Source organism: Mesorhizobium sp. WSM4822 (assembly GCF_055811155.1).
In genome coordinates this window covers 1-57,053 of the sequence record NZ_JBVVQM010000011.1, presented here as the reverse complement: position 1 = coordinate 57,053, position 57,053 = coordinate 1, and the positions used below count along the sequence as shown (strand labels likewise).

The window sequence follows — 57,053 nt, the reverse complement described above, 5'->3', positions numbered from 1 at the left end:
GTCGTCTTAATGTCCTGCTGAATGTTGTACGCAAGCTAAGCGGCGCACGGAATATCCACATTGTCTTGTCCGCCCGCACCTTTGAATATGAACACGATGTCCGTCTTCGAACCATTGGTGCCGAAAGTGTTAACCTGGATTTGCCGCCCTGGAGCACGGTACTCAGCGTATTGGAAAAACATGGGATCCAGGCGGCAGGTTGGCCTGTAAACGCACAGGAAGTTATGCGCTCGCCACAGGCGCTTGCGACATATCTTAAGTTAGGGGTGAACGCCGGCAGCGAACCGTTTGCCAAGTATCAGACTATGCTCAACCATCTTTGGGAGGAGCAAATTCTGAAGCGGCCCGACGGCGCCAAGCTTTCCAAGCTCGCCGGAAATATTGCCGAGCAGATGGCGGAACTTGAGACCATGTGGCTGAATTCAGCGCGTTTCGAGGGAAACGTGAGTGAGCTCGATGCCCTGATCGCTTTGGGCATCCTGACACGGTATGGCGCGGCCGGGCGAATCGGATTTTCACACCAGACCGTCTTCGAACACGCGCTTGCACGCGCGTTCTCACAGCAGACTGGCCGACTGTCCAGATACATACTGGAACGCGAAGCCTCCTTGTTTGTCAGGCCGAAACTCTGGGCTGCTTTGACTTATCTGCGGGACGTCGAACCTCCCACGTATCTCACGGAACTGCGTGCCATCTGGTCGACACAGAACCTGAGGGTTCACTTGCGGCATCTCCTAATCGAGTTTCTGGGGCAACAACCTGAGCCAATAGACCCGGAAGTCCTCCTGATGGGGGAGGCCCTGACCTCCCCGCATCGCCAGATTGCATTGCAGGCGATTGTCGGCAGTGATGGATGGTTCGGACGTTTGCAGCACGCAATTGCCACCGCGATGACAGTACCTGGCGAGGATAATATAGCAGCGGCTATTCTGTCCCGAGCATTCAGTTTTGCGCCGCAGATAGTCAGTTCGTTGATACGCTCTCACTGGCTACCGGACAAACGGTTTGATCGTTTCACGCTGTTTGTCATTCAATCCTGTCCATCCTGGACAGAAGACATTCTCGAAATCGCAAGTTCAGTTGCTGCCCGCTCCACGACATCACCATATGAATTGGATCATATCGTGGGAACCCTTGGCGCATCCCAACCAGATATGGCACTGAGATTTGTCCGGTCTCAGCTGGATGCCCAGCTCAGATTAGCAATAGAAGAAGGTCAACGCCGTACGGCACTTGTCCCACCTGAGGGCGACGATGAGAGGATTGTCTGGCGGATATCGAACTCGCCGACCGAGCCTATTACAAAAGTTATTGAGAACTCCAACGGATGGGACAGTCTCGAAGCGCTTGCCCGAGAGCACCCGAAGGATTTTCTGGAAACTCTGTGGCCGTGGTTCCGCCATGCGACCGATGTGTTGCGCGATCTTGCAAACGACACCGATGGTCCGGGATTCGCACTAAGCTATCAGGTCGATTTCCGCTTCGATGGAGAGTCCCCACTGGACTTGCCTGAACATCCGATTCAAGGCGCGCTAAGAACAGCGGCCGAAGAACTGGCAAAGGAGGACGAAGCGGAATTCCTCAGCTGGATCGACCGCAACCAGAACGATGATTCAACACCTGCTCAGCGCCTGTTCGCATATGCCCTTGCCAGTCGGCCGGAAAAATACGCAGATCAATCATTTCAGTTTTTTCTGCAGGATACCAACCGCTTTCATCTGGGAAATCTTCAAGACACCCACAGCACAACGACCAAGCTCATCCGCGCTGCAAGCCCGTATTGGACTGACAGTCAGTTGAAGATTTTTGAAAGGACAGTCTTAGATTATTCTCCAAAGCCACGATCGGGGCTAGATGCGAGCTTAAGGCGCTATTTTGGTCAACGTATTCGTCGCCTGAAGACTGATCTTCTGGAGGCGTTACCACCTGAGCGCACTTCGGAACAGGTGAAGCGGTTCATCATCGAGCAGCGTAGGCAGTTTCCAGCACGAAGAGATGACGTACGAACCTACGGCCCTCAATGGATCGGATCACCGATAGCGGCCGAAAGTCTGGCGAAGGCCAGTGATGAAGACATCATCAACGCTTTCACAGAACTGCCCGACGCCATTGGTTGGGACCATCCGAAGGACTGGATGAAAGGCGGGAATGTTCAGCTCTCACGAGAATTTGCCGAATTCGCAAAGTCGCACCCAGACCGGGCTTCCGCAATCATTAGGAAGATGACGCCCGAGATCGGAACTCGCGCAGCTGGATATGCGCTTGATGCGATGGCAGAAACTGTCCCCGCCGAACTCATCCAGCAGCTGATTGATCACCTTGATCAGCACGGCTTCTCAGGTGAGGAGTACCGCGGTAGCGCGGCCAGAGCTGTGGAGCGGCTCGTGCGGCGTAAACTGAACATCGATGATAAAACCATCAGGTTGCTCGAAAGCTGGCTTGCGGAAAAGCCCACGGCTCCAGAACGTAAGGATTCCGATGACGAGGACGACGAAGAGGGTGATAACGATGAAGGAATTTTCAAGGCTGCAACGGTCGATACCGAAAAAGAAGAGCGACAGGAAAGCATACTATGGGGAATGGGTGGACTAAGGATTCTGCCCCATGGTAACTATCCAATCATTGACGTCCTGCTTCAGATATTCCTTCGCAATAAGGATTACACGCGTTTTATATCGTTGCTGAATGCGCAGCTAAGCGTAGAAAACGATAGCCGTATCTGGGAGGCGCTGCTACAATTTTTGCCGTACCTGCCCACGGAAAATATCAACGAACTAACCGACTTTCTGGATCGGCTGTTCCGTCAGTATCCCAAGCTCGCCCTGGCGCATGAAGGGTTGCGTCTGTTGGCTCAGCTTCATTGGAAGGCGGATGCTTTTGTCGGCTCTCTACTTTCGCGCTGGGACCACTCCGCATCCGCTAGAGATGAGCAAGGATATGGCGAACTGGTGGCGCTTATTTCTCTCGTCAGGCCTGGCCTTGACTGGCCTAAGAAGCTTCTCGACGAAATCCTTTCCCAACCCGAGCTTTTAAATGCGAGGGTCGGCGCTGCATACGCGGCAGTAAATGTCTGGCCTGAAGCGGAATGGCAGGTCGCGTGCTCAGCCCTGCTTCAGAAAATCATTCCAATCGCAGACAAGCTCGCCTGGATTGCAGTCTTCGATCTCTTCCGCCTTGTCGATGAGATAACGCCGGAGTCGCACTGGATAGGGTTGCTGAGGACGATAGAAGAGCATCTCGCCACCGCTAAAGGTGTGAATTCCAGTTTCGTTGTTGAGAGGCTACAGACACTGCTCCCTCACTCCGGACAACTTGTCGGAAGATTTGCGCGTGGATTGATTGCCAACTGGCGCACCGAACTCGCCGACATGAGCACTGGCACTGCAACCGTTGCCCCTGAATTCGTAGACTTAGCAATTACGCTTCATCGCCTAGGACCGGATACGCGCGAACTCGGCACTGAGCTGTTTGAAGACCTGCTTCAGGCAAACGCATATACCGCCAGGGAAACACTCGATCAGATTGACAACAGGTTTAGGAGCAAGCCCGCCTCACGGCGGCCAAGGCTTCCCCGCCGTTCAAGGAATGCTCGTTCCCGGCGCAAAGCAACATCAGTCGGTGGTGAGTAATGGGTATTCTCGCTGGTGATCCATTCACACAACTGGCTTTCTCGGTGTACGAGAACAAGGGTGTGTTTGCCGTGCTGCTGGGGTCTGGCCTTTCGCGTGCAGCGGAAATTCCTACCGGTTGGGAAATCACACTTGACCTGATCCGCCGTGCTGCACTGGCGCAGGGAATAGAGGATCAGACCGACTGGGCGGCATGGTACCGCAAGACGGCAGGAGAGGAACCCAGTTACTCCAGACTCCTTGAAGAGCTGGCCTCATCTCCTGAGGAGCGACGCTCAATCCTGCACAGCTATATCGAGCCGAGTGATGAGGATCGTGAAGAGGGACGCAAAATTCCCACTGCTGCACACAATGCTATCGCAGAACTTGTGCGTAGCGGCTACATCCGCGTCATCGTCACAACCAACTTTGATCGACTCATGGAAAATGCGTTGCGAGAGCGCGGAATCGAGCCGACAATCGTTTCATCCGTTGACGCCCTTTCTGGCGCCGAGCCGCTTACACACAGCGCTTGCTACATCCTCAAGCTGCATGGCGATTACAAGGACGCTCGGATTCTTAACACAGAGGCCGAGCTTAGCGGCTATCCAGAACAATATGACACGCTTCTTGATCGTATTATGGACGAACACGGCCTCATCGTTTGTGGTTGGTCGGGCGAGTGGGATAGTGCGTTGCGTGCAGCATTTCTTCGAGCACCAAACCGTCGCTACTCAGTATTCTGGGCATCTCGCGGAGATCTTAGTAGCGGCGCACAGACAATCGTTGATCATCGCCGTGCGCGTGTGATCGCCATCAATGACGCAGACAGCTTCTTCCGAGGATTGCAGCAGCGCGTCGAAACACTCGAACAGAGCAAGCGCCAGAACCCTTTCAGCATTGAACTTTTGGTTGGCAGTGCAAAGCGTTTTCTAGCAAAGCCGGAGTACCGCATCCAGATGGATGAACTGTTTGCCCAGGAAGCGGATCGTTTGTTAGCGCAACTAGGCACGTCCGAGTTTGAAATCATTTCGCAAGGAGACGCCGACGCTTTCCGCTCGCATGTCCGCAGCTATGAAGCCGCCACCGAGGCACTAGCCTGCATGGTCGGCATTCTCGGTCGCTGGGGAGATGATACGGAGCTTTCGCTCGTGCTGGATATTATTCAGAGCCTCTACACCAATGCTAAGCGGCCTGGTGGTGGCTCTGTAAGGCTATTAAACCTACGTTCATATCCAGCAGTACTCATCCTGACGGCATACGGTCTTGGGCTTACGCGCGCAACGCGATGGGCAACACTTCACAGGTTGTTTGATGGGAAGGTTGATCAACAGCATGGAGAGCCGCAGCGCTTGATCGACGTTCTTTTCCTGAATGTTTGGGATGGAGATCAGAACGAGGCGTTCAAAAATATTGAAGGATTTGAAAAACGTAAGACAGCGCTCAGCGACCATCTGCTGACCATATTCCAGCAGTGGGCGAAGACTTTTGTTGGCCTTATCCCGGATTTGGAGCTCATGTTTGAGCGCTTTGAAATTCTTGGATCACTAGCGAATTTCGAACGATATCCAAAGGCTCGAGTGAAGGAGACCCTCCAAGGCGACCCTCGCAACGGCTGGGAGTTCATGGCTTTCGGACGTGCTGCATGGGACGGCAAGAACAGGGATAAAATCCTCAGCGAAATGCAGACGGACCCGTTTAAGTCGAACTTGGTGCGCTCAGGGTTTGCCCAGGGGGATCCTGAATTCATAGACCTTTTTGCTCAGAACTTCGCACGTGTCGCTGCGCGAGTAAGGTGGCAATAAATCTGTGCTGCGGTTCGGTGGCGCTTTAGACAGTCCGAACGCAAAGCGGTCATCGTCGCCTGAGCCCTTGATGAGCAGCTTCGGGTCACGACGAGAACTCAGCGGTCACGGCGCCTGCATTCGCCTCAGGGTACACATGCCAGTTGCTGGAAGCGAATAAAACATCTCAGGAAAAAGCCCATTCCGCATCGGCCGGCGTGACCAACCCCTGCCGCAGCCGGCTGTGAAGTTCATGCCACGACGGGTCCGACACGAAGCCTTTCATGCTTCCACATGCCTCGGCGAAGGAGATGTCGCCCAAACGGTCGATAAGATCACTCATCCCGCCGTTCTTGCCATTCAGGAACAGCTCGAGCGGATCATCATCACACTCAATGACCCGATGTCCCCAAGCGCCCGGAACGTCGTCGGTTGCGAGAGCCTGCCTAAGATCTCCATCCTCTCCTGAGGCCCCGAGCGCCCGGCAGACGACATAGCGCATCAGGGGGTAGTAGATTGGCTGATAGCTGCCTCCAAGCGCGCGCACGCCGGGCAGGATCGACAAAACCAGAAACATCAGCAGGAGGTTCGGGACAAGGCTGCGGTTTGCCAGCCGCTCGAGGATGTCGGGGGCTGTGAAGCACGCCACCTTCATACCGTTCGCGGGATCGATGAGTTCACCGGCGATCAGACGCAGCGGACGGCGTTTGCCATTTTCATAGAACCAGAAGAAATCAGTACCCCGAGCGAGCCAGCCACTCCAGGGGCCAGACGCGAGCCCGTCGAGGCCGGCAAGGATATTGGAGGCGAACTTCGGGTCTTCCAGCAGTCTCATGCGTAGCCAGGAATTTTCGTCCGACAGATGGTCCGCCACCAGGTCGGCAATATCCTCGTCGTCGATCTGCAGGAAGGCAAAACGGCCTCCGAACATTCTTGGCCAAAGCATGAGATTGGCTGCCTTGATGGCGTGCGCGGGCCGCTCGAATTGCGCCTTCGGAAGAAGGTTACGAAGCAGCGCGAGCCCGTCCCCCGCAGTGTTTGGCTCCGTCGGCAACAACTCGAACCTATAGGGTCCCTGCCCGGCTAACAGGCTGTATCCGAGCATCCGGCTTCGGCTGAGGCCGAATACGTTGATCGGCTTCCCGTCGACATTGAGCCAGCCTGGCCCCTTGCGTGGTCTTTCAACAAGGTTCACCGTCGAAACGGCATAGGAAACATAGGTCGAACAGCCATGCGCCAAGAGGCCAAGGAGGCTGAAGACGTGTGTGTAAAAGGCTTCCGGCTCCATGAGGAGAAACAAATGAGGCCCTGTCTGCATCACACGGCGCTGTTCGAAATCCCTGCAGATTTCCGAGGCGGTGTCGGTCGACAACCCGTTTCGTGTCCCTGCCTTCCTGATGATGTCGAGTAGTTTGGTGAAGGCTCGGAGCCGGATTTCTGGCATGGGACCAGAAGCCGGCGCCGCGAACAGGCGAAACGCATAATCGCCGATCGGCCGGGAATGATAAGGTTTCATCCAGGGGTAGAGTGCCTCCAGCGACCCCAGGACTGCCTGTTTCGCGTCTGCGCCTGCAGCTAGCTCTTCCACCTCACGATTCACCCTTTTCTTGCGTCTGAACGACACCGACGTTCAAACACGGAATACTGATGAGGAGCACCACTCCGAAGCTGAAGAAAATCGTCGAAGGAAATGCTCGATCTCCTATAGCGGCGCCGATGCCGAAGACGAGTAACCCGAGCGCCACGGCCACACTGTGCATAATGCCTTTGGCCCGACCCAACAGATAAACGGATACATGCAACTGCAATGTGACTTCAACGCTGACGCGTCCAAGATTGTATAGAAATCCGATCGCGGCAAAAAGGACCACTGTCCAAGGCGAGCTTAGATATGCCAACGCCATGAGTACCAGCGCCGTTAAGCCCAAAAGCATGAGATGCAGCGCATGAGTGCTCATCGCTCTTTCAATTCGGATTAGAATGACCGCGCCGATCAGGGAGCCCGCCGACCATGCAGCCTCGAGGTAGCCGAAATCCACAGCAGTACCCTTCTGCTCCTGGAAGACGAAGCTCGATCCCATGACGCTGACAAGCACCGCGCTTGTATAGAGAAGCGCATAGACGACGATGAGACGACGCAGGCTCGGATCGATTACTGCTGCAGAGATCCTGGCGACGCGGAGATCGCGCGAAACCGGTTCCAGTCGCATCAAGGCAAGGCAGCCCGCTGAAAATAGGAAGAAGGCAGCAAGAACGGTGAATGGCAGGGCTGGGGAGCGCTCATGCAGCAACGGCCCTGCAAGCAGAGCTGCGCCGAGATTGCCGAACTGCATGACGAAGAAGACGGTGGAATTCGAGGCTACAAGATCGCGGCCGTCAGCGATCACGGGGATCATTGATTGAGAGCTCGTAAGCGCGACACGGTCGCAAAACGAAAACAGGGCCGCTGACACGCAGATAGCTAGAAACACGTCCATATAGAGGAGCGCGCAAGCGGTCGCCAGCATAACGACGAAGCGGCCGAGGTCTGCCGCAACGTTCAAGCGTTGCCTGTCAAATCGATCCGCCGCCAGGCCGGCCAAAGGGCTCGCTATGAATTCGACAATGCTTGCGATCGCAAGGAACGTCGCCACGCCGGCGGATCCGTACCCTCGCTCGACGAGAATCCAGGCGGATGCGATGTAGTAGCCGTTTCGGGCAACAGAAGCCGATAAGGTGCTGGCCAGGAATCCGCAGCGGGGATTGGACCGGTTGGGCCGTCCCTTGGCATGATGAATTCGAACCAGGTTTGACATGAGCGGCGTATCCGAGCTGACCGCCGATGGATACCTTCTTCCGCCTAGCCTGCTTTACTGTGATGTTGGGGTTTTCCGATACTTGCTGAGAACCGACAAGCGGCGGCCTAGATTCTGCATTGCCGGCGAAATTCCGTTGGGGCCGCGCCGAAGGCTCGCTTAAAGGCGGTCGTGAAATGGCTCGAACTGCCGAAACCACATTCCATCGCGATCTCCGTCGCCGACAAATTGGTCGTTCGCAGCATATCCGCGGAGTGCTCCAATCGGCGCTGCGCAATGAATGCGTGCGGTGTCATGCCTGTCGACTGCTTGAAGGCCCTCCAGAAATGGAACCGGCTGACCCCAACCTCTTTTGCCAGATCGGCGAGCGTAGGTCTGCCGCCCGACAAGGCCTCGATCATGCCCACCGCTCGCTTCAGATCGAACGATGACAAGCCGCCTTTTGCCGGTTCCTGATGGACGCCGTTCAACCTGAACATTTGACCGAGCAATTGCGTGGCCTGGCACTCCACCATCGTTGCGCTGATGGGGTCAGGCTGCTTGAGCTCCAGGACAATCCTCTGCAAGGCCAACTCTACAGTGGTGTCCCGAAATCCGATCGAAGGCGGCAGCACTGTCGCGGGATTGCGAGCCATTCCCGCAAACACGTCGTCGGCGAACCCTTTTTCAATCGAGACCAGGAGGTAGGAAGCGGTCGCGTCCCCCTCGTCCCACCCATTCCAATCACTGCCGGCGGGCATGAAGATTATCGAACCGGCGCGGCGCGGCAAAAAGGCAATCCGGCGCCCGTCCACAATGTCCTCTCCGCGGCACGCCGTGCCCTTCAGGTTCATCAAGAACACATGGTTCGGCTGGAGGATCCTTGTCTCCTGGCGCTCGAGCCCGGTTCTTTTGACCACGTCCGCCCGCACGCTCCCCCAATTCTCATACTTGTGGGCAAGCGATTGGTGGCGTGAACGGCGGTTCTCGGTCGGGTCGAGGGCAAGAGTATTCACGTATCCACAGTCTCCTTACTGGCGAGTGGCCAGTCGTTGCGTGATGTGGCGAACCATTGGTTGCTGAACAACACGCAAATAACTCTGGATTGGTAGAAGATGTGACTTTAGCAAAAAAATGACAATCGAGTGAAAGCCGTCTGTATCCGGCAGGCCTACCAGTTGGCTCAGCCAATACTTGAGCCCGGCGAAATATTAGACCCCACTTATCTTAGTGGAATTTCCCACATCGACGTATCGGCATCTCACCAATGGAACGGTGCTGGAGGCATACTGCGATGCGTGGACTCGACGACTTTCTGGCTGAGTGCGACCATGGCCCACGGATCAATGGACTCGCTGGCTTTTTCGCCGCGACCGCGGCCGGAAAGAGCGGGATGCCAATCCGCAAGCCCGTCGCCGACGCCCGCCTTCTGCCGAGCGATGAACTGCTGCGCGGCCTGGTCAGCCTGCATGCGGCACGACAAGGTTTTTTCGACCAGCACTACCACGGCAGCATTCCCTACAGACTGGAGGAAGAGTGCCGGATGGCCTACGCAGTGCTGAAATATGCACGGCACCGTGACGCTCCGCTTTCGCTATACAGCCTTGGAACAGCGGAAGGCACGATGGCCAGAACGCTCTCCGAACTGTCCGAGGGACAGATACGCACGCTGTCGTGCAGCCCAAACGCGGAGAATTACACAAGCTTCATGGCCTATGGCGAACCACCGCACGCCGACTTCTTCATTGGCCCCTTCCACAGGTTGACCAAGGACGTCCTGGGCTCGGATCCGCGACTGGCAAATTTCGCCCACGGCTTCGATATTATTCTGGAAGATACGACCTTTCAGATGTACTCGCCCAACAGAGCAAGCCAGATCGAGTTCGTGACCCAGCACCTCAAGCAGGACGGAATCTTCGTCTTCGTCGAGAAGTTCCGGGCTGCCGAGGAGCCGGATTACCGGCGTCGCGAATACCAGAAGGATTTCGGCTTCAAGGCGCGCTATTTTCCTCCGGACGAAATCGAGAAGAAGCAAACCCTCGTTCTGGATACGATGTTCGACAACGAGGTGACTTTGGCGCAGATGGCTGACGCGATACGCGCGCATTTCAGGCACTGTGCCCTGACGTGGAACAGCGGAAATTTCTGTAGCCTCGCTGCGAGCAACAGCGAGGAAAACCTGAACCGGTACCTGTCCCAGATGGCCACTCCGGCCATTCCGCACGAGTACGTCTACGAAACCAGCTTGTATTCGACCCTGCCGGTGAGCCGCGCCGCCGCGCCGGAATAGGCGCTCAAGCCTTGGGACAGGTCAACAACACGCTCCGCCGTTTGGACCATGTCTTCGCAGCCGTCGACCATGGCAGCCTCAGGCAGGCTGCAAGAGTTCTCAGAGTGAGGGAATCCTGTGTCAGCCGCAACATCGTTGCTCTCGAGCAATTGCTGGACATGCAATTGTTTGACCGCGACGTCCATGGCGTTCGGCTGACCGAGGCGGGTCGGGACTGGGTCGATCTCGTCCGAGCTCATTACGAAGGCTTGCGCGATGCCCTGGCCGGAAGTGGTCGCGGCCACCAGGATGCCAAAACGGTCAGGATAGGGTTATGCGGCCAGATGGGGCGCACGTTCGTGGCACGTCTCATCGATCGTTTCGGCCGTTTGCATCCGGACGTGTGCGTCGCGATCGAAGACGTTCCAGTCGAACAGTGCCTGTCGGCTATACGCCGCCGGCGCCTTGACATCGTCTTCACCCATGGGCTTGAGAACGCCGCTTCATGCCGTAGCGAGATATTTGCGCACGAGCGCTTGTTCGTTCTCCTGCCCTGTTACCATCCGCTTGCTGAAAGCCCTGCGGTCACGTGGGCAGATCTTGCAGATACGTGCCTGCTGGTTTCAAGCGGATCGCCGCAGGATCTGTGTTTGCTGGAGCATATCGCCGCGAATGGTGGCCCCACTTTCCAGACATGTCGCGCCAGCGAAGCAACGGTCATCCTCAAGGTGCAACTCGGTCAAGGTGTCACTCTTGCGGGCGAAGGCTTTGCCAGGACAGTATCCATCGACGCCACGGTGTGGAAACCGATCAGTGGCCAGAGCAGTATCAGTTCGATCAAGGCAGTGTGGCTGGAATCGAACCCAAAGCGCGCGCTTTTGCGATTTGTTGGGACCGCAAGAAACATGGTGACTGCAACGCGACCCGGGCCTACCCCCGTCAATGCAGGAAGTACGGAACGCCGCCGTGCGATTTCTGAAGCCACGCCATGACTGTGCGGCGCGCCTGACCCGGTCGCCTCAGTGGTCCGGCCTCTAACCGCCGTCCGAACGCTTTGCCCTGGCAAAGCCCCGATCCGTCGCCATGAACCTTTCCAACATCGCAACGATGAGGCGCGGCGCATCGGCGGGCCGTTGCCCTGCGTCGCGGCCGAGTATCTCGGCATAGGCGGTCAGGTCACGGTGCAGTGCCGCGGGTAGCTCAACCATCACCTTGACAGGTTTGTCGTCGGCGATCGGACCCAGTTTCAGCTTGGCCATTTTCAACCTCCGTAAGGTTCAAGCACGAGATCGCGCGTGACGATGACGCGCACCGGGAATCCCGGTCGGATGGTGAGCGTCGGCGCTATGTTGAGCTGCCGCTGGACGATCTGCTGGCCTGTCTGGCTGATGCTGTCGGAAGCACCTTGGCGCAAAGCGCGCATGATGTCGCTCTCCTGGCCCGATGAGCCTGCCTGCGCGCCGATGCTCAGAACCGTGGAAAGTGCGGCAGCCTTGAACAACTCGCCCCAGTGATAGTCGACGCCGTCCTCGAGGCCAGCATAGCCCTCGGCGTCCGCGCTAGGCTCACGCTCCAGAACGATGGAGCGGCCGTTCGGAAAAATCAGCCTGGTCCACACCAGCAACACGCGACGCTGGCCGAAGCCGACGCCATTGTCATACTGGCCGATGAGGCGCGCGCCCTGCGGGATGAGAAGGATGTGGCCGGTGGGGCTGTCATAGACATTCTCCGTCACCTGCGCGGTAATCTGACCCGGCAGATCGGAACGAATGCCGGTGATGAGGGCGGCTGCGATGACCGCGCCCGCCTGCAGGACATTCTTCGCTGCCGGCGGCGCGACGCGGTCAGGGGAGACGGTACGCTTGTCCGGCGGCTGATCAAGGAACGCGCGCTGCCGGTCCTGCGCCGAGGCCGCCGCTGGCTGAGGAGCGAGGCCAAGGCTGGCGAGATCGGTCTGGGGCATGGCGTCTGTCGTGGCTCGAGTGACAGTCGCGTCACTGGCGGGCCGTGTTTGCGTGGACGCGAACAGACGCGCGGTCCTCGCCGCTTCCAGCTCTTGCTCCCGGCGCTGTACCTCCGGATCCGGTCCAACGAGGCCGGCCGATGGCACGGGGCCGCCATTTTGCGCGTTGAGGATCGGGCGGCCGAGATCGCCGGGAAGCGGTGGGCCAAGCTTTGGAACGCCCGTATAATCTTTTGGCAGGCCCGCGAGCCCGTCCGGGGTCGAACGATTATCGGTTGAATACAGCTCCTGCCCCTGGCCTTGCTGACGGTTCTGCAGCGCATAGAGCAACGCACCGCCGACAGCGAGGCTTGCCGCGAGCCCCAAACCGGCCAGCGCCTTGCGCGACAGACGCGTCACGCGCGGCGGCTCGGCGCGCAGCCGCATGGCCGCGGCCGGCTCACCTGTCAACGATCGCGTGTCATCGCCAGCGGATGCCTCCGGCCCGGCGTCATTCGCCGGCCCCCGGCCTTCTTCCTTCCCGGGACCCATTTTGTCGCTCATGATGACGACCCTCCCCTGTCTGTTCGGAGGTACGTCGCTGGCGCGGTCTCAGCAGGGCCACGCATCCATGAAAATCGACTGCTCTTCACCCCATCGGTGCGGGAGACGCTGACGCGCTTCTGGTTCTTGCCGGCGCCGAAGCGCAACTCGGCGGCGGCAAAAAGCCGGTCGACGATCATGTAATTGCCGCGCACGCGATAGTTGACCAGCTCGGAGGTGTCGCCTTCTGGCCCGACCACGAAGAGTGGCGGCATCTCGCCCTGGCCGATGCCTCGCGGGAACTCGATGAACACCTGCTTGCCATCATCGAAGGCGCGCAATGGCCGCCAGGGTACGCGATCGCCCGTCACGTCGTAGCGGAAATTGACGCGAGAGAGATCAATGCCCGTCGAGACGGGCTGTGCAGCTTCGGCCTCCTGATTCTGACGGCGCAAGGCAATGAGCTGGTCCTGCGGGTACTGCCAGGAAACCGACGCCATATAGGTCGACGGCGTCGAGCGCAGTTCCATGTGATAGGTGCGCCGATCGGTATTGATGACGAGATTGGTGAGAAGGTCGGCGCGCGTCGGCTTGACGAGGATGTGGACTTGCTTGGCCCCGCCCGTTCCGCTCTCGGTATCGCCGATGATCCAGCGCACGGTGTCGCCGGCGGCGACGGGACCCGAGCCGACGAGCTGCTCGCCGGGCTGGAGTGCGATGTCGCTGATCTGCCCTGGCGAGGCATAGACCTGATAGAGCGCGCCATCGACGAACGGATAGACCTGCATCGAGTTGATGAAGCCGTTGCGCACAGGCTCCACGCGGGCTGCGGCGTTGGCCAGGTTCACGCGCGCGGCCGGATCGGTCGGTTCCGGCCGCGGCTTTGCGTCCTTGCCGACCGGCTTCAACTGGCCTGGAAGCGGTAGCGGCTTTGACAACTCGACCACCTTGACGGGCGGGGGCGGATCGACGGCCTGCACCGCCGCGACCGGATCGTCGTAGGAAATCTCCGGCGGCTTCTGCCTGGTGGCACAGCCTGCAAGCGCCGAAGTGCAAAGCAGAAGCGCTGGAAAGGCTATCTTGCGGAAAGCCGGCACTGCGTGGATGAGGAAAGTTGGACACCCCCGGTGGGCGGCCTTGAAGAGTGCGGGCGTCATTGTCCAAGCTCCTTCGACCAATTGATGGCGTTGATGTAGATGCCGAGCGGGTTCTTTCTGAGCGTGTCAGCGTCGCGCGGGGGCTGCACGACAATGGTGAGGATCGCAGACCAGCGCTCCGTGGAAGCGAGCGAGCCATCCTGATAGCGGCGTTCGACCCAGGCGATGCGGAAGCTCGCCGGCGATGCGCGAATGACCGACGACACATCGACCGCGACCTGTTGTTTGCCGACCTTGGTGAACGGGTCATTGGCGCGCGCATAGTCGTTGAGCGCCAGCGCCCCGCCCTGCGTCGCGAAGTCATAGGCGCGCAGCCAGTTCTGCCGCACGATGACCGGATCGGCGGGGATCGACCTCACCTGTTCGATGAAGTGCGCCAGGTAGAAGGCGATCTGCGGATCGTTCGGCTGATAGTCGCCGACCGCAGGGGCGACAGCCTGCGCCTGGCCGAGACGATCGACCTGCACCACCCAGGGCACGATCGAGCCGTTGGCGGATTGCCAGACGAGTGCGGCGGAGAACCCGGCGGCGAGCGCCAGGCAACCGAAGGCCATGTAACGCCAGTTGCGCGCCTGCACGCGAGCGGAACCGATGCGATCGTCCCAGACCTGGGCAGCGCGCTGGTAGGGCGTCTCGGGTTGTGGGGATTTGCCGTAGTGCGTGGACGGTCGTTTGAACATGCTTAGTCTCTTTCAGAGAGGTTGATCGAGGAGCCGCCGCCATGGCTGTCACCACTGCGAACGGCGTGGGCGGCGGCCTGGACGCCGTGGGTCATCTGTTGCGAGCGCTTCATGCGCTTCGCCCAGGCAGGCTGACTGTCGGTGGCGGAGGACGCGGCGGGGGCGGAGCCGGCTTCGGCGGCGTTCGCGCCGACTGTGCCAGCGGTGGATGATCCGCCCGTCGTCTCGAAGGCTGCGCGAGCGCCGGACTGGTAGCTCTGCTTCATGCTGCCTGCCGCATTGTTGGCCGCGCGCTTGAGCGGGGAGATGGCACCTTGGGCGCCGGCGCTGATGACACCGCCGAGCCCGGATGCGACGCCGGAAAAGCCAGAGTCTCCGGCCGCGCCGAGATTGTAGGCTGTGGATGCCCTGCCCGCGGTGGCGGCACCGCCACGGGCCGCCGCCGCAGCCCCACCGCTGACAGCCGCGCCGCCGGACATGAGGGTGCCGGCGGCCGCGGCGCCCACTGCTCCCATGCCGCCGGCAGCGAGCCCGGTGCCGACAGCCGCGCCCGCGCCGAGCTGCGGGCCGCCGGAGACGAGACCGTTGGCAATGCCCGGTCCAAAGATGCCAAGGCCGAGCAGCGACAGCGCGGCCAGCACGATCGCCATGGCATCGTCGATCGTCGGCGTTTTGCCGCTGAAGCCTGCGGTGAACTCGGAAAAGAGGGTCGAGCCGATGCCGATGATGACGGCGAGCACCAGCACCTTGATGCCGGACGAGATGACGTTGCCAAGCACGCGCTCGGCCATGAAGGCCGATTTGCCGAACAGACCGAAGGGGATCAGCACGAAACCGGCGAGCGTCGTCAGCTTGAACTCGATCAGCGTGACGAAGAGCTGGATCGCGAGGATGAAGAAGGCCAGCAGCACCAGTGCCCAGGCGAAGAACATGCAGGCGATCTGGATGAAATTCTCGAAGAAGGACCAATAGCCCATGAGGTTCGAGATCGAGTCTAGCAACGGCCGTCCGGCGTCGAGCCCGGTCTGAGCCACCTTACCCGGGCGCATGAGATCGTTGACGGTAAAGCCCGTACCCGAGGCCTTCAGGCCAAGCCCGGCGAAGCTTTCGAAGACGATGCGGGCGAGGTTGTTCCAGTTGGAGATGAGATAGGCAAAAACGCCGACGAACAGGGTCTTCTTGACGAGGCGCGCCATGACGTCGTCGTCCGCACCCCAGGACCAGAAGAGCGCGGCCAACGTCACGTCAATAACGATCAGGGTCGTGGCGATGAAGCCGACCTCGCCGCCGAGCAGGCCGAAGCCGCTGTCAATGTAGCGCGTGAAGACTTCGAGGAAATGGTCGATGACGCCCATGCCGCCCATGTCAGCGGGCCTCCGGCCGAGACGGCTCGACCTGCATCGCGGGAGCGCTCACATCCGTCCCCTGCCCCTTTTTCCGGTCGGCCGATGCCGGCACATTCGGAAACAGCGTTGTCGGCGCTACCGGAGCAGGCGCGGTTGCCGGGCCATGTTGACCGAGGAACCGCCGCCGGTTTTCTGCCCACGCTTTCAGGCAACCGGGATCGCGAGGGCCGGCCTCGCCGATCCCGGAACAGCGGCGCAATTCGGAAGCGAGCGGGTCTTGTGACGCGATGGAACGGGCCCGCATCGCCGGGGCGTCAGGCTCATCGTCCTTGCTGCTCATCTCGAGCGCGGTCACTGTCAAAGCGACCGCGATGAATGCGACCGCGCCGATGCGCGCGAGGATCTTGCCATCCATCGCGCCGGCCTCAGTTCTTGCCTTGGAACATCTGCGCATTGCCGGGCTGGTAGCCCGAGCCCTGCGTCAGGAAGCGGCGGCGCTGCTCCCTGCCCTGCTCGGCGGCGGTCGCCTGCTCGGCCGATTGCAACGCCTGGGCCCGACCGTTTGCGGCGACGACCGCGGTGAGATCGGCGAGCTGCTGCACTTGGAGCGCGAGTAGCTGGTTGCCGGCCTGCGTTGCCTGAAGCGCGCCGGTCGCACCCTGGCTCTGGCCGACCAGCGCCGACATCTCACTGCGATTGGTGTCGATGTTGCCGACGACGCCCGCCTGCACACGCATGGCATCCTGAAGGCCGCCAACCGTGTTGCCCCAGCGCGAGCGCGCCTCAGTGACGAGTTGCTGATCTGAAGCCGACAGCGAGACGTTGCCGTATTTCTGCTGGAACGCCTGATCGATCTGCTGGACGTCATAGGCAATGTTCTGCGCTTGACCGAGCAATTGCTGCGTCCGCTGCACCGACTGTTGGAGCTGTTGCAGTGAGGAGAACGGCAGGGTCGCGAGATTGCGTGCCTGATTGATCAGCATCTGGGCTTCGTTCTGAAGCGAGGTGATCTGATTGGTGATCTGCTCGAGCGAGCGCGCCGCCGTCAGGACATTTTGCGTATAGTTCGTAGGATCGAATACGATGAAGGCGTGCGCCGGCGGCGCCAGCATGGGCGCGAGGGCGATGGGCGCGGCAAGGAGGGCGGCGGCGAACCGCATGCCAAGTGAACGACGCAGTTTCATGGGGATTTCTCCTTGGTGGTGAGGGCGGGGCTGGTTAGGGCGGGAACGAGTTCAGCGGCCCAGGCGACGCCACGGTGGTTGAGCCAGGCTGCGAGGAACCCCTCGCGGCCATGCTCGGCGGCGATGCGGGCGATCGTGGCCTGGTCGGCCTTTGCGGATACAGCGCAAAGCGCGATTGCCACATCGGACAAACCGAGCTCGAACAGCCGGTTGCCACGACGGGACTGGCAGTAATAGTCGCGCTTCGGCATCGCCCGGGCGATGATCTCGATCTGCCGGTCGTTGAGGCCGAAGCGGCGATAGATCGCAGTGATCTGCGGCTCGATGGCGCGCTCGTTCGGCAGGAGAAGCCGGGTCTGGCAGCTCTCGATAATCGCGGGCGCGATCGCCGAGCCATCGATGTCGCTGAGCGATTGCGTGGCGAAGATGACGCTGGCGTTCTTCTTGCGCAGCGTCTTCAGCCATTCGCGGAGCTGGCCGGCAAAGCCCTCATCGTCCAGCGCAAGCCAGCCTTCGTCGATGATGAGGAGGGTCGGCGAGCCATCGAGCCGGTCTTCGATGCGATGGAAGAGATAGGACAGGACCGCGGGCGCCGCACCCGTTCCGATCAGCCCTTCGGTTTCGAATGCCTGGACCGACGCCGATCCGAGATGCTCGCGCTCGGCATCGAGCAACCGGCCGTAGGGACCCCCGAGGCAATAGGGGCGCAATGCCTGCTTGAGATCGTTTGATTGTAGCAGCACAACCAAACCGGTGATGGTGCGCTCCTCGACAGGCGCGGACGCCAGGGAGGTCAACGCCGTCCAGATATGCTCCTTGACCTCAGGGGTGATCGTCACATTCTCGCGCGTCAGGATCGCCACGATCCAGTCGGCGGCCCAGGCGCGCTCGGGGACATGATGAACACGGGCGAACGGCTGAAGGCTGACGCTGTTGATCGCCCCATCGCTGAGATCGCCACCGAGATCGTGCCAGTCGCCACCCATGGCGAGTGCCGCCGCGCGGATCGAGCCGCCGAAATCGAAGGCGAAAACCTTTGAGCCTGCATAGCGGCGGAACTGCAGCGCCATCAGTGCCAAAAGCACGGACTTACCCGCGCCAGTCGGGCCGACGATCAGCGTATGGCCGACGTCGCCGACGTGAAGCGAAAGCCGGAACGGGGTCGAGCCTTCGGTCTTGCCGAAGAGCAGAGGGGGCGCTGCAAAATGCTCGTCCCGTTCCGGCCCCGCCCACACCGCGGAAAGCGGAATGATGTGGGCGAGATTTAACGTGGAGATGGGAGGTTGACGGACATTGGCGTAAACGTGACCTGGCAGGCTGCCGAGCCAGGCGTCGACGGCGTTGATGGTTTCGATCATTGCCGTGAAATCGCGGCCCTGGATCACTTTCTCGACCCGGCGCAGTTTTTCGTCGGCGATCCCGGGATCCTCGTCCCACACCGTCACCGTCGCGGTGACATAGGCCATGCCGGCGTGGTCGGCGCCGAGTTCCTGCAGCGCCATGTCGGCGTCGGCGGCCTTGTTTGCGGCGTCGGTGTCCACGAGGACGGACGCCTCGTTGGTCATCACCTCCTTGAGGATCGCCGCGACCGATTTGCGCTTGGCGAACCATTGACGCCGGATCCTTGTCAGCAGCCTGGTCGCATCGGTCTTGTCGAGCAGGATCGCGCGTGTCGACCAGCGATACGGAAACGCCAGCCGGTTCAGTTCGTCGAGCAGACCCGGCGTGGTCGCGGTCGGGAAACCCGTGACCGTGAGAATGCGCAGGTGCGACGCGCCAAGCCGCGGCTCGAGCCCGCCGGTCAGCGGCTGGTCGGCCAGCATGGCGTCGAGATACATCGGCGTTTCGGGAACGCGGACACGGTGACGATTGGTCGAGACGCAGCCATGCAGGTAAGTCAGTGTCTCGGCGTCATCGAGCCAGCGGGACTCCGGCATGAACGCTTCGACAAGGCGCAGGACGCGGTCGCTGCGGTCAGTGAACCCGGTCAGCACCGCGTTGGGGTCGAGGCCCTTCTTCTCGCGGCCTTCGTAGAGCCAGCTTTCCGCTCGCGCGGTGTCTTCGGCGGGCGCAAGATAGGTGAACGTCAGGAAGTAGCTGGACTCGAAATGCGCGCCGGCCTCCTCGAAGCCCGCCTTTCGTTCCGCATCGACCAGCGTGGAGGCCGCATCCGGAAAGTGGCTGTCGGGATAGCGGGTCGAGGCATGGCGCTGCGCCTCGACGAAGATCGCCCAGCCGGAGCCGAGACGGCGGAAGGCATTGTTGAGCCGGCCGGCGACGGCGACCAGTTCGGCCGGAACGGCGCTGTCGAGATCGGGACCACGAAAGCGCGCGGTCCGCTGGAAACTGCCGTCCTTGTTGAGGACGACACCGGCGCCGACCAATGCCACCCAGGGCAGGAAGTCGGCGAGCCGGCTGCTGCGATTGCGATATTCGGCAAGATTCATCATCGGCGCGACCTCGCTCAGACCGTGAGATGCGCGGGGATGCGCAGGTGCCGGCGAACGACGTCGGCGAAAAGCGGATCGCGCTTGGCGGCCCAGACGGCGGCAAAATGGCCGATCGCCCAGATGGCGAGGCCGACGAGCCACAGACGCAGCCCCAGCCCCACGGCGCCGGCGAGCGTCCCGTTCATGATCGCAATGGCGCGCGGGGCGCCGCCGAGCAGGATCGGCTCGGTCAGCGCCCGGTGCACGAGGACCGCATAACCCGGCACTGCGTAGTCCGGCATTGACCCGCTCTGTTCGACCGAACCCGCCATCAGACCAGCGCCCCGCCGCCGAACGAGAAGAACGACAGGAAGAAGCTTGACGCCGCGAAAGCGATGGACAGGCCGAACACGATCTGGATGAGCCGCCGGAATCCGCCAGAGGTGTCGCCGAAGGCGAGTGTCAGGCCGGTGACGATGATGATGATCACCGCCATGATCTTGGCGACCGGCCCCTCGATCGACTGGAGGATCTGTTGCAGCGGCTGTTCCCACGGCATCGACGAGCCGGAGGCAAAAGCCGGCGCGGCCATCACGAGAATGAGCGTGGGGAACGAAACTGTCATCGCGAGACGATGGCGCGCGAGGCGCAGGCGTTGGATCACGGATTTTCTCCTTCAGGGCTTTGGATGGGCAAGGTCGGGCGGTCGTCGCCCTCGAGGACGGTTGGCGCGACCCGGTAATCGCCGTCCGGGCGAAGGCCATCGACACGAGCGAGTTCGGACAGCCGGCGCGCGGAGCCGCGGCCGGAAAGGACGGCAACCAGGTCGATCGTTTCGGCGATCAGCGCGCGTGGAACCGTAACGACGGCTTCCTGGATGAGCTGTTCCAACCGGCGCAGCGCGCCAATGGCGCTGCCGGCGTGGATGGTGCAGAGGCCGCCGGGGTGGCCGGTGCCCCAGGCCTTGAGCAGTTCGAGCGCCTCGGCTCCGCGCACCTCGCCGACCGGAATGCGGTCGGGGCGCAGGCGCAGCGATGAACGAACGAGATCGGAGAGCGAGGCGACGCCGTCTTTCGTTCGCATCGCCACGAGATTTCGCGCGGCGCATTGCAGTTCGCGCGTATCCTCGATGATGACGACGCGATCCGCGGTTTTGGCCACCTCGGCCAGCAGCGCGTTGATCAGCGTGGTCTTGCCCGTGGATGTGCCGCCTGCAACGAGAATGTTCGCGCGACTGGCAACGCCCTGGCGCAGCGCGTCCGCCTGCTGCGCCGACATGATCCCGGCCGCGACATAGTCTTCAAGGGTGAAGATGGCGACGGCAGGCTTGCGGATCGCGAAGGCAGGCGCTGCGACGACGGGAGGAAGAAGCCCCTCGAACCGCTCCCCTGTCTCGGGCAGCTCGGCCGAGACGCGTGGGGCGCCGGCATGGACTTCGGCACCGACATGATGAGCAACGAGGCGAACGATGCGCTCGCCGTCCGCCGCCGACAGGCGCTCTCCGGTGTCGGACAACCCCTCGGACAACCGATCGATCCACAGACGTCCATCGGGGTTGAGCATCACTTCGACGATGCCCGCGTCGTCGAGATAGCGCGCGATCGCAGGCCCGAGCGCTGTGCGCAACATGCGTGCGCCGCGCGCCAGACCTTCTGAATTGTGAGGCGAAGCTGCCATCCTGTCCCCGTTTCGATCCGGGGAACATGGGCGGCCCCTGGACGGGGATGATTAAGAGAGCCGCATCTCGAGTGGTTTCAACACCTATATCGAGGCGTAGTGGCGTAGCGTGCAAATACAGGAGATTGGCGGTGCCGCCCGGCAATCAAGGCTGACGATCTTGAGGAAAGCGCGCTCGCCGTTAGAGAACTCCGCGCCAACTTCACTTGGCGAGCCCATTGGAATGCAGACCTATGTAGCCGAGCGGCAGAAAAATCCCCTCTCCCAAAAGCCGAGTACTCAGCATTATAAGCGAGGCCGGCCGGTCCATTGGTTGTCCGGTCCCTATCTCGCCATGCTCGACGCGCTAGGGGAGGACATCCGGATTGTATCTGGTGGATCTGTCAAACCACAAAAAAGGCGCTCAACCGTTTCCGGGAGCGCCTTTCGCATGGATGAGGTGAGTTACTGTATCCACCACTGTGGTCGTAGCGATTGCCAGGATAGCTTTAATCAGGCCGGACGCTAAACGTTTCAGTGTTGAATATGCTTGGACTTTACGTGCCGTTGTTCTTTTCATCGGGTTATTCCTTTCCGTTGGTAATAGCGAAAATCGCTACGATCAGAAGAAAGGCAACCACAACGAGCCAAGTGGTGGGAGTCGCACCCACACCCATCCCCGAAACTGGATGATGAAGCGATAGATGGTGACCCCTAAGCCAGATTCAAGGATTGTTTCGGGGAAATAGCGACACCTCAACCGGTACCGTAAACGGCGCCAGGCGACGATTATTTGTTCTGCTTTAGGTAATGGCCTAGAGAGCCGACACCATCGCGCAAAGCCGTCTGATCAAGCGGCTTCAGCACGAGTTGACCGTCGAGGCTTGTGGCGAACCACCACGTCGACCTTATAGTCGAGCCGGTCCAGACAGCGCACCAGCCTGTCTATTGAAAACTTGCCCGTGCGCCCGGTGACGATCGCGGAGACGTCGGGCTGTTTCATTCCGAGCAGTTCAGCCGACTTCGCCTGGGTCAGGCGCCGGCGCTTGATAATGGCGCGGATCTCGCGGGCAAGCTTGGCCTTGAGCAATTCCTCTTCGGGATTGTCAAAGCCGAGGTCCGCAAACACGTTGCCGCTGCTCACTTCGGCGGTGATGTCTTCTGTCATGACTTTGTTCCTTTCCCATAATTTTCGCGGTAGTGCGCCTCGGCCGCCTTCAATCGCACTGTCACGAGATCCATTTCGTGCTTGGGTGTCTCCCTGCCCTTCTTCGACTTCTTCTGGAAGCAATGAAGCACGTAGATCACCCCGGCAAAGCGCACCGCATAGACGGCCCGGTAGGTACCTCCGTCGAAGTCGTCGACCACCTCGAGGATGCTGCGGCCCCCAAACCCTTTCAGGGCTTTGACAGCCGGGTGCTCCTCACCATTCTGGGCGTCGTTGATTGCGACACCCATCAACCGGCGAACATCGAGCGGAAACTCGCGCAGGTCGGCCTTCGACGACCCCATCCATACTGCGGACTTTTGGTTCTTCATTCTCCCGTGCCTTATAGCATACAGACTATATTTTTCAACGATAAATCCTGACACTGCTCAGCCACCGAAAATAGGTCATTCGGGTGAAAACGGCTGTTTTTTCCAAGGGATCATAGAAGCTCTTGAAGGCGTGGTCCTTCATGCAATCACGGATCTCAAATTGCGGATTTCGCGCCAGATGCGTCCCGCTGTTGCCGTAGCGATGACTGAAGGTGGTTCCCGTGCAAAGCGACCCCACCCTGCGGCTTGTGCCAAACTCGACAGGTCGGCAAAGCGTGATCTATGACAACAACACGTCATTGCAACACTTTGATATATTTTGACAAATCAATCTTGTAAAAATCTCAGTCCGCCCGTCCATTTAGCCCACGGGCCTGCCGGGCTGGAGTGTGTCCAGGCCGCCATCGATGTCCTCGGAGATTTCCTGTCGAAGCTTTGGACCTTTCGCCAAGCGCCGGCCGAGCGCCGTGACAAAGGCATCATAGCGCTCGCCAGCCTTGGCGTGGGCGGCCTGCGCCGCGGGCTCGGGCAAGGCCGGCGTTGTCGCCAGCCAGAAGCGGACGAAAACGGCGAGTGTCTCCACGGCAATTCCGACATCGCGTTCCTGGCGTGCCGTACGGCGATCGAGTTGATCGAGCCGCTTGGTGATCGCCGCCTCCTGTCGTTCGGCGGCATCGGGTGAGAGGAACGACTCGATGGCGGCTTCCGCGACGAGCGACCGTGAAAGATCCCGTCGCGCTGCATGTTCGACCAGCCTGCTCATCGCCTTGGGATCGAGATAGACGGACAGGCGTTGTTTGCGTGGTGCCTTTGCCATCGGAGCCTCACATATCCACACCGTCGCCGGGATCGAGCGACGCCTGCCGCGCAATGCCTTGCATGATGAGGCGTGTCAGTCGACGATTGCGAGCAACCTCGTCCTCGACGTCGTCGAGGCGATCGATCTCGAACTCGTTCTCCGTCGAAGGCTTCACGACCTGTTCGACGCGACTGAGCTCGGGTTGCCGACGACGTTCGGATTCAGTTGTGTCGTCATCTGTGGCCGACAGCGCTGACGTGGCTTCAATCTGCGGACGGGAAGGCAGAGGCAATCTCGTCCAGTCGTCGGGCCTCCCCTCCTCCGCCGCTGCCGTCAGCACTGGCGGCGGCAGGATACGCTCGCGGAAGCGGGTATCCTCGTGATAGCGCGCCTTTTTGGCGCGGATCGGCGGCGCGCCCGAGACCATGACAATCTCGTCGGTGGCCGGCAGTTGCATCACTTCACCCGGCGTGAGCAGCGGGCGAGCCGTCTCGGAGCGGGAGACCATGAGATGACCGAGCCACGGCGACAGTCGGTGGCCGGCATAGTTCCTCATGGCCCTCATCTCGGTCGCTGTTCCGAGCGCATCGGACACCCGCTTGGCGGTGCGCTCGTCATTGGTGGCAAAGCTTACCCGGACATGGCAATTGTCGAGGATCGAGTTGTTGGCGCCGTACGCCCTCTCGATTTGATTGAGCGATTGAGCGATCAGGAAGCTTTTCAGGCCGTAGCCGGCCATGAAGGCGAGCGCCGACTCGAAGAAATCGAGCCGGCCAAGCGCCGGGAACTCGTCGAGCATCAGGAGCAGCCGGTGCCCTTGCGCCCTCACCTGCAGATCTTCGGTCAAGCGGCGACCGATCTGATTGAGGATCAGGCGAATGAGCGGCTTGGTCCGGTTGATGTCGGACGGCGGCACGACGAGGTAGAGCGTCGTCGGACGCTTGTCGTCGACAAGGTCGGTGATGCGCCAGTCGCAGCGGCGGGTGACCTCGGCCACGACAGGATCGCGATAGAGGCCAAGGAACGACATGGCGGTGGAGAGCACGCCGGAGCGCTCGTTGTCGGACTTGTTCAAGAGCTCCCGCGCGGCGCTGGCGATGACCGGGTGCGGACCGCCCTCACCCAGATGCGCCGTTTTCATCATCGCCGACAGCGTCGATTCGATCGGACGCCTTGGATCGGAGAGGAAACCGGCAACGCCGGCAAGCGTCTTGTCGTGCTCGGCATAGAGGACATGCAGGATCGCACCGACCAGCAGTGCATGGCTGGTTTTCTCCCAATGGTTTCGCCTCTCGAGGGAGCCTTCGGGATCGACCAGGATGTCGGCGATGTTTTGCACGTCGCGGACTTCCCATTCGCCGCGGCGCACCTCGAGCAGCGGGTTGTAGGAGGAGGATTTCGGATTGGTCGGATCGAACAGCAGGACCCGGCCATGCCTGGCGCGGAAGCCCGCGGTGAGCTGCCAGTTCTCGCCCTTGATGTCATGCACGACGGCTGAGCTCGGCCAGGTCAGCAGCGACGGGACGACGAGGCCGACACCCTTGCCCGAACGCGTCGGCGCAAAGCACAGCACGTGCTCCGGTCCGTCGTGGCGCAGATAGGCGCCGTCATATCGACCAAGCACTACGCCATCGGAGCCGAGAAGGCCAGTTGCCTTGACCTCCTGCTTATCGGCCCAGCGGGCGGAGCCGTAGGTCTCGACCTTCTTGGCCTCGCGAGCCCGCCAGACCGACATGCCTATGGCGACGGCGACGCAGGCGAAACCACCGGAAGCCGCAATAAAGGCACCCTCCACGAAGATCGACGGCGCGTAGGCATCAAAGCCATACCACCACCAGAAGAAGGACGGCGGAAGGTAAATCGGAAAGCCCAGGACATGGAACAATGGCCTGCCGAGCTCGGGCTGGAATGCCAGGCGCCAGGCCACCCATTCCGTGGCGCCCCAGGTCGTGATCAGCACGATCGCCAGGACGGCGAAGACCTGGCCCCAGAGAATCTTGGTGGCGGACATAGAAGCAGTCCTTTCTTCAACATGAGGTTAGATGCCGAGCCCACGGTTGCGGCCGAAGCTCCAGTCGATGCCGCCTTCATCGCGAGCCACGCCAGAGACGTGGCGGCCAAGGTGCTTTTCCAGGGACGGCGTCCAGGGCACCAGTTGGAACCCGAGGCCGTCATCGATCATGGCGAAGCGGCCGGAGGCGAGCGTGAAGCGTTGCCGGTAGGAACCGGTGACGTACTCGCCGCTGCGGGCGCGGTTGAAGGGCTGGCCGGTGTCGGCCGAGAGCTTTTCGCCGAGCGCCTCCAACTCGCGGCGACGCAGCGTGTCGATCAGGTTGCGGGTGAAGGTTGTGCGTTGGCCATGCCGCTCGCCGAGGCCCTGTTCGACGAGACGTTCGGCACGGCGATGCATCGCCTGCCGCACCTCGGCGCCGAAACCGCCTTCTGACAGCGCAATCGGTTCGCGGGCAATATTCTGGCGGTCAAGCCAGGTTGCGCCGGCGGCTGTAACCTGCCGCTCAATATCGAGATCGGAACGGACAGCGAGTGCTGCGCGCCCACGTCCCTGCGCGTCATGAAACTTGCGCAGCTCGACGATCGAACCCGGAGCACTGTCGCCGGCTGCGTCAAGATCGGACAGCTTGATGTGATGTGTGCGGCCGTCGGTGCCATCGACCACGGCGTAGGCGCTGCCCTTCAGCTCATCATCGAGACCGCGATCGACCAGCCGACCGACGATCGGCGTGTCGAGGTGCTCCGCTGCCAGCACATAATTCGCCGTGCCGCGCTCGATGCCCTGTTCCGACAAGGCGCGGTGCATTCGCTTGATGATGTCGCCGCGTTCGCCGAGCTCGCGCAGCGTCGTCTCGGCCTTGTCGTCGATCATCCATTGGCCCGGGCCGACCTGTTCGGCAAGGCCAAGGGTTTCGAGCTTGCGCATCCGCCCGACCTTCAGCACGTGATACTCGTCGGGCTGGGCGTTCGCGGCGCTGGCAAGGTCGATGATGCCGGCGTCGCGGCCGTCGCGAACAAGCTGTCGGTCAAGCTGGGTCCAGCGTTCGGCTTCGACCTGGCGCTGCAGATTGCGACGGATGTCGAGATCGGTGCGCGGGCCGAGCTCCTGGGTAACGAGATCGGCCGCGCGGGCCCGCATCCCCTCCTTGATGTAATCGCGGGAGATCACGAGATCCTGCCCGTCATCAGTGCGGCCGCGCAGGATGATGTGAAGGTGCGGGTTGTCGGTGTTCCAGTGATCGACGCCGGCCCAATCGAGCTTCGTGCCGAGATCTTTTTCCATCTGGCGCATCAGATCGCGGGCGAAGGATTTGAGGTCCGCCATGTCGACGGCATCTTCCGGCGAGACCATGAAGCGGAAGTGGTGCCGATCATCAGCGCACCGTGCGGCGAAAGCACCGCCATCCACCTCATCGGCCTGCGGCCCGAACAGCCCTGCCTTCTCCCCATCACGGGTGACGCCCTCGCGGCGCAGATAGGTGAGATGGGCGGCAAGCGGTGCTCCGCGCGCGTGATGACGCACCAGCCGTGTCTTGATGATCACGGTTCGAGAGCGGCCGGACAGGAGACGATTGGCGCGCACGCTCGCCGAGCGGCCACGCCCGAAGGTCGAGCGATTGCCAGGACTGATTTGGCCCGAGCGAGAGATACGGGCGCCGGCCTTCTGGGCGGCGGCAAGTGCCTGCGCGATGAAGGGCCTGGCGCGCTGGGCGCCAGATGAGCGGATACGGCCAGGCCGGATTCGAAGTTCGTCCTCGCCAGTCATCTAAAGAGATCCGCACATCGTGCCAAGGCACGGAAATCACAGGCAAACCAGCGCTCGGGCGAGGTGCACCAAAACCTCGCACCTCGCGCAAATCCTGCATAACCTATTGAAACAACACAACCGATCGACGCCGCACCTCGCGGCCTTTTATCTTGCCATCTTCCGGTTGTTCTGCCCACCTTGCGCCTCCGTCCACGCCACGGTGCGCTGGAGCTTGCGGTTGCGCGAAAACACCCATGCGCGCTCATGGCTGGATCCCTTCGCCGGCTCGCGACACGAAGAGGCCTTCGGACAGCGGCACGATGGCGGAGACATCACGCACGGTGGGTGCAGAGCTCGCGTCATTTGGTGGTCGTTCGGTCGGCACGAGAGCGACAGCTTGTATGCGATCCGGCTGACCTACGAAGAGCGAGCCGTGCTTCCAGGGAATTGCCTCGACAGACGTGACGGCGAAAGGGCGGGTGGTCGCGCGGCCTCCGACAAGCGGAGCAAGGGCTGCGACATAGGCGCGGGTCTCGGCCGGTAACGGACGCCCAGTGAGGTAGGCTTCGTAGCGTGCAGGTCCCGCGTTGTAGGCGGCCAGAAACCCCGGCGAACCGTAGCGATCGTGCAGTTCGCGCAGATACGCCGTTCCTGCCAGGATATTGTCGCGAGGATCGAACGGATCGCGGCCAAGCGACCAGCGGGCGCGTAGATCATCCCATGTGCCGGGCATGATCTGCATCAAGCCGCGGGCGCCGGCGCTGGAGACGGCGCGCGCGTCGCCCGCACTCTCGTTGCGCATGACGGCGCGTATCCACGCGGTCGGAACGCCGAAGCGGTGCGAGGCTTCGCTGATGTGAGCGCCGAACGGATCGCGCTGCGACGATCGCGCGACGGCCAAGTCCTGCGCCATTGTCGCCACCGGCATAATGGTCGCGACGGACAGGCCGCAAAGGAGGAGCAAAGCCATGCGCCGGGCAGCACGAAGCGGCCTGGGCGCACCGCGATGGCTCGTCGACGGACGGCGAGCGCGCATCGTTCAATCCTTCTCGCTGCGGTCGCGTGGTCGCGCCCAGTGCAGCGACCAGGACGTCTTGTCGTCGCCGTTGCGAAAGAGGTTCGCGCGTATCGGCTGCGCGAACGTCGGGTCGTCGAGCTGGATCGAAACATAGTCTCCGGCCTTTTCGCTCGAGCGTTTCCAACCGGCTCCAACCTCGGGGCCGTCCTCGTTTCCGGCGTGAACGCGATAGTCAGGCGCATTCTCCGTTTCGCTCGCCTCTGCCGCCACAATGGCGATATCCAGGTTGAGGATGAGCGTGTGGATGCGCCCGCTGTAGCCGGTCTTCTGGCGCGTGAATTCTCCGATCTGTTGCATGTCAGGCTCCTGTTTGGAGTGGTGCGGTGATTATGGCTGACGGCACGACGCGCGCCGCCAAGTCGCGCGCTCACCGCGTTGGCGCGCGCCATTCGAAGCGGCCGTCGCCGTTCTCGTCCGTCCACAGCGGGACGGCGCGGCCGATGATCTGGCTGGTGGAGAGGAGGCCGAAGTAACGGCCGTCGAGGCTGTCACGGACCTGCCGGTTCATCAGGAAGACTTCGTCGGGCGGGATGCGGCGGCAGCCCTGCCAGACAGGCAGGTCACGGCCGGTCCGATCACGCTCGAGCGCCACGCCCACCTCGACGCCATCGACAGTGATGATGAGGTTCGAGCGACAGACCCGTTGCCCGGCAACACCAAGGATGCGCTTCAAGAGTGGCACGCCCCTCGGCAGATAACCGCGATCAGCGAGGAACGCCGCGAGTGGCTCGGGCGCGTCGACGGCCACAAGATCGGTGACCTCGAAAGGTCCACCGAAATCGATCGTGTAGAAGCCGATCGGCGCGCTAGCTGATGCATTCCAGATGAGCTTCGTGGGCAACGGCGTGAGGCCGGGATAGCCGACGACCACGGCCCCGAGAACGCTAACGAGGATGATCCCGGCGCGGCTCACGGCTCGGTCCTCTTGCGCAGCAGGAAGGCGCGATGTTGGTCCAGCGTGTAGGGGCGCGGCTCCTGACCGGCGGTTATCCGGTTGTGGATGTGCCGCCAGTGATCGGGCGACACCGACTCAGGATCGATGTCGAGGCGCTGGACGGCGTCGATCGCCTGCAGCACGCGTTCGACCTTGGGCCAGGTCTCGACCTTCAGAAGGATGTCGCCGCCGGGGCGCACGAAGGGCAGTGTCTGATAGGCTTCGTCACGTCTGACCGCACGCACGATATCTATGCGTGAGATGATCGTTCCAAAATCGTTCGCGGCCCAGCGAACGAGCGCGAAGACTGCGCCGGGACGATAGGACAGGATGCGCCGGCGACGATCGACGATCTGTTCGTGGGCGTGCGTGCCGAACCGTATCCAGTTCTCTTGCCTCTTCTCCACCCAGGTCAGTTCGACATGGACGAGTTCGTCGCGAGCGTGGTGCGTGGCGGCGATCATCGGGTGGCTCCCGAGCGCGGATCAAGAGGCGGATTCGGGGCTTCGGAGACGCTGGTTGCCGTGCTGCTGCCGTCAGAAACCGATGGTGCATTCGAGGTCTTGTCGGTGTCTATACTGGGTGCGTCGCTGGTTCGTCGGATGAGCCTTTGCACATCACGCGCGCGCTCTTCAAAGTTAGACTCTGGGTTAGACTCTAAGTTAAGGGCGCGATTTCGGCTTTGGTTTCCAAGGCTTAGGCCCTGTTTGGGTTCCTGATAGCACGAGCCTGCGGTTCCCAATGGCACGATAGGCCCGGTTCCCGATAGCACGAGGCTATCCACAGGCCTTCCACCGGAGGCGATCCGCTCGAAGGCGAGCAGCGTCCGGCCGCCCATCTCCACTTCGAGGAAGAGCGTGTAGCCGGGCAGCGGCTGGCGGCGGATGATGTCACGCAGCTCGAAGGCAAAGCGCTTGTGGGGCGACAGGCTGCCGGATTTCTGGTGAAGGTGACGGAAGTCGAAGCGCCAGCCGTCGCGCTGGCGTCCGCCATGCTTGCGCACCAGCCTATAGAGCCAGCGCTCCAGCCCCCCAGTCAGGTCGAAATAGGCGCGATCGATCGTCAGCACCAGCGCGTCATCGAGGACTGCCTGGTAGAACCAGTCGGGGACGATCAACTCGATCCCCGCGGGTTTACCATGGCGATCGATGCGCTCCTGCCACTCATTGATCCATGAGAAGCGGTGCCGCCGACCTTCGGCGGGCTGACGGATTGTCGTCGAGACAGTGGTCGATTGCAGCCGGTCAAGCGCCGCCTTCAGGCGCTGATAGTCGCGCAGGCTCTTGCCGCGGCCAACGAAGGTGAGAACCTCATAGGGCGTGGCGGCCATCAGGCGCGAGGTGCGAAGCCCGGCGTCGCGCGCTTCGACGATCTGGCTCGCGGCCCAGATCAGGATGTCGGCGTCCCAGATGGTCGCCATGCCATGATCGGGTACGGCTTCGACCCGGATCGAGACGTTGCCGGCGGCAAAATCGATCGGGGTGGTGCGATGGGTCTTGGAAAGGGAGAAGAACGGATAGGCCATGAGATCCTGCGCGTCTCGAGGGGCGAAATCGCCTGGCAGCGCCCGGAACAGGTCGAGTTGCCCGCGCTCCGAAAGGGATTGGTTTCGCGCCACCATTTGAAATCCGCGCGCGGTCAGCGTGCGTAGCGTCCGCTATGCGCCGGCGGCGCCGGGGTGTGACGCTTGGCCGGCAGGACCGATCCACGCGGGTCGGATGTAGAGGTGACAGCGCCGCGTTCGGCCCAGGCCTGAAGATCGTCGACGGCATAGACGACTCGGCCGCCGAGCTTGCGATAGGAAGGACCAGTGCCATAGGTCCGGTGCTTTTCGAGCGTGCGGGCGGACAGGCTGAGGAAATCCGCGGCTTCCTTGGTGCGCAGGAAGCGCGGCGGCAAGACGGCAATATCGGGTCGCATCGGTCGGATCTCCGTGGGGTTTTGGGCAGCCGCTGGCGTTCAGCGGTGGACAGCGACCACGGTGGCGGAGAATGGGCTTCGCAAGGGATGGGGAAGTTGAGGGAGGCTAAAATCCCAACCCCTCGTGCCCGGCCAGAACAGCTACGGTCGACGGCGATGACGCAGGATCTGCAGATAGCCGCCGCCGATCAGGGCGGTGGCGCCTTCGACCAGGCCGATCACCGCATCGCGCAACGCCGAGGTCTTCCAGGGATTGACGGCGATGCGCTTGTGTCCGTAGAACGCGATCGCAATGTCGCGGTAGCTCGCGCCGTTCGCACGGCCGTCAGCGGCCTGCATCATCAGACGAAACCGGCGGCGCTGCTGTGGGGTCATACGCGTGTCCGAAGCCGTCGGGCGCCCCTGCAAGGAACGCCAGAAACGGGTGAGTGCTTCGATCCGTCCCAACGTTTCTGCATCCAACGGGATCAGCGCCGCCAGGTGCCCGTGAGGATCACTGCCACGCAGAAGGAGAAGCTGGGTCGCGACACCTGCATTATGGACGCTGTGACGTCCTTCCGGACTGTCGTGGACCACCCCCAGGCCGGTCAAAGGCGTCGATCGCAACGACGACAGGAATTCCGGCGCCGGCACGAGAGAAACCACGGCTGGATCGACGTCAGGCGACCACAGGACATCCTGCGCCAAGGCGGACAAATCCGGCCTGGCCGGGAAATCGCAGCCCCCACAGCCGCTGTGTCTCAGGGTGGAAGGGCGCTTTCTCGGCTCTTGTGGTCAGGAGCGTCTGGTAGTGCCGTTGATAGGGTTCGTGACGCCGCAGACACTCCCAGGCGAGCCCTTCGACCGGCAAAGTGTCGAAATAATCATAGCTGGCATTGTCTCGCCAATGCGACGTATCCGGCCTCATCCAAGAGCTCCTCGCAAGCAACGCGTAGACCCCGCCTCCAAACGATTCCGGGTTGCAGCGATTGGCGGAAGACCCTTGCCGGGCATCGGGTGATGCCGTTTCGGCATCACCCGCGAACCACAGGCGCTGTGGTGCTAGTTGCCGGGTTGACGCAGGAGATGACGGTAGCCTGCACGCGCCATCCAGCGCGCTCGCGTCAGATGGCTGTCGTGAATGCGCCGGGCGCGTTGTGGCTCCTTCGTCAGATCAATGCCGAAGAGAATTTCGACCACCTCGCGCCAGTCCGCGCCGTCGTCGGCGGCGTCAAGCAGGCGCGCATAGAGCTTGACGTGTTCCCGATCGTATTCGGTGAGTTCGTCACTGGTCGGGGCGGTTTCGTCAAACGGCTCGATCATCGCTTGCCTCGTCTTACACAGAGTGAAAGCCTGCATTTTATAGAAACAACAGCGCCGACGGAGGATGGCTGATCGGCATCAGGCGATGCGGTTTCAGCATCGCTCTCGGCTTGAGTGAACCGAACCGTACGTCACGGAAAGAAGGCCCCGGCCTTCCGGCCGGGGCCTGCGCGGGTCCTCAGTCACCCCGCCGGGCGCTGGGACGGGACCAGATGAGCGAGAAACCTTCACCTTCCTCGTCGTCGAAGAGGTTGGCGTAGATCGGGGCGTTGAAGCTCGGATCGTCCAGCTTGAGACCCAGATAGTCGCGGCCTTCGTTGGAGGTCTTCGACCAGGCGGCGCCGATCTCGGCGCGACCGACCAGCACCCGGTGGCTGGGAGCGTTCTCGCCGGTGGCGCGGGTGTCTGGGACGATGCGCACGTTCTTGGCCAGGACGCTGAGGGTGACGATTTCGCCGGTGAACTCGTTCGCGGCGGTCTTCTTGAAGGTGCCGATGGTAGCCATTGTAAGTCTCCATTTTCTGTTCCCGAGCCCGCACCATGCGGCCTCGATGGCGATCACTTGGCCGGAGGCGACCGACGACGCATCGCTTGCGACCGGAGCAACGCGGAGGACGGCGCAGGAACGACTTTCTTGTTCGCGAGGAATGGCGGCGCTCGGGGTCCCCATGCGCTTGCGGCATGGGGGTGGGAGCCGGCAGGGGAAGAAAGTCGAGATGCGCCGTTGCGGCCTAGGCGGTCGAGGCTTCTGCCGTCCTTCGGTCTGATCAGCCCATTGGAGAGGCCGTTTGGAGCGCTCTTGGGACAGATTGGCAACGGAGATTTTGGAGCCCAACGCGCCGCCAGCAGATCGCTACGAGCTTCACTGGCATCGTCTACACGTTCCAGGCACCAAATCCCGCGCACCTCCAGCGCCCGGAGCCATCGGCCGCGCTGCCGTCCTGCCACCGACGGGTCGGACCTGCCTTGCAGCATCGACCGGCCAACGTCCAAGACCATTAGACGAAGCCGCGCCGGGATTGCCACTGCTCGATCATCGCATGCGGCCCGATTACTCCAACCACCGATGATGAGGAGGCTGGGCCTTCGTCGGCCTGGTCCACCCGCCTCGCTCGCGCGGGTTTAAGCTTGAACCCTGTCCCTACCGGATTGGTCGGCGGCGGCCATGCCCGCGACCCGCAGATATGCCGTGACGCCGACGGCCACCGCGCCAATGACGGAAAAGACGATCTGCCAGGTTTCCGAAGGCATCATGTGCTTCGCGATCCCATGAGTGGCGTGGTAGCCGGCAACGATCGCGGGAGCGACGAAGACCATCGCGATCGCCAGCTTCGCCCACATGGAGCTGATAACACCGAGGAGGATTTGGCCTGCGCCGAGCGTCAACCCGGCTGCGAGGATGCCGACAAAGATTGCGCCAGGCCAGCCGGCACCGGTGTGGAATGCCCATGCACCTGCATTGATGCCGACGAACAACGGGAGGGCGACGATAGCAAGCGTGAACAGCAACCAGCACAAGATGCCGATGGCCGCGACGCAAAGGAGAATGCCGAGGATGATCATGGTGGTGTCTCCGAGAGAATGACTCTGGTGATTGCGCCTTCCACCACCACCTGGCGCAATGCACAGCATAGCAAAGGAAAGCGCGGGCGAAACCCGCCCGTGTTCTTGCATCGCCAGCGCGATGTCCGCCCCGTCATGGGGCGAACGGGTCGATTTCGCCGATGATGGCGGTGTCGTCGCCGTCATACTCGTTCGCCGGCACGACCGAGAGAGTGCCGTCGCCGGCACGAAAGATGACGATAGTGACCATGAGAGTGGCGGCGAGGCTGAAGGCGAAGGCATGTGCGTCGGCGAAGGACATCGATCCGGCTCCTGTTTGAAGCGGAGGACCCTCCCCCGCTGACAGGCGCCCGATGTGTTCGGCCGATGGCCGCGATCACCGCGAAGGCGAAGCCGGAGCGGCGGCACGCTTCGCGTAGTCCGACCCCTTGCGGGTTGATGGCTTTAGGCCATCGGCTGGACCAAGGATCAGCGCAATGGATCGCGGGGTGCGGTCATCTTCAAGTCAGGAGCAGCGGGCGTCGGTGGCGCGACGCTTTTGCTCCAGGAGAGCCTGAGCGAGCTGCCGCGCGATGTGGCGGGCATCGAGCGAGAAACCGGCCGGCCATGATCGCGATGGGTCCCGTTGGAAGCCGCCACGCTGAAAATGAGGATGAAGCTCGGCGATGATGCTGTGCAGTTGCGGTGGCAGGCTCAATCCAGCTCTCTCGGCGTAACGAGCCGCCTTGTCGAGATCGTGCCCGATATGGCGGCGGTTCCAGCGATCATCAGTCGCGACCCTGAGAAGATGCGACTTCAGCAGCAATTCAATGGCGATGGCGATGGCGTGAAGGGCCGCATTGTGCCTGTCTCGATCCGCCGCCCTGTCAGCGCCATCAAGGTGGGCGGCGGCATTGCGTAAGAAGGTGTCGGCAAGCGCGATGTCCGGCGTGAAACTTTCGGGAAAGGATACGAGCGACATGGCTTGAAGGATGCCATCCCTACCTGGGTATTTGTTAGGCCGGTAGGTTCCGAGGGCGCTTGCGCGCCGCCGTTTCAGAGCCGATAGACCGGGATGCCGAGCTTGCGGGCCTTGTCGGCCAGGTTCTCCTGAATGCCGGTGCCCGGAAAGATGATGACGCCGATCGGCATGACCGCCAACATCTGGTCGTTGCGTTTGAAGGGAGCTGCCTTGGCATGTTTGCTCCAGTCGGGCTTGAAGGCGATCTGCGGCACCTTGCGATGATCGGCCCAGCGGGCTGCGATCTTTTCGGCGCCTTTCGGTGATCCGCCGTGCATCAGCACCATGTCGGGGTGCTTGGCGCGGATTTGGTCGAGTTTTGCCCAGATCAGCTCGTGATCGGCGGTATCGCCGCCGGAGAAGGCGACCTTCGCGCCGGCGGGCAACATGATTTCGGTTTCCGCGCGCCGCTTGGCCGCGAGGTAGTCGCGGCTATCGATCATTGCGGCGGTGAGATGGTGGTGGTTGACCATCGACCCCGTGCGCGGTCGCCAGGCCGAACCGATGTGCTGCTCGTAGTGGTCGGCGGCCTGGTCACGCATGAGCTCGAAGGCTTCGCGCCGTTCGATCATGGTCTGGCCTTGGGCGGTGAGGTTCTCGAGTTCGACCGCCTTGATCTCGGTGCCGTCCTGTTCGCGCTGCAGACGGCGCTGGGCCTGCTCGTTGTCGTCCAGGTGCCGCTCGATCCGTTGTACAGCTCGGTGGAAAACGTTGGTGACGGACCAGAGGAGGTCATCGAGGTCGGGTTCGAGGCGCGTGTCGGCCAGGGTCGCGATGAGGGCGTCAAAGATGTCGGCCACGGCTCCGGCCACGTGGTCGCCACCGGGGAGCGGTCGTGGATCGGGCTCGTCCGCAAATGGGCGCCAGCCGTAGAGCTGGAGTTCGGTGAGGATGTGATCGGTCGGAGAAGCGGCGTGGTGCGGTTCGGTGTCGTCGTGCTCGCTCATGGGGATGCTCCCGTCGGTTTGACCGCGACCCTCGCGGCCTTCATGGCGACGAGAGCCCACGGGGGGGACGGTCCGACACCCGCCGCGAAGCGGAGGGCCGGAGCGTAGCGTAGGATGGCAACGGCCGGCTATTTTGCCTCGCGATGGAAAGGCGTCGCACCTTATCCCTGGCTTTCGCCAGAAATCGCGCGCCGCCGGAAAAAAGTCGGCCGCCGCCATTGCCTGACCGGCACGACTGTGGGCCCGATCGCCCTCTTGAAGGCCGGGCCGCGGTTCACTGCCGGCGGGCTCCCATCCATGCGATGCGGCCACACCGCATGCCGCACGCTTCCCCTCCCGGCTCATGCCGCCCGTGTCAGATAGCGGACGCGATCTTTGCGCATGAGCTGGTCTGCAATCGAGGCGCGGCAGGCGGCAAGTCCGAAATGGCGGAGGTCTTCGTTGAAGTCCTCGGTCTCCGGCGACAGCACGATTGCCTCGATCCCGGCGTCGATCGCGCGCTCGAGCAGGCTGTCGCGGGCACCGTCGCCGGCCGGATCTCTGTCGCGGATGACATAGAGTCGCCGCAGGTTCGGAGGGAACAGGATGGCGGCGAGATGAGCCGCCGAGAGTGCAGCAGCCATCGCCATGTCGGGCAAGGCGCATCTGAGCGACAGCGTCGTCTCGATGCCTTCGCCTGCCGCCATGACGCTGCCGGGTACGCCGAAGCGGACGGCGTGACCGAGCAGATTACCCATTGCCCGACGCGGTGTGTCGACGAGTGCCTTGCCGGCGCCGTCCGGTGCTAGCCAGGTGCGGTGCGCTCCGGTCAGATGTCCATCGAGGTCGGTGACGGCGGCGATCATCGCCGGCAAGGTCTTGGTCGGTCCATGATCGTCTGGCCGGTAGTAGCAGTGTGGATTGAACTGCAAGGCTGCGGTTCCGTGCAAAGTCGTAATGCCACGTCCACGCAAATACGTTTCCACGAGGGTGCCGATAATGGGCTTCGACATGGCGACCAGTCGGCGAGCCGCTTCCGGAGATCCAATGGGGACCCACCTGATCGGCTCGGCGGGTCGGGGTGGCAAGGCATCTGGCATAGCGAGAAACACGCGCGCCTCGTCGGCGACGTCCCGGAAATTGACCAGTCCTAGGGATTCGCGGATGACATCGAGCAGGTCGCCATGCTCGCCGGTAGCGGCGTCGGTCCATTTGCCTGGCGGTCCCTTCGGGGATGGCTGCAGACGCACGAACATCGAGCGGCCCGGCGCGTTACGGACGTCGCCGACGGTCCAATAGTTGCCCTGGCGACGGCCATTGGAGAGGTAGTGGCGGCACACCGCTTCGGCATATTCGCCGAGGCGGTGTGCGAGGTCGGAGGCGGCGTGAGGCGGAATCATGCAGCCTCCCGCTCACTGACCCGCTCGATTGGGAAGCGGTCGAGCACGCGCTCCAGCACGGCGAGGCCGTTGGCGTCGGTCGGCACGAACATCCTGAGCTTCCACGAAATGATCTCGTGGAAGAGACCGTAGGCGGTGAGGCGCTCGCGCATCGTGTCGCTGAAGCCGGACAATTCGATGCGCCATGCGCCCATGACGCGGCTGCGGCGAAGCTGGAGATCCTCGGCAAGATCGAGGACGGTCCGGCCGTCCATTAGAGCCGCAAACGCCTGCTCCGGCGACAGCGCAACCACGTTCGTCCCAGAGGCGTTGGCGGCCCATGCCGGTGAGACGCGGCGGCCGATGAGGCGCTCGCCCTCGTCGGTCTGAAGTCGATAAACACGGGTCGACTCGTTGGGCAGGCGCTTCCAAATCGGCAGCAGCAGGCCGGTCACCATGTGCAAGACCGAGTCCGAAAACTCCGGCACCCCAGCGATTTCGGACGCCCAGGCAGTTGAGAAAGCCTCGCGGTCGGCCTCGACCCAGCGTGTCTCGCCCATGGCCTTGAGCGGCATGTTCTGGCCTTCCATCGGCCGGATCAGGCGGACACGTCGCTCGACCTCGCCATCGTCGAGCATGAGGCTGGGGGTCGGGATCTGCACGGCGGCGCGGCCCGATTGCTCGTTGATGAGCAGTACGGCACGCGAATCGCGGAGATGACCGAGCGCCGCATTGAGCGTGACGGGCCGATTGCGCTTGCGTTCGGTGATCGTGAGCAGGCGGCTTTCGGCGCCGGTGCGCGGATGGGTGTAGATCACCTGGCGATCGGTGACGACGAAGTTTTCGGCCTGCAGCGTCTCCAGCCCGGCGTCGTAGGTGCCTGACGCGATCGCGCCCTCGACGCGCGCCGCCAAAAGTTGCTCGAAGGCACCGAACAGCACGCCCTGCAGCGCAATGGTCAGTGCGAGCAGGCGATTGAGGAAGGTGGTGATCGGCGGCAACTCGTCCTTGATGCCATTGGCATCCATCAGCTTGAGACCCGTCGCCGCCTCGAAACGCTCGAGCGAGCAGCCCTCGACCTTGCCGCGTACGATCAGCAGATAGAGCTGCCGTAGCGCATCGCGGGCATAATGGCTTTCCAGATTGTCCTCTGGCCGGAAAAGGCCCTGGCCGCCGGTCTGGCGCTGGCCGCGCGTGATTGCGCCCAGCGTATCGAGCCTCCGCGCGATCGTCGAGAGGAAGCGCTTTTCCGCCTTCACATTGGTCGAGATCGGCCGGAAGAGCGGTGGCTGCGCCTGATTGGTTCGATGCGTGCGTCCCAGGCCCTGAATGGCGGCGTCGGCCTTCCAGCCGGCTTCGAGCAGGTAATGCACACGTAGCCGCGTGTTCCGGGCCGACAGCTCGGCGTGGTAGCTCCTCCCCGTTCCGCCCGCGTCGGAAAAAACCAGAACGCGCTTCTGGTCATCCATGAATGCCTGCGTCTCGGCGAGGTTTGCCGACCCGGCACGGTTTTCAACGACAAGTCGCTCGCCCTTGCGGACAATGCGGCGCGAGCGACCGGTGACCTCGGCCACGATGTCAGTGCCAAAATGCTGGACGATCTGGTCGAGCGCGCCGGGGACAGGCGTCAAGCTGGCGAGTTTGGCGATCAGCTCGTCGCGCCGGGCGACCGCCTCGCGGCTCTCGACGGGCTGACCTTCGCGGTAGACCGGGCGCGACGACAAATTGCCTTCGGAGTCGGTGAAGGGCTCATAGAGCTGTACCGGGAAGGAATGGGCGAGATAGTCGAGGACGTATTCGCGCGGCGTGATGTCGACGCGAACGTCGTTCCATTCCTCGGTCGGCAGCTCGGCCAGCCGCCGTTCCATCAGCGCCTCGCCTGTCGAGACGATCTGGACAACGGCCGCATGGCCCTCCTCCAGATCGCGGGTGATGGAGCGGATCAGGGTCGGCGTCTTCATGCTGGTCAACAAATGACCGAAGAAGCGCTGCTTGGCGCTTTCAAAGGCGCTGCGCGCGGCCGACTTGGCCTGGGCATTGAGCGTGCCGGTGCTGCCGGTGATGTTGGCCGCCTGCATCGCCGCATCGAGATTGTTATGGATGACGCCGAAGGCCCCAGCGTATGCGTCATAGATGCGGACCTGTTCGGGCGTCAGCTCATGCTCGAGCAGTTCGTATTCGACGCCGTTGAAAGAGAGCGAGCGGGCCGTATAGAGGCCGAGTGCCCTGAGGTCGCGTGCCAGCACTTCCATCGCCGCCACGCCGCCGGCCTCGATAGCCTCGACGAACTCGGCCCGGGTCGAGAATGGTAAATGCTCGCCGCCCCAGAGGCCGAGCCGCTGGGCATAGGCGAGATTGTGCACGGTGGTGGCGCCAGTCGCCGACACATAGACGATGCGGGCATTCGGCAGGGCGTGCTGTAGCCTCAGGCCGGCACGGCCTTGCTGGGAGGGAGCGACATCGCCGCGTTCGCCCTTGCCGCCACCTGCGTTTTGCATGGCATGCGCCTCGTCGAAAATGATGACCCCGTCGAAATCCGGACCCAACCATTCGACGATTTGTTTGACCCGCGAAACCTTCTCGCCGCGGTCTTCGGAACGTAGCGTGGCATAGGTGGTGAACAGGACGCCTTCCGGCAGCACGATCGGCCTGCCCTGCGGGAAGCGGGAGAGCGGGGTGACCAGCAAGCGCTCCATCCCGAGCGCGGACCAGTCGCGCTGCGCATCCTCGATGAGCTTGTCGGACTTGGAGACCCAGACCGCCTTACGACGGCCCTGCATCCAATTGTCTAGGATTACGGCGGCGGACTCGCGGCCCTTGCCTACACCCGTACCGTCGCCGATCATGAAGCCTTGCCGGAAGCGCACGACCCCTGCGGTGTCATCGGCCGCGGCGCTAACCACGTCAAAGGTATCGTCGAGCGTCCAGGCGCCGGCGAGATACTCGGTGTGAGCCTCGCCGGCATAGATGACCGTCTCGAGCTGCGCGTCCGAGAGCAGGTCAAGAACGTTCTTCGGCAGGCGCGGCCGGAACTTCGGCTTGGGTGGCGCCACCGAGGCCATGGCCGCCGATTGAACGAGCTGGGTCGGGTGCGCCTGCGCGCCGGGAATACGGATCGCCTGAAGCCCGTAGGCCTCATAGATGGCGTCGCTGATCTGGCCGTCCTCGGCCGCCTGCCAGTCGACAGCCTCATAGGCGAGGTCGATGGCTTCCGGTTCGGCGATCGACATGCGTGGCGTGGTTCTCGCCGCGCGTGTCAGATAGCCGTGCACGGTTTGGGGCGCGGCGACCGCCGATGCCGGGCTGGAAACGGCGGCCATTACGACCGGCGGCCGCGCGGGAAGGCGCTCCTCAATCCATGCGAGGAGCGTCGCCGCATCCGGGGCGATGCCGGGAGCATCCGCGAACACGGTGGGATCGTGCGCCGGGAGCTTGTCAATGACGGTGAGGCGTGTCGGAAAGGTCGTGCCATGCTTGGCGTAGGCCGAGCCGTCGATGGCAGCGGAGAAGACGACGCGCCCGCCTTGCTGCAGGCGAGTGAAGGCGGCGGTCCAGGCCGGACGGTCGGGCGCGAGGTTCGCACCCGTGATTGTTACCAGCCGCCCGCCTGGCGCAAGGCGCGCCAGCGCCGAGGCGATATGCCGCCAGGCCGCGTCCGCCATGCGGCCCTCGACATTGGCCATGACCGAAAAGGGCGGGTTCATCAGCACCACGCTCGGCACGGCCCCCGCATCTAGATAGTCGTCAATCTGGGCGGCGTCGAAGCGGCTGACTGAACCGGCCGGAAAGAGGTAGGAGAGAAGCGCCGCACGCGTCTCGGCAAGCTCGTTAAGAACGAGGGAGGCGCCGGCGATCTCGGCCAGGATGGCCAGCAGCCCGGTGCCGGCGGAAGGCTCCAGCACTCGGTCGGCCGGCGTAATGGCGGCGGCTGTGGCCGCGACCAGGCCGAGCGGGATGGGAGTCGAGAACTGCTGGAAGGTCTGCGTCTCTTCCGATCGGCGGGTATGCGTTGGCATGAGCCGGGCCATCTTCGACAATGCGGAAAGCCGGAGAGCCGGAGACGCGGCTTTGCGGAACAGCGCCTTTCCGTACTTGCGGAGGAAAAGGACCGTCGCGGCTTCGCAGGCATCGTAAGCCTGCTTCCAGTCCCAGGCGCCGGCGGCGTCGGAGGCGCCGAATGCGGCTTCCATCGCAGAGCGCAGCTTTGGCGCGTCAATGCTCTCACCGCGTTCGAGATGGGGAAGCAGCAGGCCGGCGGCGGCAAACACCGCGCCGGCTGCACCGGCTTGGGCGAGCGGGAGCGACGTGGCAGCGGGAACCGCCACAGAGGGCGAGATCATGTACATGGTGTGAACCTCGGGAGAGCGGGGACAGGATCGAGCCGCGCGGCGCTCTCTCTGGACAGCGCGGATTCAACCCATCCCGGCCCGCCTCTCCCTCTCAGGGCTCCGCCGAAGCCAAAATGAAACAAGCGCCCCGCCATGAGGTGGAGCGCTTGCCGGTATCAACCGATCTCGATCATATTCCGCCGTCAGCTGACGCCGCGCGGTCAGGCCGCCGCCCGTCCTTCGACGACATCGGCGCCGACCTCGTCGGCGGTGATGTCTTCAAGACGCGCATTGCGGTATCCGGTCTTGGCCCTCCAGAGTTCGGCCGCATCGCGGCTCTCGGCGAGGTGCAGCAACTCGTCGTGGTCGCCGATCTGCTGCAGGACCCGGACCATGCCGATCGCGGGCCGCTCGACGATCTCGAAGCTGAGCGCGCTGTCGACCGAGTGGGTGCGCATAATGGTCACGAGGATGATGCCGCCGGAGGAAAAATTCCCTTCGCTGAGCGTGATCGAGGCCGGGGCGCTGTAGGTCGGACGGTCGCGCGGGGGTGACTTGCGAACCAGCCGGCCGAGACCGTTGCGGCGCTCCCAGTCCGCGAGCTTGCGGGTGAAGCGCGCGGGCGGCTTCGGCGTGCCGTCCGAGTAGCGGATCAGCGAGCCAAGCGGGGCGTTGTCGTAGACGATGTGGGCTGACATGGACATATCTCCTGAAACGAAAATGACCCGGCGGGGAGCCGGGCCGTGAGGTGAAGGCGGAATGTGGCGACGAGAGCCTCGCTGTCGATGGGTGCTATTCGGCGGCGACCGCGTGTCGGGTGACGTCGTTGGCCGCGGGCGAGTCCTCCTCATCGCCACCGGCGAGGAATTCGGGCAGGTCAGTTTCCTCGCCCTCATCCGGCTGCGTGGCCGGCGCGTCATCGCCGCTGAGGCGGAGCGGTTCCGGCAGCCAGCCACTATCGGCCAGGAGGCGTTCGGCCTCATTGGCCATGTCACCCTTCTTGAGATGATCGATGAGCTGGGCCGCCTGCTCGCCAGCGCCCTCACGCACGGCTTCGAGGATCCGGGACTTGGTGACCCGGCCGAGATAGTTTGCGACCGTTGGGCGCCAACCCGCAGCCACCATGTCGAGCCCGGTGGCAAGAGACAGCCGATCAGCCTCGCGCAGCCGCTGATCCAGCCCGTGCTGGGAGACGCCGCTGCCATAGGGGTTGGGCCGTTCGAACAGGGCGTTGATGCCATAGCTGACGCAATGGGCCAGCAGCGCCTGCCGGCTGGCGTCGTCGAGACCGTCAAGCCAGACCCATAGAGTCTGGTCGTCACCGAGCGGGATGTCACCCTTCCATGTCGCATGGCGCTCATCGACCGCCCTGGCCGCTGGGCTGTCTTTGAGGTCGGCGTCCTGCGCCGGCAGGTGGACATGCCGGACGAACGCCTCAACGCAGCCGGTCGCGGAACGCTGACCGAATGTGTCAAGAACGAGCCTATGCAAGAGCGCCGTGATGGCAACATGCTGGTTCTCGGCCACGGCATTGCGCAACGCCAGCGTACGATGGGCGGTGAGTTCGATCACCAGGCGCTCGGGCAGCGGCTTGATGGTGTCACCCTCATCCTCCTCGGGTTCGGACGCCTGCACGCCGATGGTGATGGTGGCGCGGCGAACGGAAAGATCGTCGCTGCCATCCTCACTCCCGGTCGCACCGTCGGGCTCCGCGGAGTCGCCGCCGACCGTCTCACGTGTCTCGTCCTCGGGGCGCACAAAGCCCCGATCGACGACGAGATCGCCATCACGATCGATGCTGATGAACACACCGGCGCGGACGATCTCGACCCGATCATAGTTCATTGGCCGGCTCTCGAAGGCCTCAAGCGCGGTCTCGATCTGGCCGAGGCGCTGATCGATCTCATCGGGGAGTTCGTCGGATTCGCCATACTCAGCTTCCAGCCGATCGTATTCCTTGCGCAGCGCTTCACGTTGTGCCCGTTCCGCGTCGGTCAGATCGGTGGGCGTGCCGGCGAGCGCCCTCAGGCCATGATTGTGGCCATAGGGCAGATCGACATCGACCACGATCCACTTCCAGCCCTCCCCCGCGATCTCGTCGGCGATCGACTTCAGCCTGTCGCGGACCAGGCGGTCGAGCAGGGCGGGATCCTGCAGCCAGCCGCCATTGTCAGCCTCGAACAGGTCGCGCAGCACCACGCCGCCGGATGCGACATAGGTTTCAACACCGACGAACAGCGCCCGGCGATCGCTTGCCCGAACCGTGGTTTCGGTCAGCATGCGCCGGATTTGATGCGGCTCGTTCGACCACGAGTGCTCGAGCGCCTCCCAGACCTGTTCCTGAGGCGAGGCGCAGCAGAAGGCTGCGTTCAACTCGGCGACCAGTTCCTCGAATGCATATTTCTTGGTGCCGAAGGCGCCGCCGAGGTCACGGCCGACGCGGGAGGCATGGCCGGTCGCATGCCCGAGTTCGTGCAGGGCGGTGCGGTGCCAGTCGATGGTCTCGAAATAAGCCTGCGGCGGCGGCACCCGCACGTAGTCATGCGCCGGAGCATAATAGGCGCGATCGCCACCGATGCGGAAATCGATCCCGGTCGCTTTGATCAGCGCGTCGGCGGCGGGCTCGATCAGTCCAGGCTCTGGCGCGGGCGGAGCCACGGCCAGATCGTCAGGCAGATTTTCACATTGTGCCACGTTGAACACGCTGAAGCGCTTCAGGAACGGTATGGCCTGTGCTGCCTCGCCGGTTTCCCGTGCGCGATTCTTCTCGTTGTCAGGGATGAAGCGGTCAGCATAGACGACGGTGGTCCCGTGTTCGCCCCCGCGGACATGGCCGCCCAGCGACAGCGCCTGGCGGAAAGTCAGCCAGCCCTGGACGGGAAAGCCATGCTCGACAACCGCACCCCACAGGATCAGCACATTGATCCCGGAATAGGCGCGGCCGGTCGCGGCATTGGCCGGCATGGCGAGAGGAGCTTTCGTCGCCGTCGTGCCCCATGGTTGCACCCAGGGAAAGCGCCCAGCCTCCAACTCGGCGATGATCTTGTTGGTGATATCGTCATAGAGGCTTGCCCGGTCGGCGCCGGCGCGAGCGTAATGTCTGGACATCGCGGTTCTCCGCGACGGGCGCCGGAGGCCCTCCTCCAGCTCTCAACCCGTCACGGCAACCAGTCCGTACTCTCACTCTGGACGGCGTTGCGGGGGCTCGCCGCAAAGGAGGGACGCTCTCGATTTTGGGCAAAGGCGGTCGGGCGCCAAAAAGGCAAATGTCGCTGACATCTTGCTACCGGACTGCGTGGCGGATGCGGTCGGTAAGCGTTTGTGCGACGTCGAAATAACCCTCCCAAGCTTCGGGTAGCTGAGCCCGCGCGGCGGCGGCGAAAACATCGAAACCGTTGGCGCTTTCGCAGGTGGGCAACTCCTCCCAGCTGACCGGCACCGCGCACGACGCCCCTGCGCGTGCCCGAGTCGACCAGGGACAGATTGCAGTGGAGCCCTGGCCGTTGCGCAGGTAATCGAGAAAAATCCGGCCCTTGCGCTTCGCCTTGCTCATGTTGGCGACGAAGCGTGACGGATCTGTGCGGGCCAGTAGTTCGGCGAAGTCTTGGCAGAAGCTCTTGACCTCGTCCCAGTTTGCCTCCGGGACGAGCGGCACGACCACATGAACGCCCTTGCCGCCGGACAGCAACGGCCACGACTGCAGTCCGAGCACTTCCAGAATGCCCCGAATGTCGAGGGCTGCCTGCTTGACGGCGGTGAACCCCAGGCCCTCGTCCGGATCGATGTCGAAGATCATGCGGTGCGGCAGATTCGGCTGCTGGCGCAGGCTTCCCCAGATGTGGAATTCGAGCACGTTCATCTGGACGCCTGCGATCAGCCCCGCCAGGTCATCGACCCAAAGGATGCGGCTTTCCTTACCGGACATCTTCGCCAACTGGCCGTCATGAATGGCCTTGGGCATGCCTGGCAGTTTATGCTTCTGAAAAAAAGTCTGCTGCAGGTCACCATCGGTATCGCGCACCAGCGACAGCGGCCGATCCTGGATGTGCGGCAGCATCTTCTCGGCGACCACGGCGTAGTAGGCGGCGAGCGTGGCCTTGGTCACCTGGGTCCCGGGATACATGACCTTGTCTGGATGCGTCAGCTTGACGCCGACAGCAGCGCCGATCTCCTTGCCGATTGCCGGATCGAGGTTGGCGGAGCCAAGAGTTGCCGGCGTCTTCGGCATTTCCATCACCACCTGGTCGGCTCGCTTGTCTTCGCGCATGCCCTCAAAGCTTGGATGTCGCAAGCTGCCGTCCGGTGTCACTTCGGCATAGGTGACTTCGGCGACGAGCTCGGGCTTCACCCAGCGGGCACGGCGGGCAATGTCTCTCGGAACAGAAGCGAAAGCCGGTTTTTCAGCACGGCGTTTCTCCAGCTTCGCCAGGATGTCCTTGCGCATCGCCGCGGTGAACCCCGTGCCGACGCGGCCGCGATAGATGAGCTTGCCATTGTCGTAAGTGCCGAGGATCAGCGAAGCCATGCCATGTCCTGTGTCACTTGGGCGATAACCGCCGACCACGAATTCCTGTCGCTTCGTGCACTTGATCTTGAGCCAACTCCCGGTGCGGTCGCCGACGTAGGAGCTGTCGGCGCGCTTGGCGATGACGCCTTCGTGGCCGCCCTCGCACATGGCGTCGAACACCCTTTTGCCCTGGTCGACGATGTGGCTGGAAAATTGCAGGCTGTCGTCAGGGCGACGCGCGCCCAGCAGGGACTCAAGTCGCGCCTTGCGCTCGAGGAGCGGCTGATTCGACAGATCTTCGCCATCGAATTCAAGCAGATCGAAGGCGTAGAACTTGAGCGGCATACCCGCCGCAATGCCGGTTTTCAGCATAGAGAAGCTCGTGCGGCCCTGGCTGTCGATGGCGACGATCTCACCATCGATCAGGACCGCGCCCTTGGTCAATCTCTGAAGCGGCGGCAGGATGACCTTGAACTGTCGGGTCCAGTCGTGGCCATTGCGGGTATAGACGACGACATTCGACCCGGAGATGGCGACTTGGGCACGATAGCCGTCGAACTTCATCTCGAAAAGCCAATCCCCGCCCACCGGTATGCGGTCTGTCAATGTGCAGAGCTGGAACGGCCGAAACCCCGGTAGCGGATATGTAGGGATAGGTTCTGAGTCTCTGCGCCGTGTGCGCCTTTTGCTGATGCTTAGGGTGCCATCTACAGGCGACATGCGGAACTCGGATACATCGTGCGATTCAATACCCTGACCGGGATTCGGTTCCATGCTGAAGCAACTCGGCGCCGGCGACCGCCGGCGCTCTAAAGGAAGAACGGCGTATAAGCCGCAGTCCTGCGCGCGTCCGCAACAGCGGACATTGTCGCGCGCAGGGCGGAGGAAATTCGCCCCCGCCGCGGGCGGTGAACGGGACAGCCGTAGGAGCGTCAGCATAGCGCCGGCCGCAGGACGGGACGCGGGACCGACTGTCCCCGTCCGCGGCGGTCCGCATGGTTTGCATTGGATTGGGATGCGGCCGGCATCGTTCGCGCGCATGTCCTGTTCTCGACGGTCTCGCCGCTGATCGGCGACGATAGCATTGGCCGATAGAGCGGAGAGTTTGCCTGAAAGAATCGATCAGGTCTTGCTCCCTTCGGCTCTCCTCATTTGCGTGGCAGCTTGTGAATTTCTAGCCGGACAGGCCCGCCCCTGTCACAATTCGTGCAGAACAGCGCACGCTCGACAGAGCTGAACAGAGCGCCTTTTCCATAGCGCTGGATGAGCCCGGCGGGCTTTACCGTTGCATGGTGCGAGCAGGATCTGCACCAGGCCCGCAACACATGCCACTCGCGAAGATCGCCGAGCGCCACATCGAGGCCGGCATGGACACTGCCATCGATGATGGTCTGTGGCGGGATCTTCACCTCGCCCGGCGTCAGGATTTTCTCCATCACATGCCGACTGTTGTAGTGGATCAGCAACATGCCCGGCCGACGCCGGATGGCGGCTTGCCAGGCTGCCTGACTCACAGTTGAATCGGGGAACGCGAAATGGTTTCCTCTAAAGCCTGCTCCTCGCGATCCCAGACCTCGATCCGAAAATTGTCTTCCGCTGTTTTTGCCATAGCTTCGCCGGCCAGCGCGTTGACGCCGTGCCAATGTCCCTTGCTGCTCCAGATCACGCTGAAATAAGGAACATATTCCTCTGCCGTCAAGGCCGTGCTTGACTCTTTGTTCTCATTTTGTTCGTCTCGCAGAGATAGGCCATACGAGGCGAACCATGGAACTTTCGCTTGAACATCGAGACCGCAACACCCGAGGAGTTCGCACGCGGCAAGCGCCCTATGAGCATCTTCTTATCGGTGGCCGGCAATTGCCGCGGGTTCTCGATGCGCTCTGGCAAATCACGATAAAGCTCACTGAAGAAAGGCGAGCGTGCGTGCGCATAGGCTACCATGTCGACGGGCGGCTCGTCTGACGGGCCGCGAGCGCCTCGCGTCCCTGGCGCTTAGCGCGCCAAGCGTCCCAGATCAGCCTTACGACATGCTCCGTCATGATTGTCCTCGGTTCACACACCTCCGTCCAGTTGCTATACCTGCCTCCTGTAGCGACTACAGAATCAACCCCTCATGGATCATTATCGAAGCTGAATTGATTTACGCAGACACAACGGGGCGGCGAAGACCCTCTATCTAGCCAGCATCTCCGCACCGACAAAACTATGAAGAAGAGATCGGATGATGAGCTTCCATTCCATCTATCAGCAAGGCTTCGTGCGCGTCGCGGCCTGCACGCCGAAATGCGAGATCGGCGACCCAAGCTACAATCTCGCGGAGACGCTGGCGCTGGCCCGAGATGGCGCGCGCCAAGGCGTCGCGTTAATGGTGTTCCCGGAACTTGGTATTTCGGCTTACGCCATTGATGACCTTCTCGGGCAGGCGACACTGCTGCAGGGCGTGGAACACGCGATTGGGGAATTGGCCACCGCAAGCCGCGAACTCTCGCCAGTTCTTCTTGTCGGCGCACCGCTCGAGCGCGAGGGGCGGCTCTACAACTGCGCTATAGCCATACACCGTGGGCGCATTTTGGGCGTGGTTCCCAAGGGCCATCTTCCGAATTACCGGGAATTCTACGAAAAGCGCTGGTTCGCATCGGGGCGGGACCTGAAGGGCGCGATGATCGAGGTTGCCGGCCAATCTGTCCCGTTCGGAATGGATCTGATCTTCGCAGCCGAGGATTTGGCGGGGTTCGTCTTCCACATTGAACTGTGCGAGGACGTGTGGGGACCGGCTCCACCCAGCGACTTCGCAGCGTTGGCCGGGGCCCTGATCCTGGCGAACCTTTCGGCCAGCAACATCACCGTTGGAAAGGCCGACACACGACGGCTGCTCTGCGCGACCCAATCGGCAAGATGCTGGGCCGCCTACATCTATTCCGCGGCCGGCCCCGGCGAGTCGACGACGGACCTCGCTTGGGACGGCCAGGCCTGCATCTACGAACTCGGCACGCTGCTCGCGGAGACCGAGCGGTTTCCACAGGACTCCCAGATGGCGGTCGCTGACGTCGATGTTGAAAGACTCAAGCTGGAGCGCCTCCGCACTGGCACGTTCAACGAGGCGGCGATCGCTCAAGGAATGCCAGGGGGCCGGTTCCGGCGGATCGGCTTTCGGTTCGAGCCGCCCATGGCCGATCTTGGGCTGCGCAGGACGGTCGCCCGCTTCCCTTATGCCCCGGCCGATCCGGCACGCCTCGATCAGGACTGCTATGAAGCTTACAGCATCCAGGTGCAAGGGCTGATGAAGCGCCTGCAGGCGACGGGCATCCGGCGCCTTTGCATCGGCGTCTCAGGCGGTCTGGACTCCACTCACGCCTTGATCGTGGCTGCCAAAACCTTCGACCAGCTTGGCTGGCCCAGGTCTGACATCCTCGGCTTCACCATGCCTGGCTTCGCGACGAGCGAAGCCACCAAGGCAAATGCGTGGGCGCTCATGCGCAGTCTCGGCGTCACCGCTGAGGAGATCGATATCAAGCCACTGGCGCAGCACATGCTGGCGGCTCTGCAGCATCCGTTCGCGCGAGGCGAGCCGGTCTACGATGTGACGTTCGAGAATGTGCAGGCTGGCCTGCGCACCGACGTCTTGTTCCGCGCTGCCAACCAGCGTGGCGCAATGGTGCTGGGTACCGGCGACCTGTCGGAAATCGCGCTGGGCTGGTCGACCTACGGCGTCGGCGACCAGATGAGCCACTATAACGTCAACGCTTCGGTGCCGAAGACACTCATTCAGCATCTCATCCGCTGGGTGGCGCAATCGGGCGCCTTCGACGCGGAGACCAACCGCACATTGCTCTCGATCCTCGCCACCGTGATCTCACCCGAGCTTGTGCCGGCGGACGCAGGTGGCGCATTGCAGAGCACAGAGGAGAAAATTGGGCCGTATGAGCTGCAGGATTTCACTCTGTTCTATCTGACGCGCTATGGCTTGAAGCCGTCGAAAATCGCCTTCCTGGCCTTCCACGCTTGGCGCGACGCCGCCACTGGCGCATGGCCGCCTCAATACCCGCATGAGCGCCGCCGCACCTATGATCTGGCGACAATCAAGTCCTGGATGGAGGTGTTCCTCTATCGCTTTTTCACGATCAGTCAGTTCAAGCGCTCGGCCTCGCCCAACGGACCCAAGGTTACCGGCGGCGGCTCGCTGTCGCCGCGCGGAGACTGGCGAGCGCCGTCGGACGGCAACGCCCGGTTATGGCTCGAAGAGTTGCGCGCCAACACGCCAACGAGTGAGCCGGCCGACCCGACTGGGAACGCATTGCACAAAGCTCCAGCTTAGACCCATAGCCTGCCCCCATCATCATTCTGGGGTTCACATGCCTTTGGCTGCTCGTTATATCAAAAATTCTGTAGCCACTACAGAATTGGAGTGAGATGATTACGATCGGAACCCTGTCCAAACGCACCGGCGTCAACATCGAGACGATCCGCTATTATGAGCGGATCAAGCTCATACCCGCGCCGCCCCGCACTGACAGTGGGCGACGCCTCTACGGAGCAGAAGACATACGGCGGCTGACATTTATCCGCCATGCCAGGGATCTCGGTTTTGACATTGCAGCCATCAAGGCGATGCTTGCCCTTCAAGGGGTCCCAGAGGCGTCGTGTAGGGAGGTGAGCCGGATCGCCGGCGATCAGCTAGAGGCCGTCGAGAGCCGAATTCGCCGTCTCTTGGGGCTTAGGACTGAACTCACGAGGATGATCAAGGAGTGCGACAACGGCAATGTCGCGACTTGCCGAATAATCGAAGTTCTCGGGGATGCTCTCGTGCAGACCGACAACCAATGACGGCCCGATGGAGTGAGATCGAACCACAGGGCGTCCGGTACAACACCGAACCCCTCCACTTCGGAAATAGAACTCGGCCTAACCCCTTTATGGCGTTCTGCTATGTGGCGACAACGTCCTCCTGAGCGCTTCTCGCCAGCCCTTGAGTTTGCGCATTCTGTTTGGCTCGTCCATTGCCGGAGTGAATCGCCGTTCAAGTGCCCAACTCTTCGCAAACTTCTTTGCATCCGGCCACACACCCGCCTTCGAACCGGCAAGCCATGCGGCACCTAGCGCCGTCGTCTCCAGAATGGTCGGGCGATCGACCGGCGCATCGAGGATATCGGCCAGCCGCTGCATGGTCCAGTCGGAGGCCACCATGCCGCCGTCGACGCGAAGCACGGTTTTGGCCGATGCCCCCTTCCAGTCCTTGCGCATGGCGTCGAGCAGATCGCGGGTCTGGTAGGCGACTGATTCGAGTGCGGCGCGAGCAAATTCCGCCGGGCCTGAATTGCGGGTCAGCCCGAAGATGGCGCCGCGCGCATCGGCGTCCCAATGCGGCGCGCCGAGCCCGACAAAGGCCGGCACCAGATAGACATCTTGCGTCGGATCGGCTGACGCCGCCAGGACACCGCTCTGCTCGGCCTTGCCGATCACCTTGATGCCGTCGCGCAGCCACTGCACGGCCGCACCCGCGATGAAGATCGAGCCTTCCAGCGCATAGGTGGTCTTGCCGTTCAGCCGGTAGGCGATGGTGGTCAGCAGACGATTCTTCGAGCGCACCAGGTCGCCGCCGGTGTTGAGCAGCGCAAAACAGCCGGTGCCATAGGTGGATTTCATCATGCCCGGCTCGAAACAGGCCTGGCCGATGGTCGCAGCGTGCTGATCGCCGGCCACGCCAAGAATTCGTATCTCGGCGCCGAACAGGCCTTTTTCCGTAACGCCGTAGTTGTCGGCGCAATCCCTGACGTCAGGCAGCATAGCCGCCGGGATGCGCAGGATTGACAGCAGTTCCTCGTCCCAGACATTTCTCTCAATGTTGTAGACCAGCGTGCGCGAGGCGTTGGTGGCGTCGGTAGCGTGCACCTTGCCGCCGGTCAGCCGCCAGATCAAAAAACTGTCGATGGTGCCGGCGAGCAGTTCGCCCTTCTCGGCGCGCTTCCTGGCGCCCTTCACCTTGTCCAGCATCCAGGCGATCTTGGTGCCGGAGAAATAGGGATCGAGCAGCAGCCCCGTCTTTTTGGTGAATTTTTTCTCCAGCCCCTGCTTCTTCAGCTTTTGGCATAGCGGCGCGGTGCGGCGGTCCTGCCACACGATCGCATTGTGGATCGGCTTGCCGGTCGCCTTGTCCCAGATGACGATGGTCTCGCGCTGGTTGGTGATGCCGATCGCCGCCACATCGGATGCCGCGCGGCCTGCAGCCTTCAGCGCGCCTTTGACCGTGGCGACGACGCTTGCCCAGATTTCCTCCGGATCATGCTCGACCCAGCCAGAAGCCGGATAATGCTGGGTGAATTCCTGCTGCTTGCTGCCGGCGACCTTCATCTCGCCGTCGAACAGGATCGCCCGGCTCGATGTCGTGCCCTGGTCGATCGCAAGGATGTATCCGGTCATTAGCCCTCCCGGTAAGCTCGCTTATACAAACAGGGGAGACGGCAAGATGCCGCCTCCCCGTTCACTTATGATCTCGGCGCGTACGCCAAGATTACTTCTGCCAGCTCTTCACCAGTTCGTCGTAGTTGATGGTGACCGGCTTTTCCTTCTCGTTCTCGATCTTGAGCTGAGGAGCGAGATTGCCGTTCTTGACCGCGTCGGCGTTCCAGTAGGCAAGATCATGCTCTTCGGCCATCTTCGGGCCGATATCGCCCTGGATGCCCGACTTCTCGATACGGCTCATGACCTTTTCCTGCTCGGCGCAAAGCGAGTCCATCGCCTCCTGCGCCGTCTTGGCGCCCGACGACGCATCGCCGATCGCCTGCCACCAGAGCTGTGCCAGCTTCGGATAGTCGGGCACATTGGGACCGGTCGGCGACCACTGGACACGGGCGGGCGAACGGTAGAACTCGATCAAGCCGCCGAGCTTCGGAGCGCGTTCCGTGAAGCTCTTGTCCTGGATGGTCGACTCGCGAATGAAGGTCAGGCCGATATGGCTCTTCTTCACGTCGACGGTCTTGGAGGTAACGAACTGGGCATAGAGCCAGGCGGCCTTGGCGCGGTCGTCCGGGGTCGATTTCAGGATGGTCCAGGAACCTGCGTCCTGATAGCCGAGCTTCATGCCTTCTTTCCAGTAGACTCCATGCGGGCTCGGCGCCATGCGCCACTTCGGCGTGCCGTCCGCGTTCACCACCGGCAGTCCTTCCTTGACCATGTCGGCAGTAAAGGCGGTGTACCAGAACATCTGCTGCGCAATCGCCCCCTGTGCCGGCACCGGGCCGGAATCGTAGAAGGTCATGCCCTGGGCTTCCGGCGGAGCATAGGCCTTCAGCCAGTCGAGATATTTGGTGATCGAGTAAACCGCGGCCGGGCCGTTGGTGTCTCCGCCGCGCGCGACGCACGAACCGACCGGCTGCGATTTCTCGTTGACCTTGATGCCCCACTCATCGACCGGCTTGCCGTTCGGGAGCCCCTTGTCGCCATTGCCGGCCATCGACAGCCAGGCGTCGGTGAACCGCCAGCCCAAATCCGGCGCCTTCTTGCCGTAGTCCATGTGACCAAAGACCTTCTTGCCGTCGATCTCGCGGCCGGTGAAGAATTCGGCGATGTCTTCATAGGCCGACCAGTTGACGGGAACGCCGAGGTCGTAGCCGTACTTGGCCTTGAAGTCGGCCTTGTTCTTCTCGTCGTTGAACCAGTCGTAGCGGAACCAGTAGAGGTTCGCGAACTGCTGGTCCGGAAGCTGGTAAAAACTGCCGTCCGGCGCTGTGGCAAATGGCATCCCGATAAAATCTTTCAGGTCGAGACTTGGATTGGTGACATCCTTGCCTTCTTTGGCCATGAAGTCGGCAAGGTTGCGCGCCTGCTGGTAGCGCCAATGGGTTCCAACCAAATCGGTGTCGTTGACGTAGGCGTCAAAGATGTTTTCGCCGGACTGCATCTGCGTCTGCAGCTTTTCGATGACGTCGCCTTCGCCGATCAGGTCATGGGTGACCTTGATGCCGGTTATGGCCGTGAACGCCTTTGCCAGCGTTTTTGACTCGTATTCGTGGGTCGTAATGGTTTCGGAGACCACCTTGATGTCCATGCCGGCGAAAGGCTTCGCGGCATCGATGAACCATTGCATTTCGGCTTCCTGGGCGCCGCGATCAAGCGTCGACAGATCCTTGATTTCGGTATCGAGGAAGGTCTTGGCTTCGTCCATTCCGGCATAGGCCTGGCCTGCTCCCCAAAGCAGCACAAGCGCGGTCGTTGATGTTAAAAATTGCCTTCTCATTTCGTTTCCTCCACTTTTCAGTTTCAAGTGCGATCGGAGCCGCCGCCGGCAAGCTCCAACAGTTTCCCCCTCTATACGTAGCGGAACACGCCGACGGCGTAGACTACGGAGAGAGCGAGAGCCCACCACAGGTTGGGTCCGACAAGACCCAGCCAAGCGAGATGGATAAAGGCGCTGCCGAGCAGCGAAACAAAGAGACGGTCGCCGCGCGTCGTCTCGAAGCGCAGAACGCCGACACGCGGATTGCCGCCGGGCGAGACGTATTCCCAGACCGCCATGCCGCAGAGCAGCACCAGGATCGTGATGAAAAAGAGCACTGTCGGCAGCGTCCACGCCATCCAAGTAAAGCTCATCGCCTTGATCCTCCACGGCCTGCGGCCCGTCCAGCATCCCTCAGTGCAAAACTCAACGTCATACCCTCCCCAGGGCGAATCCTTTGGCGATGTAGTTGCGGACAAACCAGATCACGACAGCGCCCGGAATGATGGTGAGCACGCCAGCGGCGGCGAGCACCCCCCAATCCATCCCCGCTGCCGACACTGTGCGGGTCATGACGGCGGCAATAGGCTTGGCGTCCGTAGTCGTCAGCGTGCGGGCGAGCAGAAGCTCGACCCACGAGAACATGAACGTGAAAAAAGCCGCGACGCCGATGCCGCTGGCGATCAGCGGCATGAAGATCTTCAGGAAGAAGCGCGGGAAGGAGTAGCCATCGATGTAGGCCGTCTCGTCGATCTCCTTCGGCACGCCCGACATGAACCCCTCGAGGATCCAGACCGCCAGCGGCACATTGAACAGGCAGTGTGCCAGCGCCACCGCGATATGCGTGTCGATCAGGCCGAAGGCCGAATAGAGCTGGAAGAATGGCAGTGCGAACACCGCCGGCGGCGCCATGCGGTTGGTCAGCAGCCAGAAGAAGAGATGCTTGTCGCCAAGGAACCGATAGCGCGAGAAAGCGTAGGCCGCCGGCAGCGCCACCGAAACCGAAATCACCATGTTCATGACGACATAGATGATCGAATTGATGTAGCCCTTGTACCAGGACGGGTCGGTGAAGATCACCATGTAGTTGGCGATGGTCGGGTTTTTCGGCCACAGCGAAAAGGCGCCCAGGATCTCCTGATTGGTCTTGAAGCTCATATTGACCAGCCAATAGATCGGCAGCATCAGAAAGATGATGTAGATCGTCGGCACCAGCCACCAGAGCTTGGACTCTTCGCCGCGCCGGCGCATCAGCCGCGCAAGCTGGTCCTGCGACAAGGTGCTGGCAAGCCCGTCCGAAACCGCCGCCTCGTTCACCCGCGTCGTTCTTTCGTTGGCGCCGCTCATTTCAGCGCTCCGCATCGATATTGGTCATGACGGTGTAGAACACCCACGACAGCAAAAGGACGATCAGGAAGTAGATGATCGACATGGCGGCTGCCGGCCCGAGGTCGAACTGGCCGATGGCGATCTTGACCAGGTCGATCGACAGGAACGTCGTCGAATTGCCGGGGCCGCCGCCGGTGACGACGAAGGGCTCGGTGTAGATCATGAAGCTATCCATGAAGCGCAGCAGCACCGCGATCAGAAGCACGCGGTTCATCTTCGGCAGCTGGATGTAGCGGAACACTGCCCAGCGCGACGCGCCATCGATCTTGGCGGCTTGATAGTAAGCATCCGGTATGGAGACCAGGCCTGCGTAGCACAGCAAAACGACGAGGCTCGTCCAGTGCCATACATCCATCAGGATGACCGTCGCCCAGGCATCGGTTGGGTCGTTGACGTAGTTGTAGTCGAAGCCGAGCGCCGACAGCGTGTAACCGAGCAGGCCAATGTCGATGCGGCCGAACACCTGCCAGATCGTACCGACGACATTCCACGGGATCAGCAGCGGCAGCGCCATCAGCACCAGGCAGACCGGCACGCCCCAGCCCTTCTTGGGCATATTGAGCGCGATGAAGATGCCGAGCGGTACTTCAATGGCGAGGATGGTGAAGGAGAAGATCAGGTTGCGGACCATCGACAGCCAGAACCGTTCCGACTCCAGGATTTCGGTGAACCAGTCCGAGCCGTTCCAGAAGAAAACGTTGTTTCCGAACGTGTCCTGCACCGAATAGTTGACCACCGTCATCAGCGGGATCACCGCCGAGAACGCCACCAGCAGCAGCACCGGCAGCACCATGAACCAGGCTTTGTTGTTCCAGGTCTTTTCCATTTATGCCCCCATCTCGACACGCCAGGAATCGGCATAGATGTTGATGCCGGCCGGATCGAAGCGAACTTTCGGTTCGGCCGGCACGTCCTCGTCCTCGCCGATGACAGCGGCGATCTCGCGGCCTTCGAGGCTGGCGCGCACTACCTTGTGGCGGCCGAGATCCTCGACCTTGCTGACCTGCACGGCCATGCCTTCGCGGCCGAGCCGGACATATTCGGG

The 57,053-nt window shown here is 62.2% G+C and carries 53 protein-coding genes and 1 pseudogene (1 of these 54 running past the window's edge); 8 read left to right on the top strand and 46 right to left on the bottom strand.

Features of this window, described 5'->3' with window-relative positions:
• Window positions 1–3,629, top strand: partial view of a phosphorylase family protein gene (locus AC0L3E_RS23820; protein ID WP_473605768.1) — the 3' portion only. The gene continues 1,603 nt to the left of window position 1, outside the view; only the last 3,629 of its 5,232 coding nucleotides appear in the window; its start codon lies off the left edge, out of view; it ends in the stop codon at window positions 3,627–3,629.
• The gene (locus AC0L3E_RS23815) at window positions 3,629–5,413 is read left to right on the top strand and encodes an SIR2 family protein (protein ID WP_473605767.1); all 1,785 of its coding nucleotides are present in this window, start codon (window positions 3,629–3,631) and stop codon (window positions 5,411–5,413) included. Before AC0L3E_RS23820 ends, AC0L3E_RS23815 begins: the two co-directional genes overlap by 1 nt.
• A 166-nt stretch (window positions 5,414–5,579) precedes the next feature.
• On the opposite strand, the gene AC0L3E_RS23810 is transcribed toward AC0L3E_RS23815, so the two are convergent.
• The 3 genes from AC0L3E_RS23810 to AC0L3E_RS23800 form a co-directional block, all read right to left on the bottom strand.
• On the bottom strand, window positions 5,580–6,908 hold the full coding sequence (locus AC0L3E_RS23810; protein WP_473605766.1) for a hypothetical protein: 1,329 nt from the start codon (window positions 6,906–6,908) through the stop codon (window positions 5,580–5,582).
• Between the two features lie 73 nt (window positions 6,909–6,981).
• A complete protein-coding gene (locus AC0L3E_RS23805; protein WP_473605765.1) occupies window positions 6,982–8,187 on the bottom strand; it encodes an MFS transporter in 1,206 nt (401 codons plus the stop codon).
• Between the two features lie 107 nt (window positions 8,188–8,294).
• Complete coding sequence (locus AC0L3E_RS23800; RefSeq protein WP_473605764.1) at window positions 8,295–9,182, bottom strand: helix-turn-helix transcriptional regulator; 888 nt, start codon at window positions 9,180–9,182, stop codon at window positions 8,295–8,297.
• A gap of 278 nt (window positions 9,183–9,460) precedes the next feature.
• Between AC0L3E_RS23800 and AC0L3E_RS23795 the strand changes: the two genes are divergently transcribed.
• Window positions 9,461–10,456, top strand: a complete 996-nt coding sequence (locus AC0L3E_RS23795) for a class I SAM-dependent methyltransferase (RefSeq protein WP_473605763.1) — start codon at window positions 9,461–9,463, stop codon at window positions 10,454–10,456.
• An 11-nt stretch (window positions 10,457–10,467) separates the two neighbouring features.
• Entirely contained in the window at window positions 10,468–11,427 is a 960-nt protein-coding gene (locus AC0L3E_RS23790) for a LysR family transcriptional regulator (protein ID WP_473605762.1), read from the top strand.
• Window positions 11,428–11,469: 42 nt separating this feature from the next.
• On the opposite strand, the gene AC0L3E_RS23785 is transcribed toward AC0L3E_RS23790, so the two are convergent.
• The 29 genes from AC0L3E_RS23785 to AC0L3E_RS23645 all read right to left on the bottom strand — a co-directional run bounded on the left by AC0L3E_RS23785 (window position 11,470) and on the right by AC0L3E_RS23645 (window position 34,568).
• Window positions 11,470–11,694, bottom strand: coding sequence for a DUF2274 domain-containing protein (locus AC0L3E_RS23785; protein ID WP_473605761.1), 225 nt, complete (start codon window positions 11,692–11,694; stop codon window positions 11,470–11,472).
• 2 nt (window positions 11,695–11,696) lie between these two features.
• The gene (locus tag AC0L3E_RS23780; RefSeq protein ID WP_473605760.1) at window positions 11,697–12,941 is read right to left on the bottom strand and encodes a TraB/TrbI/VirB10 family type IV secretion system protein; all 1,245 of its coding nucleotides are present in this window, start codon (window positions 12,939–12,941) and stop codon (window positions 11,697–11,699) included.
• Entirely contained in the window at window positions 12,938–14,077 is a 1,140-nt protein-coding gene (trbG, locus tag AC0L3E_RS23775) for a P-type conjugative transfer protein TrbG (RefSeq protein ID WP_473605759.1), read from the bottom strand. Before trbG ends, AC0L3E_RS23780 begins: the two co-directional genes overlap by 4 nt.
• Window positions 14,074–14,757 (bottom strand): conjugal transfer protein TrbF, encoded by a 684-nt coding sequence (gene trbF, locus AC0L3E_RS23770; protein WP_473605758.1) that lies wholly within the window; start codon window positions 14,755–14,757, stop codon window positions 14,074–14,076. The genes trbG and trbF overlap by 4 nt, the downstream gene beginning before the upstream one ends.
• A gap of 2 nt (window positions 14,758–14,759) precedes the next feature.
• A complete protein-coding gene (trbL, locus tag AC0L3E_RS23765; protein ID WP_473605757.1) occupies window positions 14,760–16,121 on the bottom strand; it encodes a P-type conjugative transfer protein TrbL in 1,362 nt (453 codons plus the stop codon).
• Between the two features lies 1 nt (window position 16,122).
• Window positions 16,123–16,518, bottom strand: coding sequence for a putative entry exclusion protein TrbK-alt (gene trbK-alt / locus AC0L3E_RS23760; RefSeq protein WP_473605756.1), 396 nt, complete (start codon window positions 16,516–16,518; stop codon window positions 16,123–16,125).
• Between the two features lie 10 nt (window positions 16,519–16,528).
• The gene (gene trbJ / locus AC0L3E_RS23755; protein WP_473605755.1) at window positions 16,529–17,287 is read right to left on the bottom strand and encodes a P-type conjugative transfer protein TrbJ; all 759 of its coding nucleotides are present in this window, start codon (window positions 17,285–17,287) and stop codon (window positions 16,529–16,531) included.
• A complete protein-coding gene (gene trbE, locus AC0L3E_RS23750) occupies window positions 17,284–19,737 on the bottom strand; it encodes a conjugal transfer protein TrbE (protein WP_473605754.1) in 2,454 nt (817 codons plus the stop codon). Before trbE ends, trbJ begins: the two co-directional genes overlap by 4 nt.
• A gap of 14 nt (window positions 19,738–19,751) precedes the next feature.
• Window positions 19,752–20,048, bottom strand: coding sequence for a VirB3 family type IV secretion system protein (locus AC0L3E_RS23745; protein ID WP_473605753.1), 297 nt, complete (start codon window positions 20,046–20,048; stop codon window positions 19,752–19,754).
• Complete coding sequence (locus tag AC0L3E_RS23740) at window positions 20,048–20,341, bottom strand: TrbC/VirB2 family type IV secretion system protein (protein ID WP_473605846.1); 294 nt, start codon at window positions 20,339–20,341, stop codon at window positions 20,048–20,050. The genes AC0L3E_RS23745 and AC0L3E_RS23740 overlap by 1 nt, the downstream gene beginning before the upstream one ends.
• A 35-nt stretch (window positions 20,342–20,376) precedes the next feature.
• On the bottom strand, window positions 20,377–21,393 hold the full coding sequence (gene trbB, locus AC0L3E_RS23735; protein WP_473605752.1) for a P-type conjugative transfer ATPase TrbB: 1,017 nt from the start codon (window positions 21,391–21,393) through the stop codon (window positions 20,377–20,379).
• 403 nt (window positions 21,394–21,796) lie between these two features.
• Window positions 21,797–21,952, bottom strand: coding sequence for a hypothetical protein (locus AC0L3E_RS23730; RefSeq protein WP_473605751.1), 156 nt, complete (start codon window positions 21,950–21,952; stop codon window positions 21,797–21,799).
• A 270-nt stretch (window positions 21,953–22,222) separates the two neighbouring features.
• A complete protein-coding gene (locus AC0L3E_RS23725; RefSeq protein ID WP_023707464.1) occupies window positions 22,223–22,540 on the bottom strand; it encodes a helix-turn-helix domain-containing protein in 318 nt (105 codons plus the stop codon).
• Window positions 22,537–22,884 (bottom strand): type II toxin-antitoxin system RelE/ParE family toxin, encoded by a 348-nt coding sequence (locus AC0L3E_RS23720; protein WP_473605844.1) that lies wholly within the window; start codon window positions 22,882–22,884, stop codon window positions 22,537–22,539. Before AC0L3E_RS23720 ends, AC0L3E_RS23725 begins: the two co-directional genes overlap by 4 nt.
• A 388-nt stretch (window positions 22,885–23,272) precedes the next feature.
• Window positions 23,273–23,728, bottom strand: coding sequence for a CopG family transcriptional regulator (locus AC0L3E_RS23715; RefSeq protein ID WP_473605750.1), 456 nt, complete (start codon window positions 23,726–23,728; stop codon window positions 23,273–23,275).
• A gap of 7 nt (window positions 23,729–23,735) precedes the next feature.
• The gene (locus AC0L3E_RS23710) at window positions 23,736–25,721 is read right to left on the bottom strand and encodes a conjugal transfer protein TraG (protein ID WP_473605749.1); all 1,986 of its coding nucleotides are present in this window, start codon (window positions 25,719–25,721) and stop codon (window positions 23,736–23,738) included.
• A gap of 27 nt (window positions 25,722–25,748) precedes the next feature.
• Window positions 25,749–27,488: a relaxase/mobilization nuclease domain-containing protein gene (locus AC0L3E_RS23705; protein WP_473605748.1), complete on the bottom strand. Its 1,740-nt coding sequence runs from the start codon at window positions 27,486–27,488 to the stop codon at window positions 25,749–25,751.
• A gap of 244 nt (window positions 27,489–27,732) precedes the next feature.
• A complete protein-coding gene (locus AC0L3E_RS23700; protein ID WP_473605747.1) occupies window positions 27,733–28,506 on the bottom strand; it encodes a lytic transglycosylase domain-containing protein in 774 nt (257 codons plus the stop codon).
• A 3-nt stretch (window positions 28,507–28,509) separates the two neighbouring features.
• Window positions 28,510–28,845 carry a DUF736 domain-containing protein gene (locus tag AC0L3E_RS23695; RefSeq protein WP_473605746.1) on the bottom strand — a complete coding sequence of 112 codons (336 nt, stop codon included), beginning with the start codon at window positions 28,843–28,845 and terminating at the stop codon, window positions 28,510–28,512.
• Window positions 28,846–28,915: 70 nt separating this feature from the next.
• The gene (locus AC0L3E_RS23690) at window positions 28,916–29,461 is read right to left on the bottom strand and encodes a S26 family signal peptidase (RefSeq protein WP_473605745.1); all 546 of its coding nucleotides are present in this window, start codon (window positions 29,459–29,461) and stop codon (window positions 28,916–28,918) included.
• Complete coding sequence (locus AC0L3E_RS23685) at window positions 29,458–29,946, bottom strand: DUF2840 domain-containing protein (RefSeq protein ID WP_473605744.1); 489 nt, start codon at window positions 29,944–29,946, stop codon at window positions 29,458–29,460. Before AC0L3E_RS23685 ends, AC0L3E_RS23690 begins: the two co-directional genes overlap by 4 nt.
• Window positions 29,943–31,103 carry a replication initiator protein A gene (locus AC0L3E_RS23680; protein ID WP_473605743.1) on the bottom strand — a complete coding sequence of 387 codons (1,161 nt, stop codon included), beginning with the start codon at window positions 31,101–31,103 and terminating at the stop codon, window positions 29,943–29,945. Before AC0L3E_RS23680 ends, AC0L3E_RS23685 begins: the two co-directional genes overlap by 4 nt.
• Window positions 31,104–31,120: 17 nt before the next feature.
• Window positions 31,121–31,402, bottom strand: a complete 282-nt coding sequence (locus AC0L3E_RS23675; protein ID WP_473605742.1) for a helix-turn-helix transcriptional regulator — start codon at window positions 31,400–31,402, stop codon at window positions 31,121–31,123.
• Window positions 31,403–31,543: 141 nt separating this feature from the next.
• Entirely contained in the window at window positions 31,544–32,089 is a 546-nt protein-coding gene (locus tag AC0L3E_RS23670) for a DUF2285 domain-containing protein (protein ID WP_473605741.1), read from the bottom strand.
• Complete coding sequence (locus AC0L3E_RS23665) at window positions 32,061–32,309, bottom strand: transcriptional regulator domain-containing protein (protein WP_473605740.1); 249 nt, start codon at window positions 32,307–32,309, stop codon at window positions 32,061–32,063. The genes AC0L3E_RS23670 and AC0L3E_RS23665 overlap by 29 nt, the downstream gene beginning before the upstream one ends.
• Window positions 32,310–32,443: 134 nt before the next feature.
• On the bottom strand, window positions 32,444–32,704 hold the full coding sequence (locus tag AC0L3E_RS23660) for a DNA -binding domain-containing protein (RefSeq protein ID WP_473605739.1): 261 nt from the start codon (window positions 32,702–32,704) through the stop codon (window positions 32,444–32,446).
• A gap of 178 nt (window positions 32,705–32,882) precedes the next feature.
• On the bottom strand, window positions 32,883–33,209 hold the full coding sequence (locus AC0L3E_RS23655; RefSeq protein ID WP_473605738.1) for a DUF736 domain-containing protein: 327 nt from the start codon (window positions 33,207–33,209) through the stop codon (window positions 32,883–32,885).
• Between the two features lie 617 nt (window positions 33,210–33,826).
• Complete coding sequence (locus AC0L3E_RS23650) at window positions 33,827–34,267, bottom strand: hypothetical protein (RefSeq protein ID WP_473605737.1); 441 nt, start codon at window positions 34,265–34,267, stop codon at window positions 33,827–33,829.
• 133 nt (window positions 34,268–34,400) lie between these two features.
• A complete protein-coding gene (locus tag AC0L3E_RS23645) occupies window positions 34,401–34,568 on the bottom strand; it encodes a hypothetical protein (protein ID WP_008877981.1) in 168 nt (55 codons plus the stop codon).
• 351 nt (window positions 34,569–34,919) lie between these two features.
• Here AC0L3E_RS23645 and AC0L3E_RS23640 point away from each other — a divergent pair, with 351 nt between their 5' ends.
• A complete protein-coding gene (locus AC0L3E_RS23640; RefSeq protein WP_473605736.1) occupies window positions 34,920–35,168 on the top strand; it encodes a hypothetical protein in 249 nt (82 codons plus the stop codon).
• A gap of 134 nt (window positions 35,169–35,302) precedes the next feature.
• Here the strand turns inward: AC0L3E_RS23640 and AC0L3E_RS23635 are convergent, their stop codons facing one another.
• The 8 genes from AC0L3E_RS23635 to AC0L3E_RS23600 form a co-directional block, all read right to left on the bottom strand.
• Complete coding sequence (locus tag AC0L3E_RS23635; RefSeq protein WP_473605735.1) at window positions 35,303–36,214, bottom strand: DUF2493 domain-containing protein; 912 nt, start codon at window positions 36,212–36,214, stop codon at window positions 35,303–35,305.
• Between the two features lie 341 nt (window positions 36,215–36,555).
• Window positions 36,556–37,593 (bottom strand): DUF7146 domain-containing protein, encoded by a 1,038-nt coding sequence (locus AC0L3E_RS23630; RefSeq protein ID WP_473605734.1) that lies wholly within the window; start codon window positions 37,591–37,593, stop codon window positions 36,556–36,558.
• Entirely contained in the window at window positions 37,590–41,918 is a 4,329-nt protein-coding gene (locus tag AC0L3E_RS23625) for a strawberry notch-like NTP hydrolase domain-containing protein (protein ID WP_473605733.1), read from the bottom strand. The genes AC0L3E_RS23630 and AC0L3E_RS23625 overlap by 4 nt, the downstream gene beginning before the upstream one ends.
• A 203-nt stretch (window positions 41,919–42,121) precedes the next feature.
• Window positions 42,122–42,598: a hypothetical protein gene (locus tag AC0L3E_RS23620; RefSeq protein WP_473605732.1), complete on the bottom strand. Its 477-nt coding sequence runs from the start codon at window positions 42,596–42,598 to the stop codon at window positions 42,122–42,124.
• Window positions 42,599–42,692: 94 nt separating this feature from the next.
• On the bottom strand, window positions 42,693–45,008 hold the full coding sequence (locus AC0L3E_RS23615) for an ArdC family protein (RefSeq protein WP_473605731.1): 2,316 nt from the start codon (window positions 45,006–45,008) through the stop codon (window positions 42,693–42,695).
• Window positions 45,009–45,183: 175 nt separating this feature from the next.
• Window positions 45,184–47,181, bottom strand: coding sequence for a DNA ligase D (gene ligD, locus AC0L3E_RS23610; protein WP_473605730.1), 1,998 nt, complete (start codon window positions 47,179–47,181; stop codon window positions 45,184–45,186).
• Window positions 47,182–47,555: 374 nt separating this feature from the next.
• Complete coding sequence (locus tag AC0L3E_RS23605; protein ID WP_473605729.1) at window positions 47,556–47,921, bottom strand: hypothetical protein; 366 nt, start codon at window positions 47,919–47,921, stop codon at window positions 47,556–47,558.
• A complete protein-coding gene (locus tag AC0L3E_RS23600) occupies window positions 47,918–48,106 on the bottom strand; it encodes a hypothetical protein (protein WP_473605728.1) in 189 nt (62 codons plus the stop codon). Before AC0L3E_RS23600 ends, AC0L3E_RS23605 begins: the two co-directional genes overlap by 4 nt.
• Window positions 48,107–48,171: 65 nt before the next feature.
• On the opposite strand from AC0L3E_RS23600, the gene AC0L3E_RS23595 reads away from it, so the two are divergent.
• From AC0L3E_RS23595 to AC0L3E_RS23585, 3 genes are all read left to right on the top strand, one after another.
• On the top strand, window positions 48,172–48,369 hold the full coding sequence (locus tag AC0L3E_RS23595) for a hypothetical protein (protein WP_473605727.1): 198 nt from the start codon (window positions 48,172–48,174) through the stop codon (window positions 48,367–48,369).
• Between the two features lie 262 nt (window positions 48,370–48,631).
• A complete protein-coding gene (locus AC0L3E_RS23590) occupies window positions 48,632–50,722 on the top strand; it encodes an NAD(+) synthase (protein WP_473605726.1) in 2,091 nt (696 codons plus the stop codon).
• A gap of 95 nt (window positions 50,723–50,817) precedes the next feature.
• Window positions 50,818–51,231, top strand: coding sequence for a MerR family transcriptional regulator (locus AC0L3E_RS23585; RefSeq protein ID WP_473605725.1), 414 nt, complete (start codon window positions 50,818–50,820; stop codon window positions 51,229–51,231).
• 87 nt (window positions 51,232–51,318) lie between these two features.
• On the opposite strand, the gene glpK is transcribed toward AC0L3E_RS23585, so the two are convergent.
• The 6 genes and pseudogenes from glpK to AC0L3E_RS23555 all read right to left on the bottom strand — a co-directional run.
• On the bottom strand, window positions 51,319–52,824 hold the full coding sequence (glpK, locus tag AC0L3E_RS23580; protein ID WP_473605724.1) for a glycerol kinase GlpK: 1,506 nt from the start codon (window positions 52,822–52,824) through the stop codon (window positions 51,319–51,321).
• A gap of 91 nt (window positions 52,825–52,915) precedes the next feature.
• A complete protein-coding gene (locus tag AC0L3E_RS23575) occupies window positions 52,916–54,640 on the bottom strand; it encodes an ABC transporter substrate-binding protein (protein ID WP_473605723.1) in 1,725 nt (574 codons plus the stop codon).
• Between the two features lie 71 nt (window positions 54,641–54,711).
• A complete protein-coding gene (locus tag AC0L3E_RS23570; RefSeq protein WP_473605722.1) occupies window positions 54,712–54,993 on the bottom strand; it encodes a DUF2160 domain-containing protein in 282 nt (93 codons plus the stop codon).
• 58 nt (window positions 54,994–55,051) lie between these two features.
• A complete protein-coding gene (locus AC0L3E_RS23565) occupies window positions 55,052–55,966 on the bottom strand; it encodes a carbohydrate ABC transporter permease (protein ID WP_473605721.1) in 915 nt (304 codons plus the stop codon).
• 1 nt (window position 55,967) lies between these two features.
• Window positions 55,968–56,834, bottom strand: coding sequence for a carbohydrate ABC transporter permease (locus tag AC0L3E_RS23560; protein WP_473605720.1), 867 nt, complete (start codon window positions 56,832–56,834; stop codon window positions 55,968–55,970).
• Window positions 56,835–57,053, bottom strand: a pseudogene (locus tag AC0L3E_RS23555) (ABC transporter ATP-binding protein); the annotation flags it as partial.

Bases quoted from the DNA above. Each gene is read 5' to 3' on its own strand.
- trbE (WP_473605754.1), bottom strand. From the start codon at position 19,737: ATGATGAATCTTGCCGAATATCGCAATCGCAGCAGCCGGCTCGCCGAC.
- AC0L3E_RS23635 (WP_473605735.1), bottom strand. From the start codon at position 36,214: ATGAGCGAGCACGACGACACCGAACCGCACCACGCCGCTTCTCCGACC.
- glpK (WP_473605724.1), bottom strand. From the start codon at position 52,824: ATGACCGGATACATCCTTGCGATCGACCAGGGCACGACATCGAGCCGG.
- AC0L3E_RS23720 (WP_473605844.1), bottom strand. From the start codon at position 22,884: ATGGGGTCGTCGAAGGCCGACCTGCGCGAGTTTCCGCTCGATGTTCGC.
- AC0L3E_RS23710 (WP_473605749.1), bottom strand. From the start codon at position 25,721: ATGTCCGCCACCAAGATTCTCTGGGGCCAGGTCTTCGCCGTCCTGGCG.
- AC0L3E_RS23725 (WP_023707464.1), bottom strand. From the start codon at position 22,540: ATGACAGAAGACATCACCGCCGAAGTGAGCAGCGGCAACGTGTTTGCG.
- AC0L3E_RS23620 (WP_473605732.1), bottom strand. From the start codon at position 42,598: ATGTCAGCCCACATCGTCTACGACAACGCCCCGCTTGGCTCGCTGATC.
- AC0L3E_RS23805 (WP_473605765.1), bottom strand. From the start codon at position 8,187: ATGTCAAACCTGGTTCGAATTCATCATGCCAAGGGACGGCCCAACCGG.
- AC0L3E_RS23780 (WP_473605760.1), bottom strand. From the start codon at position 12,941: ATGAGCGACAAAATGGGTCCCGGGAAGGAAGAAGGCCGGGGGCCGGCG.
- trbG (WP_473605759.1), bottom strand. From the start codon at position 14,077: ATGACGCCCGCACTCTTCAAGGCCGCCCACCGGGGGTGTCCAACTTTC.
- AC0L3E_RS23625 (WP_473605733.1), bottom strand. From the start codon at position 41,918: ATGTACATGATCTCGCCCTCTGTGGCGGTTCCCGCTGCCACGTCGCTC.
- AC0L3E_RS23560 (WP_473605720.1), bottom strand. From the start codon at position 56,834: ATGGAAAAGACCTGGAACAACAAAGCCTGGTTCATGGTGCTGCCGGTG.
- trbF (WP_473605758.1), bottom strand. From the start codon at position 14,757: ATGTTCAAACGACCGTCCACGCACTACGGCAAATCCCCACAACCCGAG.
- AC0L3E_RS23655 (WP_473605738.1), bottom strand. From the start codon at position 33,209: ATGGCTACCATCGGCACCTTCAAGAAGACCGCCGCGAACGAGTTCACC.
- AC0L3E_RS23695 (WP_473605746.1), bottom strand. From the start codon at position 28,845: ATGCAACAGATCGGAGAATTCACGCGCCAGAAGACCGGCTACAGCGGG.
- trbJ (WP_473605755.1), bottom strand. From the start codon at position 17,287: ATGAAACTGCGTCGTTCACTTGGCATGCGGTTCGCCGCCGCCCTCCTT.
- AC0L3E_RS23595 (WP_473605727.1), top strand. From the start codon at position 48,172: ATGGAACTTTCGCTTGAACATCGAGACCGCAACACCCGAGGAGTTCGC.
- trbL (WP_473605757.1), bottom strand. From the start codon at position 16,121: ATGGGCGGCATGGGCGTCATCGACCATTTCCTCGAAGTCTTCACGCGC.
- trbK-alt (WP_473605756.1), bottom strand. From the start codon at position 16,518: ATGGATGGCAAGATCCTCGCGCGCATCGGCGCGGTCGCATTCATCGCG.
- AC0L3E_RS23745 (WP_473605753.1), bottom strand. From the start codon at position 20,048: ATGGCGGGTTCGGTCGAACAGAGCGGGTCAATGCCGGACTACGCAGTG.
- AC0L3E_RS23795 (WP_473605763.1), top strand. From the start codon at position 9,461: ATGCGTGGACTCGACGACTTTCTGGCTGAGTGCGACCATGGCCCACGG.
- AC0L3E_RS23715 (WP_473605750.1), bottom strand. From the start codon at position 23,728: ATGGCAAAGGCACCACGCAAACAACGCCTGTCCGTCTATCTCGATCCC.
- AC0L3E_RS23590 (WP_473605726.1), top strand. From the start codon at position 48,632: ATGAGCTTCCATTCCATCTATCAGCAAGGCTTCGTGCGCGTCGCGGCC.
- AC0L3E_RS23570 (WP_473605722.1), bottom strand. From the start codon at position 54,993: ATGAGCTTTACTTGGATGGCGTGGACGCTGCCGACAGTGCTCTTTTTC.
- AC0L3E_RS23675 (WP_473605742.1), bottom strand. From the start codon at position 31,402: ATGCGACCCGATATTGCCGTCTTGCCGCCGCGCTTCCTGCGCACCAAG.
- AC0L3E_RS23680 (WP_473605743.1), bottom strand. From the start codon at position 31,103: ATGGTGGCGCGAAACCAATCCCTTTCGGAGCGCGGGCAACTCGACCTG.
- AC0L3E_RS23665 (WP_473605740.1), bottom strand. From the start codon at position 32,309: ATGAGGCCGGATACGTCGCATTGGCGAGACAATGCCAGCTATGATTAT.
- AC0L3E_RS23810 (WP_473605766.1), bottom strand. From the start codon at position 6,908: ATGAAACCTTATCATTCCCGGCCGATCGGCGATTATGCGTTTCGCCTG.
- AC0L3E_RS23705 (WP_473605748.1), bottom strand. From the start codon at position 27,488: ATGACTGGCGAGGACGAACTTCGAATCCGGCCTGGCCGTATCCGCTCA.
- AC0L3E_RS23700 (WP_473605747.1), bottom strand. From the start codon at position 28,506: ATGCGCGCTCGCCGTCCGTCGACGAGCCATCGCGGTGCGCCCAGGCCG.
- AC0L3E_RS23630 (WP_473605734.1), bottom strand. From the start codon at position 37,593: ATGATTCCGCCTCACGCCGCCTCCGACCTCGCACACCGCCTCGGCGAA.
- AC0L3E_RS23730 (WP_473605751.1), bottom strand. From the start codon at position 21,952: ATGAAAAGAACAACGGCACGTAAAGTCCAAGCATATTCAACACTGAAA.
- AC0L3E_RS23785 (WP_473605761.1), bottom strand. From the start codon at position 11,694: ATGGCCAAGCTGAAACTGGGTCCGATCGCCGACGACAAACCTGTCAAG.
- AC0L3E_RS23575 (WP_473605723.1), bottom strand. From the start codon at position 54,640: ATGAGAAGGCAATTTTTAACATCAACGACCGCGCTTGTGCTGCTTTGG.
- AC0L3E_RS23585 (WP_473605725.1), top strand. From the start codon at position 50,818: ATGATTACGATCGGAACCCTGTCCAAACGCACCGGCGTCAACATCGAG.
- AC0L3E_RS23740 (WP_473605846.1), bottom strand. From the start codon at position 20,341: ATGACAGTTTCGTTCCCCACGCTCATTCTCGTGATGGCCGCGCCGGCT.
- AC0L3E_RS23565 (WP_473605721.1), bottom strand. From the start codon at position 55,966: ATGAGCGGCGCCAACGAAAGAACGACGCGGGTGAACGAGGCGGCGGTT.
- trbB (WP_473605752.1), bottom strand. From the start codon at position 21,393: ATGGCAGCTTCGCCTCACAATTCAGAAGGTCTGGCGCGCGGCGCACGC.
- AC0L3E_RS23650 (WP_473605737.1), bottom strand. From the start codon at position 34,267: ATGATCATCCTCGGCATTCTCCTTTGCGTCGCGGCCATCGGCATCTTG.
- AC0L3E_RS23615 (WP_473605731.1), bottom strand. From the start codon at position 45,008: ATGTCCAGACATTACGCTCGCGCCGGCGCCGACCGGGCAAGCCTCTAT.
- AC0L3E_RS23640 (WP_473605736.1), top strand. From the start codon at position 34,920: ATGAAGCTCGGCGATGATGCTGTGCAGTTGCGGTGGCAGGCTCAATCC.
- ligD (WP_473605730.1), bottom strand. From the start codon at position 47,181: ATGGAACCGAATCCCGGTCAGGGTATTGAATCGCACGATGTATCCGAG.
- AC0L3E_RS23645 (WP_008877981.1), bottom strand. From the start codon at position 34,568: ATGTCCTTCGCCGACGCACATGCCTTCGCCTTCAGCCTCGCCGCCACT.
- AC0L3E_RS23815 (WP_473605767.1), top strand. From the start codon at position 3,629: ATGGGTATTCTCGCTGGTGATCCATTCACACAACTGGCTTTCTCGGTG.
- AC0L3E_RS23685 (WP_473605744.1), bottom strand. From the start codon at position 29,946: ATGATCGCCGCCACGCACCACGCTCGCGACGAACTCGTCCATGTCGAA.
- AC0L3E_RS23660 (WP_473605739.1), bottom strand. From the start codon at position 32,704: ATGATCGAGCCGTTTGACGAAACCGCCCCGACCAGTGACGAACTCACC.